The following is a 57096-nucleotide window of genomic DNA, read 5'->3' as shown; positions in this document are numbered from 1 at the left end:
GCGAGCCACCATTTTTCCGCATCCTTCGTCATCGCATGTGGGGCAGCATTAGCGCCGATGTGGCGATGCGCGCCTGTCTTGCGATGCTGAACGCCTGGCGCGGCTGGGCGCAGGAACGCGGAGCGCCCCTGGTGGTCAAGTTCGGAAGCCAAATGCACCTTCACCACCGCAATCTACTCGATCGAATGCCTGCAGCGCGGTTCATCTTCCTGCATCGAGAGCCAAGCGCTGTGCTGGAATCCCTCTCCCGAAAGCCACCGCCGTATCTTCAGGCGGGCAGGTTGAAGGAGTTGATCTCATTGCCGATAATTACTCCGACCGAGTCGGATCCGGTGCTGATTGCAGCGACTCACCGCTATTGCGCGGCGCTTGATTCTTTTGCGTCGCTCTCCCGAGAAAATATGATTTCAGTGGGCTACGAACAACTTAGCGCGCGCTACGCCGAAATACTGGCGCACTTCGGGCTCGATCCCGAATCGGCACCGCCATGGTGCGGTCAGCGGGACGCAAAGGCCTCCGGGGGCGAGCCAAAACCTTATGTCCCCGTGTCAGCAGAACGGCTCGCGCTATTTTCGGAAAGCCACAACGAAATACTGGCCTACGCCTCTTGGCGTTACCAGATTTTCCTGACGGGCTAGGGAGCGGCCTCCAACTTGTCGAGATAGTCATTGGATTGGAGCACGTTCGAGGTGGCGGGTCATGGCCTCAGGTCACTGAGCGGTGCGCAGGCCCAATTTTACGCGGTAGTTGCACATCCTGTCCGGGTTAATCGATCCGCTGAAGCGGCATTCAACCGTGCGCTGAGTCGCAAAGCACGGTCCACCTGTGGCGGTTGGAATGTCGTCATAATTGAGCGCGAGCCCGGCGCTGAGATCGATGCACGTGGGTGTGGTGCTCGCGATTTGGGTGCGTCTTGCACAGCTCGCCCCTCAACGTGTCCGGAGCCGCTAATCGTGCCCCCATAACCGTGCTTATACTGCGAGCCATAACCACGGCACACGCTCTCGACCGAGAATGAGTGACATGTCCTCGACCGTCTGCTTCGGCGGGTGTCTGTCCAAAAGCGGATATGCGGCAAGCGGCCACAAACGGCCGGGCCGGTTTCGCCATCAGCTGACAATTAGCAAAGCGCCATATCAGCCAATCAGGCGCCCAGTGCCCGATGAGCCCCGGAAATTGTCGCGCCGCCCCGGCACGTTCATCGCACAGACCGTTATTCCGAAGCTACCCGCGCGTCGAACGCGGCTTGGCTGGCATGGATCGCCGCTTCTTGATCCACCACCCAGCGCCCCAAGTCCTGGCCGAGCGCAGCCAGCGAATGCCCCAGCGGGGTGAGGGCATATTCGACCATCGGCGGAACCGTGGGACGCACTGTCCGGGTCACTACGCCATCGCGTTCGAGGCGGCGCAGCGTGCGGGTGAGCATCTGTTGTGATATCCCCGCGACAGCCCTGCGCAGTTCATTGAAGCGCAGCGTACCCGACGCAAGCACGACGACGACCGGCAACGTCCATCGATCCCCGATCCATCCCAGATGGCGCGCCACCTCCTGGCATCGGGCGGGGTTATGCGTCGTGGAAGCGGTCATATCCATGTGACTAGGTCTCGAAAATATGCGTTCTTGGCCGGGCGAAGGGGCACTCTACGTGGTGTGGGCCACGTAAGACAGGAACAGGCCCCATGCACCTACTTCATCTTGATTCATCGATCCAAGGCGACTCTTCGGTCAGCCGCATCCTTTCCGCCGCGATCGTCGAACAGCTGCGCCGGTCGCACAGCGGACTTGAGCTGTCCTACCGCGATCTTTGCGCACAGCCGCTGCCACACTTGACCCTTCCCGGCTTCGCCACGCCCGAGGCGACCGCCACGCTCGACGCGTTCCTTGCTGCCGACATCGTGGTGATTGGCGCTGCGATGTACAATTTCGGGATCCCCACACAGCTCAAGAGCTGGTTCGACCACATCCTCATCGCCGGCAAGACGTTCCGCTATGGCGAGAACGGGGTCGAAGGTCTGGCCGGCGGCAAGCGCGTCCTGGTCGCACTGGCACGCGGCGGCCACTATGCCGATGGCTCGGCTGCATCGGAACATGCCGAAACGCATCTGCGCGCAATGCTTGGCTTTATCGGCATCGCGCAGCCCGAATTCGTGATCGCCGAAGGTGTCGCCTACGGGCCCGAACAGCGAGAAATGGCAATCGCATCGGCGCTAGATCAGGTTGCTGCGATCCAGGGCGACTTCGCGCCGGCGTGAAGCCGACGACTTGATCGCACTGCGATGCGCCAGGCGCTACCGGTTACGGGGTGGGCCGGGTGGTCGTCAGCAACGCGGCGTCCGGTGCCTTTCAGGTTCACCGCCGCCCTATCGGCTAGTGCCGACCGGGCCCGGCTGACGCCGGATCCCGGCCCTGCGGGTGACGGTCCGCTTCCGGGGAGGGGGCAGGTTCGGCTTATTATCTGACGGTCCTATAGGCGCTGCCAAAATCTGTCGGCTGGCTTCGGCGCAAACTCCCTGTCCGCAATGCGCCTCAATTTCAGTCGTTACGGTTTGAGGCTTAGTTACCCGTTAGCTGCCACTGGCTCAGCCTTACGAACGACCATGCCCGCTGCTCTTAGTTACCCGGAAATAGGAGTCGATCACAGAGAAACTTGATTGGCCCCGAAGTCTAACTCCGATCGTTGAGCAATATGATCCATCGGAGGTTTCCTGAATGAACGAAGTCCAACGCGGCACCGGTCGCAGGCTATTACTTGTTCACGGTCTAGGCGGCAGTTGGCAATCGTGGAGCACCGTCATGGCCGCGCTCGCCGCCGAAAGGACGGTGATTATGATTGATCTTCCTGGTCATGGCGCCACCCCGGCAGAACGCGATAGCGGAACCTTTCTCGGACTTGTTGGCAGCGTTGAGCGGTATATCTCCGACAACCAACTGGACGGCATCGACGTCGTCGGTAGCTCGATGGGAGCAAGGATCGTGCTCGAACTGGCACGGCGAGGCCGCGTTGGCTCCGTCGTGGCACTTGACCCTGGTGGCTTTTGGCGCGGGTGGGAGCGCACATTCTTCAAGACGACTATAGGCGTCTCCGGCCGGCTGCTTCGGGCAATTCGGCCGGCTCTGCCCACGCTGAGCAATAATGCCGCATCACGCACAGCGTTGCTGGCGCAGCTGTCCGCGCGACCTTGGGCGCTTGATCCGCAAACCGTTGCGACGGAACTGGGAAGCCTGAGTACAACTCCGACATTCGACGCATTGGTTCAAGATCTGGCGAGCGGGCCCGAGCAAGTTGGCCCAGCAGCCGATCCTTCACAGCGGATTGTAATCGGTTGGGGTCGCCATGATCGGCTGTGTCTGCCGACGCAGGCGGCGCGGGCGATGGCTGCCTTTCCTTCTGCCCAAATGCATTGGTTTGAGCACAGCGGACATTTTCCTATGTGGGACCAGCCGGAAGAAACTGTCTCCGTGATCCTTGACGCGAGCCGGTAACGTTCGCGCCCTTGTTAAACAGCCGAGAGCGATGACGACGCCTGCGCCCGCAAGGCGGGTATCCGTTGCGTCGCGCCCGATACCTGCCAGTCCACTCACGGCCCAAAAATCGCCGGCCCGGTTCGGAACCTGCAGCCAGTCGGCGAACTGACCCCGGACAACATCGCGGATCGTTGGCGGTTGCCCAAGGCGTGCGCGAATCGAAGACGCTCCACCAGAAGCTCGACCAAATGCGCGCATGCGCGCAGGGGGTTCGTCCCACCTTCGAAGACTGCGGGTAACGGTTCGAGATTGCCATCGATTGATGGGCGGGGGCGATCGGTCGTGTCGGGACCCTGCCGCCTCGCGCGGGACTGTCCGCGCGATCGCCGCTCTATGGCTCCGGTCCCGTCCCCACCGAGCCTCGGGGCGGGTCTCGGCCATGCGGTGACGATCGGCTGGCGGGGCCAGCGCTGCTGGCCGAACGTGGAGCGGGGCTCTTGACGCACACTGCCGGACGGCTGCGGCCGCCCACACGCTGGCGCGGTGGGGTGGCCGCAGCCGCCGGACAGGGTGCGGCGCCCGATCGCGGCCCCGCAGGCACTCCGCCTTGCGGCCGGGCGGCGCGCCCGGTTTCGCGCCCGGACGCCATGCCCCGTCCAGGCTGCGAAGCCCGGTGCGCTGCCGCTGTTCCGGCCGACGCGGTGCGGGGTGCCGGTTTTCTGTTGCCGCCGGGCTTGCCGCCCGGCGGGGTGCGTGCGGTCGCCACGCTGGCGCGCGGCGGCGTTGCTTGTGGCCTCTCCCGTTCAAGCGGGGATGGGCGGCGCGCCCTGCTAGGCGCGGCCGCGGGGCCGGCAAGCCGCTGACGCGGCTCCTTCACTGCGTTGCGGCCCTGCCACCCCGTCGCTGCGCGCCGGGGACCCCGGACAGGGTGCAGGCCCCGCTCGTTGCCGCGCCTCTGCGGTCGCTCGTGCCGCCCACCCCCGCTTTTCCGGGGAGGCCTTGTGCGGGGCGGGGAAGGAGTGACGCTGATGCCTGCTACCAAACGTTCCGTCCGGACCATCCGCCGGACCCCCGATCAATCGTCGACGTCGACCAAGCGCACCCGAGCGAGCCGGGCCGACGCGGCAAGCGCACGCGCGCGCGGGACAGCGCCGCCGCGCCGTGACCTTTATGCCGAGGTGACCGCCGCGATCATCGCGCAGCTTGAAGCCGGGCGCGTGCCATGGGTGCAGCCTTGGGGGTCAGGGGCCGCGACCGGGGTCGCGATGCCGCGCAACGCGCTCACCGCCCGGCCCTATTCGGGGATCAATGTCCTGATCCTGTGGGGCGCGGTGATCGAACAGGGCTGGCCCTCGCAAAGCTGGGTGACCTTCAAGCAAGCGATTGAGGCGGGCGGGCGCGTGCGCAAGGGCGAGCGCGGCACCGGGGTGGTCTATGCCGACCGCTTCGTGCCGCAGGGCGAGAAGCAGCGCGCCGCGCGCGATGGCGGCGAGGCCAAAGCGGTGCCGTTCCTCAAGCGCTTTACCGTGTTCAACGTCGCGCAGTGCGAAGGCTTGCGCGCGGGACTCGCAAGCGATCCCGCGCCGCTTGCCGAACGCGAGATCGTGCCGGTCGCCGAACAGGTGATCGCCGCTTCGGGGGTGCCGTTCCGGATCGGCGGGGCGCAGGCTTATTACGCGCCCGCGCAGGATTTCGTGCAGGTCCCGCCGCAGCCCGCCTTTTTCGAGCAGATCAACTACTACCGCACCGCACTGCACGAGCTGACCCACGCGACGGGCCACCCCTCACGGCTTGCGCGCCAGATCCTCAATCCGTTCGGGTCGAAGGATTATGCGCGCGAGGAACTGGTCGCCGAACTCGGCTCGGCATTCCTGTGCGCTGCGCTCGGGATCGCGCCGACCGTGCGCCACGCCGATTATCTCGGCGCGTGGCTGGCGGTGCTCAAGGAGGATAACCGCGCGATCTTTCGCGCCGCCTCGCAGGCGAGCAAGGCCGCCGACTGGCTGCTCGCGCGCCATGCCGAGGCGCAGGCGCGGGAGGAAGCACCATGTGCCTGATCCCGCCCGCGCTGATTGCGGCGCTGCGCGCCGCTGACCGCAACCGCCATGCCGCCATGGCAGCGGGCGCCCCGACCCCCGATCCGGTGCCTTTGGTCAAATTGTTCAACCCGTGCGGCGCGGCGACCTGGCTTGCCACCGAACTCGATCGCGATGGCGACACGCTGTTCGGCCTTGCCGATCTTGGCTTTGGCTATCCCGAGCTTGGCTGTTTCTCGCTGAGCGAGATCGGCGCGGTGCGCCTGCCCTTTGGCCTGCGCATCGCGCGCGACCCCGGCTTTGCCACGCGCTTTCCGCTCTCGGTCTGGCTCGACGCCGCGCAGCTGACCGGCGGCATCATCGGCGCGCAGCGCCTGCTCGACTTTGTCGGCAGCGCCGCCGCGCGGCGCGACCCCGAGCTTCCGCCCTCCGGACCGGGAGGCGGTTGAGGGGGCGGGTCGAACACCGCTTCGACCCGCCTCCGAACGCGGGCGGCCGTCCGCCGCCATCCGACCGGGGCGTCGCCGTGGCGCGCACCGGTCCCAAGAAGGAGCAGACCCATGAAACTCGACCATATCCCGCTCGACCGCCTCTCGGTCAGCAAGACCAATATGCGTTATGGCAAGAAGCCGCCCGATGTGTCCGACATCCTGCCCACCGTGCGCAAGCGCGGGGTGATCGTGCCGGTGCTGGTCCGCCCCAATTGCGAGGCTGGCGCGTTCGAGATCGTCGCGGGCGCGCGGCGCTTTCGCGCGGCGCAGATCGTCGCGGAAGAAACCGGGCATGCCGAACCGCTGCCCTGCGCGATCCTCGACCATGACGATGATGCCGCCGCGATCGAGGCCTCGCTGATCGAGAATATCGCGCGGCTCGACCCCAATGAAGTCAGCCGCTGGGAGACGTTCGTGCGGCTGGTCAAGCAGGGCCAGACGCCGGAGGATATCGGCGCGACCTTCGGGCTTCCCGACCTGACCGTGCGGCGCATCCTCGCGCTCGGCAACCTGCTGCCGCGCATCCGCGACCTCTACCGCGCCGACAGGCTCGATCCCGCGACCGTCCGCCATTTGACCATGGCGAGCAAGGCGCAGCAAAAATCATGGCTGGCGCTATATGACGATCCGGACGCCTACGCCCCATCGGGCTATCAGCTCAAGGCGTGGCTGTTCGGCGGCGCGGCGATCAAGGCGGCAAATGCGCTGTTCCCGATCGCGGAGAGCGGGGTCGCGATCATCGCCGACCTGTTCGGCGAGGACGCCTATGTCGCCGACCCCGATGCGTTCTGGATCGCGCAGAATGCCGCGATCGATGCGCGCCGCGCCGACTATCTCGAGGAAGGCTGGGCCGATGTCGTGATCGTGCCGCCGTCCGAGCAGTTCCACGTCTGGGAAGTTGAAAAGGCGGGCAAGCGCCGGGGCGGGCGCGTCTATGTCGATGTCCGCGCCAATGGCGAGGTGATCTTTCACGAAGGCTATGTCAGCCGCGCCGAGGCGCGCCGCGCCGCCAAGGGCGACGCGCCCGAGGCGACCAAGCCCGCACGGCCCGAGGTGACGTCGATCATGCAGACCTATCTCGACCTGCATCGCCATGCCGCGGTGCGCGCGGTGCTGGTCGATCAGCCGGGCATCGCGCTGCGGCTGATGGTCGCCCACGCGATTGTCGGATCGCACCTGTTCCGCGTCACCCCCGAGCCGCAAAGCGTGCGCAGCGATGCGGTCGCCGAGTCGGTCGAGACCTGTCGCGGCGAAGCCGTGTTCGACGCCAAGCGCCGCGCGGTGCTCGGCCTGCTCGGCTTCGACCCCGAGGCGGCAACGGTTACCGGCGGCCATGGTGACGCGTTCGGACTGGCCGGGCTGTTCTACCGGCTGATCGAGCTTCCCGACCCGTGCGTGATGGAGGTGGTCGCGGTGGTGATGGGCGAGGCGCTGGCGAGCGGCAGCGCAGCGGTCGATGCCGCCGGGCTGCAGCTGGGCGTCGATATGGCCGACTGGTGGCAGGCCGATGCCGCGTTCTTTGACCTGATCCGCGACCGCGAGGTGCTGCTCGCGATCCTCGCCGAGGTCGCAGGGGAGGCCGTCGTGACCGCCAATGCAGGCGAGAAGGGCAAGGCGCTCAAGGCAATCATCCGCGACTGCCTTGAGGGGACCGGGGGGCGCGCCAGGATCGAGCGCTGGGTGCCGCGCTGGATGGCGTTCCCGCCCGCCGCCTATACCGCGCGCGGCGGGGTCGGCACGGTGCGCACCGCTGCTCCTGCTGCCTCGGCGGCGACATCGGCAGCGGCGACGGCGGATGCCCCCGAGGACCCCGATCCCACCGCCCCAGCAGGCGCGATCGTGCCCGAGGACGAACCCCGGCTCGCTGCCTGATCCTGTGCCCAGCTTTACCCCCGCGCGTGTGGCGCGCGGGGGGCTTGTCGCGTCTGTTACGGATGCGCATCGAAAATTTGGCCGCCCGCCTGCACCCGTGGCCGGGCGCGGGCGGGCGGCAACCGCTGGCGCGGTGAGGACGCGGCACGCGGACGAATGGGAGAGCACAGGCGGGCGGGGAGTGCGGAGTTGCGCGCGCGAGCGGGAAGCGTGACGGGGACGGCAGGGGGACGGCGAGGACAGGATGGCGGCGAGGGCAGGGCGGCGCGCGGGGACCGGACCGGGCGCGGGACGGTGCGGGGCGAGAGGTTTGCGCGGCTGGACGTTGCCGAGAGCACGGGACCGGCTGGGACGCACGGCGCAAGGCGTAGGCGGATGACCGTCGCGGGACGCATGGGAAGGGTCGTGATGCTAAGGAGCGGTCGGAGAATTCGGCGCGAAGTGATTGAGTTAGCAGGAGGAGGCGAAGCGCCGAGCGACGGGAGGACGGGGAGGGGGCAGGGAGCCGGTCGGCACCTCGGTCCGTCGTGTTTGTCGCCCATGCCGGGGTGAAAAGCCGACATTCCAACCTCATATCGCGCGCATGCACCTGCGCCTTCGATATCTGATCCTCCCCGTCCTGCTTGCCGGCTGGGCGACGCCCGCGCTGGCCGATCCGTGCGAGGGCAAGCTCCCCGCGCCGGGGACGCAGTTCTCCGGGGTGGTGCGCTATGTCGGTGATGGCGACAGCCTGTGCGTCGGGCCGGCGGGGCAGCCTGCACGCTGGATCGAAATCCGTCTCGCCGACTTCTACGCGCCCGAGCTCAACGCGCCGGGCGGGCGCGATGCCAAGCGCGCGCTCGAGACGCTGACGCGCGGCCGCAATTTGGTCTGCCGCGCGGGCCGGCGCAGCTACGACCGGGTGGTTGCCCGCTGCACGCTTGGCGGGGTCGCGCTTGGCGACCGGATGCGCGCCGCCGGGATCGGCGAAGGTGGACGCGGACGACGATGACGCTGGCGCTGCCCGGCCTGTTCGACGCGCCGCTGCTTCCCGGGCTCAAGATGGCGCCCGATCTGGTGAGCGCGCCCGAGCAGGCGGCGCTGATTGCCGGGATCGATGCCAGCGGGCTGACCCCGTTCCGCTTCCAGGGCTGGACCGGCAAGCGGCTCACGCAATCGTTCGGCTGGTCCTATGATTTCGATACCGGACGCTTTGCCCCGACCACGCCCATGCCGGACTGGCTCGAGGCGGTACGCATGCGGGCTGCCGCGTTCGCCGGGCTAGCGCCCGACGCGCTCGTCCAGGCGCTGCTGATCCGCTATGATCCCGGAGCGAGCATCGGCTGGCACAGGGACCGCCCGGTGTTTGAGCATGTCGTCGGGGTCTCGCTCGGCGCGGCGGCAGCGCTGCGCTTGCGGCGGCGGGTCGGCGCGAAGTTCGAACGGCGCAGTGTGCCGCTCGCGCCGGGGTCGGTCTATCACCTCGCGGGCGAGGCCCGCCATGGCTGGGAGCACAGCATCGCCCCGCTTGAGGCACCGCGCTGGTCGATCACCTTTCGCAGCCTCGCGGCAGGGCGCTGATCCGTGTCGCAGGACGACCCGCGCTACCCCACCACCCCCGATGGCCGCTATTTCGTGGTGCGCGGGCGGCTGTGGCGCAGGAGCAATCCGGCGCTTGACGAAACCGAGCGCGCGCGGCTGGTCGCCGAGCTGATGGCGGCGCGGCGCGCGGTCGGGCTTGCGGGGAAGGCCGGCGACGCATCGGCGGTGGCGCAGGCGCGCGCGCAGGTCGATCGCTCCAAGCGCGCGCTGGGCGAGCGTGGACCGATGTGGTGGGATGACGGTGCACCGGACTTCAACCGGTGCATGGCGGTCAACACGCCCTATGCCGACTGGTTCGCCGCGCTGCGCTGACGACGGACGGGCTTATAGACATAGAACTCGGTCGGCACGGCTCTGCAGGCGCCCGTCAGCAGGACCGGTGCACGCGAGGCGAGCGGGTCGGCTGCGTGCAGGTCCAGCTGCTTGAGCCGGCGCAACATGTGACCGGATCAGGGCCAGCGCGGTCGACATGACAGGCAGTTATGCTACGAACAATGCAAGAACATGGGGAATCGACGAAGGGGGATCGCGCAGTGGCGGTGATCGAGCATGGCGGTATTGGCGAGATCGATCTGGACCGGTTCGTGACCGCGCAGCAGGGCGTTTATGATCTGGCACTGGCGGAGATCCGCGCTGGTGCCAAGCGGTCGCACTGGATGTGGTTCATCTTCCCCCAACTCACGGGCCTCGGGCGCAGCGAGACGGCGCAGTTCTTTGCGATCCGCTCGCTCGAGGAAGCGCGCGCTTATCTTCGCGACCCGATCCTGGGTGCCCGCTACCTTGAGTGCGTGAGCGAGTTGCAGGACCTCGACAATGCCGACGCAGTTGCCGTGTTCGGCGATGTGGATGCGCTTAAGTTGCGTTCTTCGCTGACCTTGTTCGAGGCGGCGCGTCCTCTTGCCTTGTTCGAAGATGCGCTCGTTCGCTGGTTCGGCGGCAACGCGGACCCTGAGACAATTCGACTGCTCGATGAAGCGCGCTAGACGTGACTAGAGCGCCCTGTCTTGCGAGATGCCTACCTGATTGCCTGAAGTATGGGCCATGTTTGCGCTTAACCGTTGATGGGTGATACCTCCATTATGGTTCGAAAAAAGCATTAGGAAAATTCGCGGCGTCCACGCACTTCTGTAGGTTCCGGTTCGAGCACTGGGGGGACGATGACTCGATTGGCAATTGTCGGGGCGGGGCCTAAAGCCGCCGCGCTCGTGGCGCGTGCTTCTGAATTGCGCGCGGAGTTGGGAACACACCGTGTTCCTGAGCTGATCGTTTTCGAACGCGCCAAGGTCGGAGCGGCTTGGGACGGGACCGACGAATATAGCAGCGGCTTTGTGTCGCTTTGTACGCCTGGCGAGAAGGATGTCTGCTTCCCTTATGACGATGTTTGGGATGGCGAGGGCGAATTCGTCTCGCTTGCCTCCCGCCTTCATGCGCGCTTCTCGTGGTCGGCCTATCTAGTCGCAACCGGCCGCTACGCGACCTGGGTCGATCGTGGCCGCGACCATCCCGATCACGAGCGATTTGCCGATTATCTCGATTGGGTGTTCGACGCCGCGGATCACGATATCGTTCAGGGGGATGTTAAACGGATCTGGCAGCTGCCGACGGGTAAATGGTGCGTCGAGTATGAGCGGTCCGGAGTCATGCACCCTTGCGTCGTGGACGGGGTGGTTTTGACCGGAAATGGCGAGCCGCGACCGGTTGATGTCGAGGCAGGCGTTCCAGCGAAGAGAGTGTTCGATGCAGCCTCGTTCTGGAAGCATCGCGAAACTCTGCTCGGGCGTCATGGCCGCACCCTGGTGGCAGTCGCCGGCGATGGCGGTTCTGCAGGAACGATCGTCGCCTGGCTGGCGCAGCGTTTTGCTGAACGCAAGGGTCGGATCATCTCAATCAGTCCTATGGGGACCTTGTTTCCCCGTGGTGACGGGCATGCTGAGCGACGCTGGTTCACCGATCCCGCGGACTGGTCGAAGCTCACACTCGACCATCGCCGAAAGCTGATCGAGCGCACCGAGGCAGGCGTTATCTCGATGCGCAACAAGAGCGTGATCGATGGGTCGGGCGTTATTGACTACGAAGCCGGGTATCTGCGCAGCGTTGCGGTTGATGCGGACGGACAGCTCACGCTGTCGCTCGACTATGACGAGCGGCCACGCGAACCGCTAAGTGTCGATTTCGTGGTCAACGCAGTCGGGTTTGACGCATGGACCCGCCTGGCGCTTGTCGACCATCCGAAAACGACCGCCCTGTCAGTGACACGCACCGACGCCAATCGCGTGACGCTGGATGCGTTGCGCAAGGGCGTAGAATGGAAAATCCAGGGCGATTTGTCGCTCCCGACAAGCGAGGGCTTCCCGCCTGGTATTCATGTCCCTTCGCTGGCTGGCCTGGCCCAGGGACCTGGCATTGGAAATCTCGGTTGTCTGGGATTGATGGCGCGCAAGATTCTCCAGCCCTATCTTTCGTGAAGAAGCTGTTCAGCTTGTAGTAACCTTGCGGTAGTACATATATGCATATATACCTTTCCGTGTAACGAAGGGGGAAAGGAGTTTTTATGGCCGATGATATGGTGATGCGTTCTGTATATCTGCGCCCTGCGGAGGATGCGCAGCTGCGCCAGCTCGCGCATGAGCTCAACGTGACCAAGAGCGACCTGATCCGGTCGGCGATCAGCGTGAAGCTGCTGCAGTGGCTCCGTTCGAACGATCGCAACGAGATTCTGAAGGATGTTGAACATGGCCGTCGTGATGAAGCGGCGATCCGGAGCGGGCGGCGCTCGCGCCGCCGCGGGGCACCTGACCCGCTTCCAGTCGATGCTGAAGAAGTTGCGATGGAGGCCGAGGAGCCGCACGCACCCTTAGCCCGGCGCCGCCCCGAAAAGGCTCTGGGCGGATGATGCCCCCGACTTCCCCCCTCCTGTCACGAGCAGGCACGGGTGCAACCGTGCTTACGCTCGCAGGCGCCGCTCACGATCCCTTGGGGTCGGGGCGGCGTTTTTCGTTCTCCCGCCCTCATTCCATCAACCCTCAGCCCACCGGATAATCAACAGACCCTTGCTCGATGGAGTCGCCCATGCCCGCGGTTTCTCAATTCACTCCGATCGATGAGATCGTGATCCTTTTTGACCTGGTTCAGGCCAAGCTGGATCTACTTGAGGAAGAAACGCGGCTCGACGTGGTGAACGGAGCGATCTTCATCTATGAGCACTTTGCCGAGGCGATCGATCGCCTGTGCGACCATCGTGGACGGGCGCGCCTAACTCTTGCGGGCTGGTGTGTTTACGGGCCTGTCACGTACATTTTCGAATTCTCGCTCGATGCCATGGTGATTGTCGATTTCGTCTTCGATGCTCCCCCTGACATCGATCCTGATGGAACCGGAAATGTCGGTTTCTTCATCCTCGCACTGGGCGAGCGCAAGCGGGCCAAGAAGGTTACAAACATCCGCTCTGCGCGCATGGCACTCGGCACAGAGCCAGGCCATGGCGACGGAAATGCGGTCAGGCCGATCATTGAGGCGATCGCTGCCGAGATGGCGCGGCCTCGGGTCGTTGCCGACCGGTCTGATGTAGTCGCCAGTCGTGTTCCCCATGCGATCCAGCGCGCGCTGGTGCGGGAAATGCTGGACAAAAGCGATATGGCGGCCCGGCGCCGCCATTCGGCAAGCCCGGCAACGAGGCGTCGGCACGGCGGTCGCCTGCGCGAGGAAGATTTGATCATCGCGGCCCAGGCAGCACTTTTGCCGACGCAGCTGGCGGACCTTGTGCGTGACCGGAGCAGTGGCCTCAATCGGCGCAAGCGCGATCCGCTCGCAATCCGGGAGACCGCGCTGTCGCTCGCCGAGCGTTATCAGTTCGTCTTGAGGTTCCGGGCGATGCGAGGAGCGGATTTGGTCACGGATGGTCTCGACCTGGCCGCGTTCATCGCCGTGCTCGCCGGAGAGAGCGTGCGCAACACGCGGCGGGCCGCACTCGCCGTCAAATCCCATGCGCGGCGATCACGGCAGGCTCGGCTGGCCGAGCAGGCACTCGCCTCATGGCTGTTCCGGACTGGCAGCGGGCATGCTCTGCGACCCGACATCGTGGTGGGGCAGCGGGTCGAGAGCATCATGCCGCACGACTCTCGCTTGTCGGCGTTCTTCACTGCGGAGGCTGCGGCGCAATGGTCAGCCCTGCTCGACGGCGGCACCGACAAGGCGAAGGTCGAGGGCAATTAGCGATCGGGAGGGAGGGCGCGCGAGCGCCCTCACTTTTCCTTTCATCGGGGCTCTATAGCTCTCCTTACACCAGTCCTCGGTGCCGTTCGGCATTCGTCCCTGACGGCTGCAGCGAGCGGTCGTTGCTCGGACCAACGCGACGGCGCGGTCGGGCGCGATCTAGGCCAATAGGGGCTTGCGCGGGGCGGGGCGTCTCTGCCTAAGGGGCCGATGACCGCGAGCCAGCTTCAGGACCTGTTGATCGTGCGCCTTGTGCGCCATGCCGGGGGAACGCAGCGGCGGTGGCGCTCGGTGATCGGCCCCGTCAAGGTCCACGATCCCGAGACCCATGCCCATTGCAACTGGTCGCTCGCCCCCAGCGGCGGCACGCGCGAGATCGCCGAAGTTGAGCGCATGCTCGACATGATCCGGCTTGAGCATCCGATCGTCAGCGCCGGCTGATCGTCTCCGCTCATTGGGTGCCTGGCCTCGCCCGGTTGATGCGCCGTGCGGAGGGGGCGATGCACCTGCCGCCGTCTTCCTCAGTGCGCTTCTCGGCAATCCTTGCTCGCGTCGGTCTTGCAAGATGATCGATCGGCGGTGCGCGCGTGGGCAGCTGCAGAGCGATGCGCCAACGCTGCGCGCTCGACTAGCGCGTGGTGTCGCCGAGCAGCGCGGCGTGGGCGGCGCGCAGGATGAGCAGCCGTTCGCTGTCGCTTTGGGGCTCGTCCCACGCAAAGGCGGGGCGGGCGGCCTTGAGATCGGCCCAGATGCTGTCGGCGACCCGGTTGAGTTCGGCGAGGCTGGGATCGCGCCCTTCGGCGATGCAGGCGATAACCTCAGGCGCAATCATGTTTGGTTGCGTCATGTTCGCTCTCCCTTTTTTCCCAGAGAGTTAGGAGCGAAGACGCCGTCGAAAAGGGGAGGGTAGCACCAGTTGCGATGAGCCGTGCGGGACCGCGCCGAGGCGTTGTCGTTGGCCTGCAACTGGAGGTCGATCGGCTTCCCGATCGCGTGAGCGTTGCCCAGCAGATCAGGGCCGGTTCGCGTCTTCGATCGGAACGCCGCGCTCGATCAGCCGCTCCGCGATCCAGCGGTAAGGCAGGTGGCAGCTGGTCCAGGGATGGCGGGGCTCGGACGTCGCGGCCTTCCAGAACGCAATGAGCAGGTGGCTGTCGCGCACGAACGGGCGCAGCACGTGCAGCGCCAGCCGGACCTCGATCGTGCCGACGGCTTCATTCGCGGATCGGTCCGCCGCTTTGCGCAGAACCTGGAGTGCCAGGTTCACCAGCGCCTCGCGATGCGCGCGCCGCCGGGCGCGCTGTTTGCCGAACGGGATCGGGGACAGGTCGATCAATGGCGCGGGGCAGTGGCGCGGGCATTTGATCGCCGCGCGCGCCGCGCGCCAGTCGGTATTGCCGCCGTTGCGCCGGACCTCTGGGATCAGCATGTCCAGCTCCCAGATCTCGGTCGCCTTGCAGCCCCGGCACGTGACCCGCACCTGCGCTTCGACGCGATAGAGATCGGAGAGGCTCTTCGGATGGCCGACCACGGGCGATCGGTTACGCGAAGACGGGCAGTGCCAGCTGTTCGCCCTGGCTTGCCAGCAGCGCCCGGGCGCTCTGCGCAGCGCCAACCGCCTGGCGATAATGGACTGTCCCGAACCGCTCTGCCTCGTCGAAGCCCAGCGGAGACCAGTCCTCGCTCGGATAACAGGCGTCGTAGATTGCGCGCGCAGCCGCACGCAGCTGGAGGTCATGCTCCATGCTCAGGCTCCATCGATGTCAACGGCCGCGAATCGCGGTGGGGAGTGCGATAGAACATAAAGTGAACGTGAGGCAACGTGGTTTGCCTGAGCTGGCTTGGATCGTGGGGGCGGGAGCCGCCGGGAATCCGACGCTTGGCGACCCGGCTGAATACACGCGATTGTGCTGCCGGCATTGTCAATGAGTCACGCTTCGCAGTTTCGGCTCGGCGTTAGGTTGCGAGACATGGCCATCGCTCAATCGCTCAATCGAGAGTCGCGTGTCGGCTCTTGGGCCGTTTGCGGACTCGCAGCTTCCATGTGCCCAACGGGCGATAGCTGCCACTGCCGGTCGAAAATTCCAGACGATAGTTGCCGACCAACTCAACAGACTTGGAGCCGCTGATGTGACCGACAGCTTCGGCTCGTGGGAGCGGGCCTACCTCTACGATGACGCGCTTGGCCCCCGCTTCCTGCGCGAGGTCGCCGCGGCACCTCCCGTCGCCCGCGATGGCGGCGCCGATGAGATCTTCGCGGCCCTGGACTGGCGACGGCTGCGCCTGCAGCGGGACCAGCGCATCCCGGATTGGAGACGAAGCGCACCGCAGCCCTAGATTAGTCTACGTCGACCTCGAGGGATTGAGGCGCGGGAGCTGGCGGGACTTCGTCCAGCGCCAGCATGGCGAACGATCTGGCCGAGGTCAGTGCCGGCTGCAGCGCGGGGGAGAAGTCGCCTATCAGATCGATGGCCGCGATCATGTTCCTGATCGCCGGGCCGGGTCGCAGCGCGAACGCGAAGCCGCTCATGTATTCGCCGGTCTTGTGGGACCACACCTCCGGATCGGTGTTGCTGGCAGCGGCGAGAAGGCTGAACGTCGGACCCGCGCTCAGGTTCTTCAAACCGTCCGAGCGTGCGCGGGCCAACGACATGTCGATCAGCCGCTCCCCGAGCTGCGACATCTTCCAGCGCGCGGCAAGCTGGAGCGCGAAGTCGACGGCGACGGTGAAGCCGTCGTCGGGAAGGGTTTCCAGGAAGTCAGGCAGCTTCTGCGAGACGGCGCCACGCTCCTCGGATCCAAGGTCAAAGGCGACGACGAGGTTGTAGATGTCGCTGACCGTGTGCTGCGGAACCTCCTTCGCGATCATGCGGGTGACCAGCTCCTCGGCAGATTTTTTGTCGAGCTCGATCAGTCCGCTCCAGTCGTCCTCGAACGGATCGAACGGTCCCGGCGCCATGTGAGGCAGCCTCTCGGGTCCGGACGTGATAGTCTCGACGACCTTGTCGATCGCTTCGATCCAGTTCGAGGGCCGGTCGTTCTCTGGAATGAGGTCGAGCGCCTGAATGACGCGCGACACTACGGCCGAATGTATGCGCTCCGCGGAGGGAGCGCTCCAGAGATTGTGCGGAACCGACCTTGCGTCGCACAGCTCGACGAGCCGATGGTTCTGCGTGAGGGATCGCCCCACCATCCGCTGCATGTCCTCGACGTCGATGCGCTCAATGCCGAAGGTGCGGACGATGAGGCTGGCGTGGAGATGAGTGGCAAGGCGCTTGGCGTAGACGGGCCAGCCATCGAGGATCCTGCGCCGCGCGGTCACCGCGCCGGTGAGGACGGTGGCGGACGACAGAAAGGAAAGGGAAGCGGCCGTCCGCTCGTGACTGCGGTCGAGCAGGCGGGGGATAAGCTCGTCGCCCACGGCGCGGAAGTCCTCGTCTGAATGCTCCGCGACGGCAATCTGGACGGCGGCGACCTGGCTGAAGGGATCGGCGGCCCCGCTCAGGAAGCGGGCCAGCCTCAGTCGGACCTCGCGATCCAGATCCTTGACCACCGGAACTATGAGATCGCCCTTCAGGATCGCGATCGGTGTCGTCAGCGCGATCCACCGCGCGCGCCGCACCGGGTCTAGCGATGCGGCAGCCACCAGCCATTCCCCGCGGTAAGCACCGAGCGTGGCTGGGGGCTCGCTGCCAAGCAGCTTCTTGAAGAACTCCCGGTCCCCGGGGACGAGCTCGTCGAAGCGGACGTCGTCGTCCGAGCCGCCGACCAGATTGCGGTAGACGGCCTTGGGCGTAGCCTTGACGAGCGTCTCAAGGTCCGAAAGCGCATCCTCGCCGATCGGTCCTGCATCGACTGCTGCCCTGATACCCCTCTCTTCTTCCTCGCTCAGGTCCTCGTCGAGAAGCAGGGCGGCGAGCGTCCTGCTCCTGACCGCCGCCTCGTCGCTCATCAGTCCCACATTGCGGAAACGCGCGCCTTCCCCTCCGGCCACGAGGATCGCGCTCCCGTCGTCCCTCAGGGAAGACTCGTCGACTGTCAGCTTCCCTTCCGACGACGACAGCTCGGCCTTTCGCCCGTTCGCGACCTCGTGCAGCGCGTCGAACACCGCGCGTCGAGAGAAACGTCGGTCGAAAATTCGGATTGATTCCTCGACCGGCAGCGCGAGATCCCGGCGTGCCGCCTCATCCGCCAGGATGACGGAGCTGATCGACTCCGGCATCTTCTGCAACATGGTGACGACGAAGGCGCGCGTGCCCTCGTCCAGTGGCGGTCGTTCTTCAGTCGTCATCGTCAAGGTCCATTGGGCCCGTCATGGAGGCGTAGAGACTCTTGGCGACGGCCTCAATCGCACCGGGGTCACGCTGCTCCGCCATCAGTTCGATCCGGCTCTCGAACCAGAAGCGATGGCGCTCGACCCGGCTGTCGCGCAGGTCGAACATTGCCGCTACCGCCCAGACGAAGAAGCGCGTGAGCTCGCTGACCCAGGCCTGGCGATCTGGAGATTCGTCGCTGGCGCTCAGCGCCGCAGGGTCTGGAAGCATGTCGAACAGATAGTTGGCGGCGCGCTCGGCGTCGTCGTCGTCCTCGATCTCGATCCAGGCGTTCCGCATCGCATAAGCGATCGAGAGAGATGTCGCACGAAGCCAGATCCGCTCTTCGGGGAGCTGGAGTATCCTGCGAGCGATAGGCAGATGGATCGAATCCCTGATTGCACGCATCTCGGCATTCGGTCCTACGCTCCAGTTGCTGTCTCTGACCGCGCGCCGCATCTCGTCGGGATCGACGAGCATCAGTCCTGCTCCCGAGCGCCGGATTCTCTCTCGTGCGGCGTCGACCGCGTCGTCGTCGATGACCTTTCTGGCGTGCAGGATCGCGAGGATGTCCGTCGTCGTGAGGAGGGGCACGCTGGCGCCCTTCTGCGGCGTGATTTCGAGATACTTGTTCATGCCGCGGTCGTCGCAGACGAAAGCGTCGACCCCAGCTGCATCGCGCAGCACGCTCACGACCGGGCTCATTCGGACGGCGCGATCGCCGCGGCGTTCCTCGCGGTCGAGCTCGTCCTTCGTGCGTCTTGCCGGCCCGACGCGCGCTCGCCCCTCGCTGATCGCGCGGGACAGAGTGTCGCGAACGCGTTCGATCCCTGCTGCCACCTCTTCTGCGGCGGCCGCCGCGGCGATCTCCCGATCGGCCAGATCCATCGTCTCGCGCGACGTGTAGATTTCGCCTGCGTGCGCCCTGATTTCGTGAAGAAGGTTGGCGTCGCTCAGATACTGGACGGCGATGTTGGCCAGGAAGATCGGCTTGCCGCGCGGCGGCACCGCCTCGCTGGGGAAGGTGCTGCCGCTGCCAGCGACCGCGGTCTCGGCGGCGATGGCGACGGTGCGGCTCACGGTCCCAGCAGAATGCAGCGCGGCGACCAGTCCGACAGGGCTGAGAAGGCGGTGCGCGTAAGGAGCGGGGTCGACGACAGTGTCGACAATGCTTGGCGGATGCAGGGGCGCAGTGTCGACGACGAAGCCGTCCTGGGCCTCGGCGGCGGCAAAGAGCGTCGAGAATTCCTCATCCACGTCGTGCTCACGTGACGGCGCGCTTCCGTCGTGCACCTTGAGGACCCCGGTCGAGATGGCGTCACGGATGCGTCTGGCCTGAGCGACGCGGCTTGGCTGGGTGTGCGAAGCCTTGCTGCGGTCCTCGAAGAAGGTGTGCAGCGTGCCGGAAGGCAGGACGACATCCTCGAAGGCGTCGATCACCGTGTTCAGTAGACCCAGCTGATCCAGCAGCAGGATCGATATCGGATCGAGCGAGATGGATTTCGGTCGTAGGTCCACGCGAAGCATTCTGTTGCCTGCGAATAGAGGGACGACGCTGCGACGTCGGCTGTCCGACTGGCGAGCGTTGGCACCCATCTGCCGGATCACCAGCTCGCTCTGCGTGCCGCCGAGCGCTCCCAAGCCTAGGAAAATCGGGACAGCTGCCGAATTGATCATGCCGCTGATCCGCTCTGCCTCGGCTCTCGAACCGGTGACGTGATCGATCAGTTCGTTGAAATCGGTCTTCTCGACGAGTCCGCTGCTCTCCTTGTCCGCTATCGCGGCGGTCCACCAGTCGCCGACCTCCGGATTCCTCTCCAGACCCGCCCCGGTGGCGATCATGTAGGCCTGCACGGCAATCCGGGCGTCGTTCGGGTCCTTGGCCGTCGACGCGCGCAGGAGGTCCATCGTGGTGCCGCTGCCTATCGCGCGGGCGACGTCGGCCGTCACGATCAGGTCGTCGGCAGACCTTTCTTCGCGTTCGGCCAGCTCGTTCTGGACATACGGCTCCAGTTCGTTCCACCGACCGGTCTCGACCAGGAGAAGCACGCGAAGACGGCGCGTGTTGGCGTCGTCGACCCCCATGTATTGCAGGCTGACCAGTTCCGCTTCGGCGTCGTCCAGGCGTCCCTGGCGGTATCGGGTCCAGGCGAGGTGTGTTCGCAGCCGCGGATCGCCAAGAGCGACGTCGCCGATCTCCTCGAGAAAGGTCTCAGCCTTGAGCTCTTCGCCCTGCTGGAGATGCGTTTCGCACGCGCGTCGCGCATCCGAGATCTGCCGGCTGATGCGCCACAGCTTTTCGAGATAGTCGCCCAGCCTGCGATCGCGTCGACGCCGCATGACCTCGACGAGTATTTCGAGGTCATGGGTGGATCCCGAAGCCTCGAATTGTTCCAGGCGCTGCTGAACAGTATCCGCGCCTTCCAGCTCCGCGAATGTCGTCTCGAGAAACTTCGCTCCGGTCTCGCCAATCATCTCCCGCTCGGCTGCTAGCAGCGCCTTCGCGTCGTCCAGCCTGTCCGACTTCGCCAGCGCTTCGATTTCGAGCGCGACGATGCTCTCGTTCAGCACGTAGTGCTCGAGCTTGGCGCGGTGTCGGTGGACGAAGTCCGCGATCGTCGCAGGATCGCCTTCGTCCATGACAATGGTGAAGGCGGCGCGGAGCTGCATGTCGTCGAGACCGCCAAGGGCTTCGGCCTTCGAGAGCTTCGCCTTCAGCGCGGCCCAATCCACCTTCACGCCATACTGCTTGGCGATCGGTGCGAGCATGACCGCTCGGTCCACGTCCGCCATGTTCGCCACCAGCCCGGATCGTGCCAACTCCCGCGTGGTCTCGTCGGAGGAGCATAGTCTCAATGCGGTGAGCTTGATCTCGACGAGATCGGCGAGGTCCGGCGCCTCTAGATCCGGCAGCGCCCGCGTCAGAGCCGCGAGGTCGGCCTCCGCTCTCTTCAGGTTGCGCCGTCCCTCAGCGTCGTCGTGAAGATCGGACACGCGCGGAAGGAAGCCATCGTTATCTAGCAGTCGCTTCGCGATGTCGGGCGGCAGCGCCTTCGCCAGCGAGAGCCCGGCTCGCAGGTATAGCAGCATCGGATTCTCGTCGATCTGTCCGCCCGTGGCCTGGTCCAGCAGAGTGGCCGCGTCGCCGTCGCGATCGGCCGCCAGGAGACGCATCGATGTCGCTTGAAGCGCATGGCCGGTGAGGTCGGCTGCGGTGAGATTTTCCTCGAAGTATGCGATCGCGGCGACGTCTCCGTCGCGACGGGCGATGGCGTCCAAGAGGAGGCCGCGAGCAAGCGCGTCCGTCCGATCTCGCAGCATCCGGAGCGCTTCGTCGCAGCGGTCTTCGGAGGTCGCGATCCTCGCCTCTTCGCAGGTTACGTCCGCTCCGACGGCCTTCGCCTTCGCGATCCATGGAGATGCTTCCGGTGTACGATCTGCCCGAATGAGAAGCGCTGCGGCTTCTCTATAAACCTCGCCTCGGATATCGGGAGAAGCCAGCCTGAGGCCGCTGTCCACCCGTTCGCCGAGGGCAACCGCCTCGTCAGGGAGCTTCAGCTGAGGCAGCATTCGGCGACGACGCAGCTGTCGCAGCTTCTTGCGAACCACCTCGTCGAACGGAGCGGCGTCGAGCGGACGGCCGTCGATGGCGGCCTTTGTCGCCTCGAAAGCGTCGATGACCTCCGCGAAGCCTTCTTGCACCTCGGCCCGCAGGTCGGAGACCAGCTCGACCACCTGCCGGTCGGCTGGGGTCAGATGGGCGAGAAGCGTAAGCGCGCCGAATGCGATCGCGTCCTCGATCAGTGTCTCGCCGTAGATGCCGTCCTCACCGAAGATCTCGGCATGCAGCTCGCGCGCCTTCGCGCGCTCCTCCTCGACGTCCTCTCCGCGAACCGTGCGTCGGGCTCCCGACTTGACCAGATTGACGACACGAGAATCCTCGAGGAACCGCCGCGAATCCGCGTCAGCGAAGCTGTCGGGTCGGTCCGAGATCACGCCCTTAAGCTTCGCGAGGAGCGAGGCTGGTAGTCCACCAGCCTTGCCGGTCAGGACCGATATTGCTTCGTCCAGCTCCGTGTCAGCGCCTCGAAGCGTTTCGAGGTCCGCGAAAGGTGCGTTCCGACGCCCCAGTTGAATCTTCATGAAATCGAGGCCGAGCTTAGCCGCTGGAGCCGCAGCCGCCTTCGCAATGGTCGTCGTCACTGGATCCAATGGCATGCGCTCGCGTCGTCCCCGCTGATCGAACGAAGATAGAACATCCTTATTCAACCAACAAGGCGGGGCCTAACCTCGGTGCTGTAGAACGGTCGCCAAGCGCCGCCGCACACGATAGCTTGAGACATGCTCCAGGTCACAGCCCCCCAAGCAACCCTCATCGTCGCCGCAATCACCTTGGTCGCGGGGCTAGTCGGCTGGTTTGGACGCGGGTTCACGTTTTTAATTCATCGCTGGTGGACTGGCGCTCCAAAACAGGAGCAGGCCGCATACCTCAACAGCGTGGCGGACCTAGCCGCGAAGTTGAAAGCCAGCGGCACGACGCTGGACGAGGTTCGTCAGTTCGAGAAGATTATGCGGAAGCCAAGCTTGGCGACTAGTGCAGCCGCGACCGTAGTAGTCGAAGCCATCGAGGATGAGCCGGACACATACGCGGCCTTTCTGTCGAATGTGGCGATGAAGGCGCGAACCGGCGCGGACTTTGGGGTTGCCGATGCCAACTTGGAGGAAGCCATGGTGAATCTCCGGCTGCTGCTGAGCGACGAGGAGACCGAGGCCTTTGGGGTCGCGCAGGAACGGTGGACCGAGTATCGCAAGGCGCTGGAGGTATGCGCAGGGCTGGAGTTCGAGGGCGGCACGCATGCACCACTGGCCGGAATGATGGCGGGGCTGACCGAAACCGAACGTCGGACTGCCGAGATACGCTTACAAATCCGGGAGCGTGCCGCGCGTTAGAGACGTGGGTGGGAGTGGGCCGGAGCACCCCGCACACACCTGCTTTGATGTCGGCTCCTGACCACAATCCGCCGGTCGGCACACAACGTCGGAACGGCCGCAAACTTCTAAGGGCCGTCTTCCGCACCACCGGCTAAGTGAGATAAAAAAACGCCCGGTTTCGAGCGCGTGCGGAGACAGGCTGAACGTCCGATCATGGGGCGCTTTGTAGACTGGCGGTTCGTGCCGAAACCAGCTCGGCAGCTCGTGGGCCGATTTCGGACTGGCCGGTTCAGCGGGCCAACTCTGGAAAGCTGCCGCGGCAATCGACTGACCACGCAAGACGGCTTCCGACCAAAATGCGTCGTTTGCGGATTGGGCTTTGGACGACAGCTTCCTCCAGAACCCGCCATTCGCCCATCCCAAGGTGCCTGGCAACAACGCGGCACAGGTCTCACACTCTGACAGTTATCTGCAAGCTCCATAAGCGGACATGAATCGCGCGCGTGAGCAGACACGCCAGTCGTGCTACATGAAAAGGCATGGCCGCACGTCAACGAGGCCTGCAAGTTTGGGGGGAGGGACCAAGAAGTGGCCGGCCAGAGAGGGCTTCAGTGTCGTACGACCTAGACGAGTTCATACAGCTTCACCGCACCTTCCATGACCTCGCCCTGCACGAGGAGGAGGGAAAGGACACCGAGCTTTTCCGGCTGATGCGCCGGGAAAAGCCCGCGCAGTGGCCCGACCTGCTCGCCGAACCACGCGTCGTGCTGCTTTCCGAGGCGGGGTCCGGGAAGACGGAGGAGATCAGGCATGTATGCCGGGATCTCCGGCACCGCGGGAAGCGTGCCTTCTTCCTCCGCATCGAGCACCTGGCGCTCGACTTCGACGGGTCGTTCGAGGAAGGGACACAGGAGGAATTCGAGGATTGGATCGCGTCCGGCGAGGACGGCTGGCTGCTCCTCGACTCCGTGGACGAGGCACGGCTGAAGGATCCCAAGGACTTCGAGCGGGCAATAAGGACGATCGGCCGCAAGCTGCGCGGCGCCCTGCAGCGCGCGCACATCGTCATCACCAGCCGGGGCGAAGCATGGCGGCCTAAGACCGATCTACTGCTCTGCGAGACCAACCTGTCCTGGACCCCGCCAGTGACCGCGCCCGGCGAAGACCAGGAATCAGACGAAGCAGTCACCACCACCGACGGCGCAAACTCCAAGCAGCGCAAGTCGGTGTTCCGCATGGTCGCGCTCGATGACCTCGCCGGCAACCAGGTCGATCGCTTCGCGGACGCGAAGGGTGTCATTGACGTCGCCGCGTTCAGGAAGGCGCTGGACCGCGCGGAGGCGTGGTCGTTCACGACTCGGCCGCTCGATCTCGCCGAGACAATCGAGTTTTGGCTCGCGAACGGCCGCGTCGGCTCGCGCCTCGAGCTGCTGCGCGCGAGCATCGACAAGCGTCTTGAGGAGCGTGACCAGGACCGTGCAGACGCCAACCCGATCTCGAAGAAACGCATTCGCGAAGGTGCACGCCTTGTCGCCGCGGCGTCCACCCTGGCCAAGGAATCGGCGGTACGCGTCCCAGACGGACAGAAGAACGACCGCGGCCTCGACATCAGGCAGGTCCTGACCGACTGGGACGACGCGGACTGCCGCACGCTTCTCACCAGGCCGATCTTCGACGAAGGCATCTACGGTACTGTCCGCTTCCACCACCGGTCGGTCCGCGAGTTCCTCACCGCAGAATGGATTCATTCGCTGCTGATCGACGAAGGATCGCGCGCGCGCGTCGAGAACCTGTTCTTCCGCCGGCAATACGGCATCGAGGTCGTCGTCCCAACGATGCGTCCGATCCTCCCTTGGCTGGCGATCCTGGATCAGCGGATCCTTGAACGGGTCATGTGCCTCGCTCCCGAGGTCCTTTTTGAGGGCGGCGATCCCGCGCGGTTGCCGCTCGAGACGCGGGTCCAGATCCTCCGGGAATCCTGCGAGCAGCTCGCTCAGCCAGCGCATGGCCGCAGCGTCACCGAATACTCGGCCGTGCAGCGCTTCACCAACCCGGATCTCGCAGACGTCATCCGAGAGCTCCTCGAGAACCACAAGGACGACGACGACATCGTCTGGTTCCTCATGCGGATGGTCCAACAGGGCGGCATCGCCGCGCTCGCCGACAAGGCGAAACGATTCGCCCTTACGTCGCGGTCGAAATACGCGCGCATCGCCGCCGTACGGGCCATCGTGGAGGTGGGGACGCCTGAGGACGTCGCCGACGTTCGCATGGCGTTCGTCGCGGAGCGGCCGCCGCTGAGGCGCGACTGGCTGGGTGAGCTTCTGGACGGGCTCGGCAACGCCCCGGCCGACGTGGATTGGCTCCTCTCGGCCCTTGCGGCCACCGAACCCAAGAAGCAGTTCGAGACCGATCCGCTCGCCAACGCGCTGTCCGGATACGTGGCATCGCTCCCGCCTTCATCGCTCGCGACCCTGCTGGAGGGGATCAGCAAGCTTTTGAACCGGAAGCCCGTGGTCGAGCAGCGCCACTGCGAGATATCCAAGCGGTACAGCTGGCTTGGGCAGGCCGCCGGTCAGATCGTTGTGAAGATGATCCAGGGCCGCAATCCGGAGACGCTCAAGAAGCCGGCACTGTCGGTGTTGCGGAAACTTCCGATCGCCGAGGACTATGGCCGCAGCCTGTTCGAGGAAATCCGCAAGGACCTGCCGAAACTGGTCCAGGCATGGCCTGAGCTCAACCGCGCGTTGTTCTGGTACTGCGTCGCCGAGGAGCGTTCGCGGAAGCGTAAGAGCGGCGAATGTCTGACCGATTACTGGCTCGTGTCAATCTTCGGTTCCTATTGGGCGTTCAGCGGACCGGACTTCGACTACGTGGCCGAGCAGATCACCGGACGGCCGCTCAAAGACGACAAGCTGACGGCCCTCACGCTCGCAGTCGCGCTGTACTACCAGAACGGGCGGCTCCGTGCTTGGCGGGACCGTCTCAAGAAGGCCGCTACGATCGAGCCAGAGATCGAGGCAGAACTCGCGAAGCTGCTCAACCCTCCCAAGGGCGCCGGCGCAAAATTCAAGCGCCAGCAGGCAGCATGGAAGCGCGAATCCGACCGGCGGGCCGCGAAAGAGGCGAAGGCGAAGCAGAGGGCGAAGAAGATTCTTGCGGGTCGCATCGCCACCGTCCGGAACTTCGGCCGACCGGGCTTGGTGTCGCAAGACCAGGCCTATCTCCACGACCAGATGCGGGAAACCGACGGTCAGCATAATCGCTGGACCGACGGCAATTGGCGCTCCCTCATTGACGAGTTCGGCGAAGACCTCGCGGAGGCGTTCCGCGACGGTGCTGTCGACTACTGGCGACAGAACATACCGAAGCTCCGTTCCGAGGGCGCGGCCGCCAACACGACGCCCTTCACGACGATATTCGGGCTCACCGGCCTCTCGATTGAGGCCCGGGAGACCGAGAACTGGCCATCCGGCCTGAACGCGGACCAAGCGGAGATCGCCACCCGCTATGGGCTTCAGGAGCTGAATGGCTTCCCGACCTGGCTCCCGCAGCTCAGCAAGACGTTCCCCTCGCAGGTCGTCGACATCATCCGCCGCGAGATCATGCAGGAGCTGTCCACCGAGACGGCCGCAGGCGAGAGCCACTACGCGCTCTATGACGTCAGTTGGAGCGGCGACTGGATATGGGACCATATCGCGCCGGACCTACTACCAGCGATACGCGCCAAGCGGCTCAACACCAGGAACCTCGGCTACCTGCTGGCGATCATCAACCGCTCGTCGGTGGATGACAAGACGATCGCCGCGATCGCGTCCCGGAAGGCAAATGCCACCCGCAACCTGACCTTCTCCCCGATCTGGTTCGCCACATGGGTCGGCGTCGACCCGGATGCGGCGATCCCCGCGCTCGCGGCCCGCTTTGCCGGGATGAACGATCCCGCAGAGCAGACGAAACTGGCGCTCGCCTTCGTCGTCGCCCTGCTCGGCGGCCGTTCGCAGGAGGGTCGAGCGCGCCAGGCCTTCCGCACGGTCGAGCACATGAAGTCGCTCTACCTCCTAATGGCTCGCTACATACGGCAGGAGGATGACGTCCAGCGTGCCGGCAAGGGCGTCTACTCGCCGGGCCTGCGTGACGACGCGCAGGACGCGCGCAACGCGCTCATCGCCTTCATCCGCGAGACGCCCGGCAAACCGGCGTTCCTCGCGCTGCTCGAGATGGCGCGCGCGCACCCCGATGAGGGAAGCAGACCCTGGATGGGCTTCCACGCGAAGGCGAAGGCCGCGGCCGATGCGGACGTCGACGCCTGGACCCCGGCACAGGTGCGCGAGTTCGGAAAGTCCCTCGTCGCGACGCCTGCGAACCACCGCGAACTTTGGTATCACGCCGCCGACAAGCTCGACGCGCTGAAACACGACCTCGAGAACGGCGATTCCTCGATCGCATCGATCCTGCAGGCGATCGACCAAGAGACGGAGTTCCGGAAGTTCATCGGCGGATGGTGCCGCGACCATGCCGCCGGACGCTACGTTGTCCCGCAGGAAGAGGAACTAGCGGACGCCAAGCGGCCGGACCTCCGCTTCTTCGGCGTCGGCTTCGATGCACCCGTGCCGACCGAGCTGAAGCTGGCAGACAAATGGACCGGACCGCACCTCTTCGAACGACTCGAGGTCCAGCTGTGCGGCGACTACCTGCGCGACGTCCGGTCAAGCCGCGGCATCTTCCTTTTGGTTTACCTCGGCACGAAGTCGTACTGGGAGCTGCCAAACGGCCGACGGGCCGACACCTTCGAGATGCTGGTCGACGAGCTCCAGCGCCACTGGACACTCATCTCTAACGACTACCCCGGCGTCGAGGACATACGCGTCATCGGGATAGATCTGACCAAGCGCGGCATCGATACCAAGGCGACCAAGGCCGCGAAAGCCGCCAAAAAGGCGGCGAAGATGTCGAAACCAAGCTCGAAAAAGGGCCATAAAAATGGAAAGAAGCGAGGACAGTAGAAGCGCGGTGCGACCGAGCGCCACCGAACGTCCAGCTCATTGGATCGTTTGCTGAAAGCGGCCGGTCTCCAGCCGACCCAGCTTCATCTTAACGTCACGCCGCGCGAACAAGCGCTGCACGTCGCCTCCCGACAGCAGCTGACGCTTAATCTGCGGCATAGGAGCGGCGCCTTCTCCCAATCTCAGCCGTTCCCGGATGCGCGGCCCGCGCGGTGAGCGAACGGCAGATTTCCGGCTTTTATCCGGCAGGCTCGACGACCGACTTTGAGGCGCAAAGCTGACGACCGTTGCTTAGTTACGACACTTCACGTTAGGGAGCTCAGCACCGTTGCAAAGGCGCCGCGCATGGCGGTCGCGCGCGGCTAACCGCCACGGCGGGCACGCTTCGTGCGCTCGGATGCGCCCGTTTCGGAGAAGCGCCGAAGCCGGTCGCGAGCTCGCTATTAGCCCCGCGGTTTGCCGCCCAGCGTCAATTCGCATCCCGAACTTTGAATGGGGTTCCGTAGCAGCTGTGGCCGTAGCCCGTCATTCGCCGGATTTGCAAGTTCTCGGTTGAGTGCGCCCCGATCGTTTGCGTGTAGGCTAAACACCGACAGCTTGCACCGAGAACCTCCGTGATTTCGCCCGACGGAAAGGCGGCTCTTGGGACTTGACCTGGAACGGTCGCGGTACGGACAAAACCATCGCGTGGCGGCTTATTTCCCCGCCCGCAGGCGGGCTCCTCGCGGCCGCTTCGCTGCAAATAAGTCGCTTCGCTCCGGTCCTCCGCTGACGCTGCGGCCCTTCGGGTTCGCCGTTCCGCTGTCACCGTTCCCTTGGTCTGCCCATCGCCCGGCATTCCGCGGGGCGAACCACAAGGAGAAGTATCATGGCTGCTATCGGTTACGTCACCCGCGACGGCAACGCCTTCAAGGGCGAGCTCAAGACCCTCTCAATCCGGGCGGATATCCTGATCGCCCCCAACGACCGCAAGACCAGCGACAACCAGCCCGATTATCGGGTTACTTCGGGCGGCGTCGAGGTCGGCGCGGGGTGGCTGCGCCGCAGCGAAACCTCGGGCAAGGACTATGTGTCGCTGAGCCTCGCTGCACCCGAGTTCGGACCCCGCCGGCTCTACGCCAATCTCGGTCGCGCCGCTGGTCACACCGATGACGACAGCTTCGCCATCATCTGGAATCCGGCCGACTGACCGCCTGGACCCCGCGCCAAGCGGCGCGGGGTCTCTTCCCTTTCTGCTTCATGTTGCCGTTGTTCTTGGCCAGAAGCCCGCTAGGATTCGAACCATCATGAAAACCGATCTCGATCATCTTCCATCCGCCAAGCGCCGCGACCTCGAGCGCGTTGTCGAGATCCTGTTCGCTGAATTCGAGGACGCGACGCGCCTTGCGACCCAGCAATGGAAGAAGCAGGGGCGCATCCTCAAGGTGATCCTCTACGGCTCCTATGCGCGTGGCGATTGGGTCGCCGATCCGATCGGTGGCTATTACTCGGATTACGACATTCTCGTGGTCGTCAGTGATGAGCGCCTCACCGATACGCTCGACTATTGGGCCAAGGCTGCCGACCATCTGCTGCGGGAGTATTCGATCAGCAAGCGGCTCTCGGCGCCGGTCAATTTCATCGTGCACAGCCTCAAGGATGTAAACGACCTGCTCGCGCGGGGGCGTCCGTTCTTTGTCGATATCGTGCGCGATGGGGTCGCCCTCTACCAGCTCGACGGGCACCCGTTCGAGGCGCCGAAGCCGCTTGATCCGGAAGCTGCGCGGGCCGAGGCGCAGGCGAATTTCGCTCAGTGGTATTCGAGCGCTGCCGAGTTTTTAGACCTCGCACAGGGCGCAGTGGACAAGGGCTATAACAACCGCGCGGCCTTTCTTCTGCACCAAGCCGTCGAGCATGCCTACCATACGCTGTTACTTGTGCTGACGCTCTACAGTCCCAAGTCGCACAAGCTCAATTTCCTGCGCGATCAGGCCGAGAATGTCGCGCGCGACCTCATTCCGGTGTGGCCGCGCGACACCAAATTCGCGCGCCGCTGCTTTGAATTGCTGCAGCAGGCCTATGTCAATGCGCGCTACTCGCCGCACTATCGGATCACCCGCGAGGAGCTCGACTGGATCGTCGAGCGGGTCGAACTTCTGCAGGCCGAGGTGAAGGCGATTGCGCAGCGGCGGCTTGCGGAGCCCGACATCTGACGTGCCCGGAGCGGTAGGGGGTCGAATTCGCTGCTAGGCGTTTTCGACCCTGCCGCGCGGGGGTCTGCTGCGACAGATGAAGTGCCGCGCGAAGCGGCATGGGGCCGCTTCGGTGCGGAGCAAGCCCCTCATGGATTATCCCGACGATATCGATCGTGCCGGCCGCGCCAAGCGCGGCTCGCCCTTCCTCAATACCGATCAGGCAGCGGCCTATCTCAAGATCTCGGTGCGCGGGTTGAAGCGCCTGCGCCGGGCCGGGAAGGGGCCGGTGTTCCGGCGCCATAGCCGCTTTGTTCAATATCATATCGACGATCTCGACGACTGGAGCCGCGAGCATAGCGCGCGGCAGATCGCGCCATGAGCGCGCGCCGGACCTCCACCGGCGACGCGCCGCTGCTCGCCTGGGGCGAGGCGCTTCGCGCGGCGCGGCGGACGCGGCAGCTGCGGGTTGCCGCGCTCGGGATCGGCGCTGGCGTGCTCGCGCTGGCAGGCACGATCGTCGCGCCGCCCGCGCCGCGGCTGCTGTGGAACGCCAGCGCGAGCGCGCCGATCGGGCTCTATCGCGTTGCGCCCGGAACGCCTGCCGCCGTCGGCGACATGGTGATCGCACGTGTGCCGCTGCCGTGGCGGCGGCTTGCTGCCGTGCGCGGCTATCTCCCGCAGAATGTGCCGCTGGTGAAGCGCGTTGCAGCCGTCGCGGGCAGCGAGGTCTGCGCTTCGGGGGCAGTGATCCTGGTCGGTGGCCGGGTGGTCGCGCGGCGGTTGCGCCGCGACGGGCAGGGGCGTGCAATGCCGTGGTGGAGCGGGTGCGTGCGCCTGTCCGGGCGGCAACAGCTGCTGCTGATGGACGCGCCCGGCTCGTTCGACGGGCGCTATTTCGGGGTTACGGAAGGCGCCGATATCGTCGGCCGCGCGGTGCTGCTGTGGCAGCGCTGAGGCTTGCCGTGGCTGCGATCGCGCTGGTTGCCGTAGCGCCTGCGCAGGCGCGCGATGTCGCGCGCTGGCAGCCCTATATCGCCGAGGCCTCGGCCCGGTTCGGCGTTCCCGCCGAGTGGATCGAGCGGGTGATGCGCGCCGAGAGCGGGGGGCGGACCCGTCTTGGCGGCCGTCCGATCCGCAGCGTCAAGGGCGCGATCGGGCTGATGCAGCTGATGCCGGGAACCTGGGGCGAAGTGCGCGCGACGCTCGGGCTCGGCGCCGACCCTGACGATCCGCGCGACAATATCCTCGCCGGCACTTTCTACCTGCGCGCGATGTACGATCAGTTCGGATATCCCGGCTGTTTTGCGGCCTATAATGCCGGGCCGGCGCGCTATCGCGCGTGGCTTGCGGGCAAACGATCGCTGCCCGGCGAGACCGTCGCCTATCTCGCGGCTGTGGGCGCGCAGGGGCCGGGGGATGCGACCCTAGCGGGCGATCCGCCGGAGGTGTTTGTGGTGGGTCGGGCATCCGATGTGGCGGGACGTGCGGCTGCGCCCGGGGATGGCGGCGATCCGATCTTCTTCCTCCGCAGGGTGCCGCAATGATCGTGAGCGGGGGAGGGTGGCGTCTCGGTCGTCCAAGCATGACGGGCGGCAAAGCGGCTATCAAGGCCCGCGGGTGCCCCCCAATTTGCTGCGCAAATCGGCTCCCCCCGCGTCCGCTTCGCGGCGCCTGCGCTAGCGCTCCGGCGGCCCTGACAGCCGCTCCGCCGCCCGTCGTTCGACTGTGGTCCTCACGTCGGAGGGCGACAGCGAAGGAACGGATCATGTCTTGCTTTCAACCCATTTCAGTCCCGTCGGAGCGTGTGGTTTCGGCATTGATCGCCGGCTTGCAGATCGAGTTCGGGGACGATGCCGGCGCGGCGCTGGCGCAGCGCTTTCTGGGCGCAGAAGAGCTGGATTTTGCGTGGGATGCGCGCATCGAGGAGCGCTGGATCGGGCCGTTTTTGGACGATGATGCCGACGACATCGAGCTCGATCGGGTGCGCATTCTGGGCTGTCTCGAGGGGCGCTGGTTCGTGGCCACGATGCTCGTGGATGGCGAGGGCAGCCCACATGGCATGCTGTGCAAACGGTCGTTCCAACGGCGATCGCAAGCGCTGGCGGCGTTCGCGGATGCCTGAGGTTCTGCCTGCACAGCGCCGGGATGCGCCGCCCTTGGGGTGGCGTGTCCCGGCGTTCTTTTTGAGCCGGGGAGGGGGTGGGGGGAAGGAGAAGGGAAAACAAGATAAAGGCAGTGTCTCTCGACCCTGCTCAAGTGATTGTCTGCACATCCTTTTGTTGCGAGACCGCGAAGCGGTCGCGCGAGACATGATCGCGAAGAATGGCGCAAATGCGTGGGTTGCCGGGCAAAATCGCGAGACTGAGGACGCGGCGCGGTGAGCGACGACGAGTTCACCCCCAAGCTCGGCAAGCCCGGCGGCCAGGACGGCAAGCGCGTTGTCAAATATGGCGGACGCGTGCTCGCTGCGGCCCGTCTCGCCGGAGGCTCTGGCGGCGTAAAGCGGGGCCGCTTCGATGGCAGCCGGATCGGACGCGGCGCGAGCATCGGGCGGCTGCTGTCGAGCCGCGATCGCTTCGTCGGGCTGCGCGCGCGCCGGGCCATCGTCAAAACCCGGCTCGTGCGGATGCGCGGAACGGCGCTCGCCGCGACCCGCGCACACCTGCGCTATATCCAGCGCGACGGGGTCACCCGCGAGGGTTCGCCGGGTGCGCTGTACGGGCGCGATCGCGATGCCGCCGACGGCAAGGCGTTTCTCGAGCGCTGCGGCGGCGATCGTCACCTGTTCCGCTTCATTGTGTCGGCCGAGGATGGCGCTGAGTATCCCGACCTCAAGCCGTTCATCCGGCGCCTGATGGCCCAGGCTGAGCATGACCTTGGAACGAAGCTCGACTGGGTCGCGGTCGATCACTTCAACACCGAGCGCCCGCACACGCATATCGTGCTGCGCGGGGTCGATGATCGCGGCGAGAACCTCGTCATCGCTCGGGAATATATCGCGCATGGCTTCCGTGAGCGCGCCGCCGAGCTTGCGTCACTCGATTTGGGACCAAGAACCGACCGCGAGATCGAGAACCGGCTCCGGCAGGATGTCGAGCAGGAGCGGCTGACGGCGATCGATCGCCGATTGCTGGCGCGGATGGACCCCGATCGGATCACCAGTCCCGCGCACAACGACCCCTTCCAGCAGGCGGTCGCAACCGGTCGTTTGCGCAAGCTCGCCGCGATGGGTCTTGCCGATGATCTGGGCCAGGGCCGCTGGCGGCTCGCCGACGGCCTTGAGGATACGCTGCGGCGCATGGGCGAGCGCGGCGACATCATCCGCCTGATGCAGCGCGAACTGACCGCGCGGAAGCTCGAGCGTGCGCCTGCCGATCGGGTGATCGCGGGCACGCTTGCGGCACCGGTCGTCGGGCGGGTCGTCCAGCGCGGGCTCTCAGACGAACATCGCGACCGCCAGTATCTGATCGTGGATGGGGTCGATGGACGGGTTCATTATCTCGATATCGGCAGTGCCGGTGCGTCGGACCCGTTGCCCGAGGGGGCGATCGTGCGCGTGACCGCCCAAGTTGCCGAGGTCCGCGAGGCCGACCGGACGATCGCGCGGATCGCCGCTGCCAATGGCGGCCGCTATTCGGTCGAGTTGCACCTTCGCGACGATCCCGCGGCGAGCAGCACCTTCGCGCAAGCCCATGTGCGCAGGCTCGAGGCATTGCGGCGCGCGGGCGTCGTCGAGCGGCAGGACGATGGGAGCTGGATTGTCAGCGATCGGCACCTCGAGCGAGTGCGTGCCTATGAGGGGCGGCTGGCGCGCGATCAGCCGGTGTTGATCGAGACGCTGTCCAGCGCCCCGCTCGATCAATTGCCGGGCGCGAATGCCGCAACCTGGCTTGATCGGGCGCTTGCGGGCGAGGAGCCGATCGTGGCGCGCGACGCGGGGTTCGGTCGCGAGGTGCGCGCCGCGCTTGCCGCGCGTCGGCAATGGTTGATCGAGCAGGGGCTGGCGCAGCCTGTAGCCGGCGGGATCGCGTTCAACCGCGGCGCGCTTGCCCTATTGCAGCGGCGCGAGTTGCTGCGCGTGGCCGGCGAACTCGAGGGCTCGTTGCGCAAGGTCTTTGTCGAGTCCAGGCAGGGCGAGAAAATCGACGGGCGATTGACGCGTCGGATCGCGTTGATGAGTGGTCGCTACGCGCTCGTTGAGCGCAGCCGCGAGTTTACGCTGGTGCCGTGGCGTCCGGTGCTCGAACGGCAGTTCGGCAATCGGGTAGCGGGCACCGTGCAATCAGGCGGTATCGACTGGCAGCTTGGAAGCAGGCGACGCGGTCCAGAGATTTCCTCAATCTGAAGGACGGAGGCGTGGCGGCGCGCCTCGGTCGCTCGACGCGGGTCGGTTGAGCTCGAATTCCGCTGCGCGCTTGATAGCGCGGGGGGGGCTTGCGCTGCGGCTCCCCAAGATGCGCCAGCCACGCTGGCGATGGCCCTCAAAAGGGCGCGACGTGTGTCCCGCCTGCGTCCGAGCGGACGCGGGCTCCCCGACCGATGTCGAACCGGCCAAAGCGGCGGTGACTTTGGTGGAAGGATCACCCGTCGCGAGACGCGCGCTGGATCGATTCAAGTTTGGCGGCGATCTGCCTGAACCGCGCGACGCCTGCCGAATCGCCGGCGAGCGCCAGCGCGCCATGCAATCGCTCGACCGCGAGCGCCTCGGCCCATCGCTCCTGGTCGGGCGTCATAGCAGCAGAGCGGGGCGCGCGTCCTGGGCGCTCTCCCCGGGGAGGAACGGGGTTTCGACCTGCATCGCCATCGGTCCGTCATACGGGCGCACCAGTGCCTTTGCGGTGCCCGCGTCGGCGCTCAGCCAGTCCAGCCATTCGGCGGGCGTGAGGATCGCGGGCATCGCCTTGGGGTGGATCGGGCCGACGATCGCGTTCGGCTCGCACGTCGCGAAGGCAAAGGCAGGCCCGCGCTCGGTCTGGCGCCACAGTCCCGCAAACATCGCGACGGGTTGATCGGGCAGGCTGAACCACGCTTGTTTGGGCATGCCATCGTCGCCCTTGCCCCCGTCGGGATGCGGCTCGGCAAAATGCGTGAACGGGACCAGGCAGCGCTGCTCGGGATTGGTGAGGCTCGCGCGCCAGAAGCTGCTGTCGAGGTTGCGCGCGTTGGTCACGTACTTCTGAAGCGGCTGACCCTTGGCGCCCTTGATCGTGGTCGGGAAGCCCCATTCCTGCATGGCGGCAACGAGCGGCTGATTGCCGGCACTCTGGCGCTTCACGACCAGGCCAAAGCGGGGCGTCTTTTTGCCGGTCGGAAAGATCTGGCGGGGGCGGTCGGTAATGTCGACGTCGACGATCACGCCACACTCGGCCAGATGGTGGACCACCTTCTCCGACTGATGGAAACGGTTGCACATATGCGGAGGGTGCCAGCGAACCGGCCCGGAGTCGATTCCGCTGGCCGCCCTCCGTTCGCTGTGGTTGTTTTGCGCTCATGGCCCGCAAGCGCGACAAGTTCTCCACGGGCGGAATGATCGAGGCCGTCCTGCTGGCGCTGCTTGTCGGCGCGTCGGCGGTTGCAGGGATCTGGAGCGGCATCCGCTGGCTGCTGTCCTGAGCGTTCCCACGCGGCCGACGCAGGCCGGTGGATCGGAGCGCTGCGTTATGGCGCGACCTTGATCGAGATCGGGCAGTGGTCCGAGGGATGCCGATCCTCGGGCAGGTCATAGCGATATTCTTCAAACGAGCCCGGGACCGTGCGGGCGGTGGCTTTCGCGCCCAACACGATATGATCGATGAACTCGCGATAGCGCGCCTTGCAGCTGGCGGCCTGGTTGCCCGAAGCGATCGTCAGATCAGCGCCGGCGGGGGCATTGTCATCGATTTCGGCATAGAAAGCGTCGCTGCTTGCGGCGATCCGACGGTTCCAGTCACCAAGAACCGCGAAGCTCTCGCCGGCGGCGGCGCGCCCGTCGATCCAGCGTTCGAGCACGGGCAGCTGATCGAACAGAACCGGACAGTCGGCGTCGCTCGGCGTACGCCCTGAATTGCAGCCCGACTTGAGGTGAACGGCAAGGAGACGCATCGGGCGGCGTCCCGCGATCGTGACATCGACACCCCAGCGCAGGTCCGGGTTGCCGAGCGCCAACGCCGACAGATCGTCGTTGCGGGTCCAGGAAACCCCTTTGCGGATCGCAAACCCGACGGCCTGGTGGCCGATGCTCTGTCCCGGTTTGCCATAGCAGCTGCCACCGCGGCGGCTTTGTGGGCGCGCTGACATCACCACATCATAGCGGGCCGGATCGAAGACCCGTTCGGCTGCAGCCTTGCTCTCGACCTCCTGGAGCGCGATCACATCGGCGCCAAGCGCATCGGCATGACGGCGCAGCTCGGCATAGTCGGCATCGGTGCGGGGACGGCAGCCTTGGCCGTTGCGCTCGGCGAGATGCTCGAGGTTCCAGCTGGTGATCTTGAGCGGTGCCGACGCAGGGCGCGATACATCCGCCTGCCGCTCGTCGGCGCAGCCGCTGGCCAAGGCGAACAGGGTGAGCGCGAGGATCGGGGTCCGGAACATAGCCCTTGTCTATCGGACTTCGTGCGGACCGCAATCAGCTTCCTGAACTAAGCGCGGGCGAGGGATCGGGGTTTGGACTCTGGTTGGCCGCACGAGCGACATTTGTTCCCGGGAAAATCCAGCAGCGATGGCCGCTAGGCGCACCACTGTCGGTCTTTGTGCAGTCGGTTGAAGCTCCCCAAGGCAGCCATTCGTAAAAGTGTTTGGGGTTCCGCCGCTGATAGGTGGAATCGTGGCGCTCAGTGACTGGCTGGGATGAAGCGTTTCGACGATGGTGGCAGCCCCGGCAGGCTCAAAGATTCTTCAGCCTCAAGGCCAATTTGTCCGCTTCGGTTGACCGATCTCCTAAAATCACCTCCACCGCCGCATCCTCCGGTCGCGCCGGATCAACCGGCGCAGCGGCTGGTATGAAAACACGATCGGCCAGATTCACGAAAAGCGGACCTCCTTTCCGACGAAAATATACCCGAACACCATTCTTGGTGGCGACGACATGGTTGATCCAGCAACTCGCCTGTTGCTGGAACGGCGTGGCTGAAGAAATCGGCGCGGTTGACATGAAGACCGCTGCCGTCACACTCGAGCTGAACATCAACTTTTTCCCCGTCAGTTATCTGCACGCAGTATCGAGCCGAACCCAAGCCGGCAGGGGCGCCGTAAGCTGCTGCCAGATCACCTGATGGCTCCGCCGACAGCCTGCGCCCGAGATTCGGTGGCTCAACACCCCGGCACACGCACCCAGACGCGACCGTTCGTCCCGCCGCGGCGCTTTGGGGCCATCATCGCCGTTCCTGCAGGTGAGGGTCGGAGTTTGGCTGGAACCCAATCATCAATTTTCTGCGCTTGCGGGAAAGTAGATTTGCAGCTGGAAGACGGCCGGCGGAAGCTCGAGCGGCTTGCCCGCCATATCTGCCAGCGGACGATGGCTTGCAGCCAGCAGAGGCGCTGCAGGTCCGCGGACAAAGCCGCTATGGACAAGGGGTGAGGGGAACGGGCCTCCACGTCCGCCCTCGATGACCCCGCGGCCCGTATAACCGATTGAACCAAGGGGTGCCGTCAACGTGTCTATCGTCAACGCGTTCAGCCGCTTCGTGTATTGTGTTACACAATCGGAACAGGGAACATTTGTTGTAGGGCGCCAGCTCGCAAAGGTCTCGATGCGAAGTTCATCGTAGCGGGTCAACCCCGCGTTGCAGAACCGGGTCTCCGCCCATTGGCGTAATGCGCCATCTGCGCGACCACATGCGCGTGTCGATACCACCACTTGGCTTGGAAACGATGGGTTGGACACCTCGGCAGTGTTCCTGGCTGCCTGGATGAAGGCGGCAAGCTTGGCCGCGCCTCCCGGCAAGGCTTCCATTTGCAAATGCTCGATGACGAGCGGAAGGATCTGGAATAACTCGAGGTTGGTCTCGAATTGCCGCTCGGCCAATATGGGACCACTTTGCTGGGGCTGTGTTTTGGGACCAGAAGGGGCTGCGCCTGACAGCGCGGAGTCCGGAACTTCAATCGCTATTGGATTGGACTGGCTACCTGAAGCATAAGGCGAATATGCCCAAGTCCGTCCCGGTGCGGCTGCTGGCTCCGTCGACATGCAACCACTCACCGCCAATCCCGTAACTGCGATCATGAGCAGATCGCGCGCCTGCTGAACAGCGCGGATGCGATGGAACGAGATGGCAGTTTGACGGGATGGCAACATGGCGAACTCCCTGCGCTGACGAACTTACAGTCGCCTTGCCCGATCAGTTGGTCATGCAAACCTTCGATCGTCAAGAAGAGGCGGTTTTCGGGCTGGAATACAGCGCAGTCACCGGCGAACTCAGGGGGTGATACCCGTCAACTTAGCAGCCTTTCGCACTAGTCGCAGCTAGCGCATCCTACACCACGGCCATTTCGAGCATATGCGTATTGACCGGTGCGAACAGGGGGATGGCTCTTGTTGCCTCCGTTGAGAACCGAGGTGCCGAATTTTTCGCAGGATACGATTCCGTGGGCTATCTCCAGAGAGTGACAGGATGGGGGGACTTGGGGGTGGCCGTTGGCGAAGCAAGCCTAGGTGACCATTTGGGGGCTGTTGCGCCTCAAAGCCAACGGTCTACTCCCGGCCCATGAGCGGCCTGTCCGCTATTACAAAAGCCAGCCAGTCGGCAAAGCGCCCCAATTCCCGCTATTCCCATCCCACCTCGCCTTCCCGAAAGCCGCCAATTTTATCACCCGGCGGCGGCGTCTTCATAGGCGTTTGCCTCTGCGGCAATCAGGATCTCGGCGAGCATCCAATAGGCTTCGCCCCATGCGGCCAGCACTGCGTCGGTAGCGACATCTTCTCCAAGGATCTCGCGGATGGCGGGAAGCAGCGCTGCTGCAACATAGGGGTAATGTTCAGGCTTCACGCCGGTCTGGACGTGGCGAAGCACCATCCGGTCGACAGCCGCCCCCAGATTCTGCAATCGGTCGATATTCTTGGCGTAGGCGAGGATCGCGCCTGCCAGCCGCCGCGGCTGCTCACCGCTCTGTTGCGCGGCGCGATCGAACATCGCTTCGATCTCGGAGTTCTCAAAAAGGCGGCGGTACATCGCTGTGGTGATTGCGACGCCATGCTTCTCCAGTGCGGGCGCAGTTGCTTTGACGATGGCCATGGTTTCCGACGAGACAGTACGCATGATCTACTCCAGTGAAAGGGTGGGGCGCGGCATCCGTTACGCCCGGGAACTTCAGGCCACGTTCTTCCAGATCGGCTCAAGCGCCACATGCGGCGGGCAGTCAGCAATCGGGCCGCTGGGGAGTCCGGCAAGCGTGTTCGCGAAGCCGTGATTGACGTCGCGATGGTGCGCCTCGTCGGCGCGGACGACCAGCACCACATCACGCAGCATCGCGTCCTCGGGCAGGTTCCAGTAGCGCTTGGCGATTTCCGGCGCGGCGACATTCGCGCTGCGTCCCTCGTCGATCTCGGCGAGGTAGTGCGTGTAGCTGATCACCGCCTCTTCTTCAAAATAGCCCACCACCCGGTGCGCAGTCTTGGAACTGACGAGGTAGAGCGCGAAGAAGAATAGATAGAAGACCCATTGGACGCCAATGATTACCGCACGCTCGAACCAGGTCGGCTTGGAGATCTCGATGAACGTCATCAGGTGCATCCGCTCGTTTTCGGCCTCGTCCATGAGGGTCTTGATCCACCCCTTGTCGTCGCAGATGCGGCGCAGGCAGGCGAGGTGGGTGATCGTCGCGCCAACCATCCCGGGAACCGCCGCAACGGTTTCGAGGACTACGGCGCGATGTCCGTAGCGCTCAGCGAAGAACGTGTCGGCGGTCCAGCGCAGCAATTTCGTAAAGCCGTAGGCGATCCGGTCGGACAGGCCCGTGGGCTGGTGGTGGACGCCAAGGTCGATGAACGGCGGGGTCATTTGGGTCTCCGTGAAATCGGCTGAAGATGTGGTGCCGAGCTAGGCCGATCCGGTGATGGCCGAAATTCAGATCATGACCCTAAGGGCCTTACCGGAGGTGGTCTTCGGGGGCGCGACCGGGCATGAGGGGCCGGTGACCCAGCCGCGTCTGTCCCTGCGCCACACGATCCTTCCTTCGCCACCGCTTGCGGTGACGTTGGTACTCGCCGCGCTCGCAGTCGCTGTGGGTGCCGGGGTGCGGATTGGCTTTGCCGAGCATCTGGGGCAGCGCGCGACCTATATCTTCTTCGTCCCTGCCGTGGTGCTTGCGAGCGCGCTTGGCGGCTTGCGCGCGGGGATCTTGGCCAGCCTCGCGGGTGCGGCGGTGGGCCTGTGGTGTGACTGGCTGAGCGGGCCGATCGCTGCGGGCAGCGGGATTGCGTCGGGTGCCTTTGTCGTAATCGGTGGGGCGATCGCATTGGGCGGCGAATGGTTCCAGCGCGCGCGGGCCGACGCCGAGCGGGTGACCCTAGGTCTGGCGCAGCGCGAGGCGCATCTGCGATCACTGCTGGACACCGTGCCCGACGCGATTGTGGTGATCGACGAAGGCGGCTTGATCCGCGACTTCAGCCCGGCTGCGGAGCGCATGTTCGGATGGGACGCGAACGAGGTGCTAGGTCGTAAGGTAGATCTGTTGATGCCGGACCCGTACCGCACCGCACATGCTGGTTATCTCCAGCGCTACTATGACACGGGCGAGAAGCGGATCATCGGCAAAGGGCGCGTGGTTGTCGGCGAGCGTCGGGACGGGTCGACATTCCCGCTGGAGCTGGCGGTGGGTGAGATGCGTGTGGGCAGTCAGCGCCATTTCACAGGTTTCATCCGCGACTTGACCGAACGGCAGCAGGCGGAGGCGCGTCTCCAGGAACTGCAGAGCGAGTTGGTGCACGTGTCGCGGTTGACTGCGCTGGGAGAAATGGCGTCGGCACTCGCCCATGAGCTGAATCAGCCGCTTTCGGCGATCGCAAATTATCTCAAGGGCAGCACGCTGCTGCTAGATCGCGAGAATGTGCCGCTAGAGCGCGTCCGGGACGCAGTGAAGCGCGCGGGGGAACAGGCGCTGCGCGCCGGTGATATCATTCGCCGGTTGCGCGAGTTTGTCGCGCGCGGCGAAACCGAACGCGGGGTAGAGAACCTTCCCAAGCTGGTCGAGGAAGCGAGCGCGCTGGCGCTGGTTGGGGTAAAAGAGGCCGGGATCCGCGTGGTGTTCGCCTTCAACCCGACGGTCGATCTCGTTCTTGCCGACAAGGTCCAGATCCAGCAAGTCTTGTTGAACCTGATCCGGAATGCAATCGACGCAATGACACAGAGCGATGGAACACGGCGCGAACTGACCATCGCAATCCGGCCGTTAGACGACAACATGGCCGAGGTCACGGTGGAGGACACCGGTCCTGGCATAGACCCCGAGGTCGCGGAACGCCTGTTCCAGCCCTTCGTCACGACGAAGCGCACGGGCATGGGTGTTGGCCTGTCGATCTCACGCACGATCGTCGAGGCACACGGGGGGCATATCTGGTCTGGCGCACGTCCCGGCGGCGGCGCGGTATTCGGGCTGACGTTGAGGCGCATTGGCCGGGAGGAGGTGTACGATGTCGCGTGACCCGATTGTCTATGTGATCGACGATGACGAAGCGGCGCGCCACTCGCTCGAGTTCCTCCTCGATTGTGCCGGGATCCGCGTTCGCGCGTTCGTGTCCGCAGATGCCTTTCTTACTGCGTCGCCGCCCCTGGCGGGAGCATGTATCGTCACTGATGTGCGCATGCCGGGGCGCAGCGGGATCGAGCTGGTCGAGGAAATGAAGCGGGCGGGGGCCGGGACGCCGGTCATCGTCATTACTGGCCATGCCGACGTGCCGCTTGCGATTCAGGCGATGCATGCCGGAGTTGCAGATTTCATCGAGAAGCCGTTCGATGATGAGATGATGCTCGCCGCGATCCGCAAGGCGCTCGCCACCCACGCTGGCGATGAAGTGATCCGGATGGAGCGTCTGGCGGTGCGCGACCGGATTGCCTCGCTGAGCGGGCGCGAGCTTGAGGTGATGGAGGGGCTAGTTCGGGGAGACGCGAACAAGGCGATTGCGTTCGATTTGGGTATCAGTGCACGGACGGTCGAGGTCTATCGTGCCAACTTGATGATGAAGATGCAGGCCAAAACCTTGTCGGATTTGGTGCGAATGGTGACTGCCGCCCGGATCGTTTGAGCAGCCGGACAGAACTCCATCGATCCACCGCACGGCAATTGACTAGAGGCAGGCGCAACGCCGATAGGTCGGTCGCTGGCCGACAATGGACGGATGAGGTGTTGCTATGGGCCGGATCCGCTGGGGTCGTATGGGGGTTATCGCCGCCGCCGCGAGCGTGCCGCTGATCCTTCTTATCCTCACAACCTTGGCAAATCGCGGATTTGACGAAACTGAGCGACTGCGGGTGGAGATCGAGCGCTCCTACGAGACGCGGGCAGCGCTCAATCGGGTGCTTTCGCTTCATCAGGACATCGAACTGGGTCAGCGTGGGTATCTGATTACGGGCGAGGAGGCGTTCTTAACCCCGTATCGTGATGCGCAGCGGAATGTGCGGCAGTCGATCGATGCGCTTTCGACTGCGGATGTCGATCCCGCGGACCGGGAGCGTCTCGCGCGGCTGAAGGTGGATTCGGAAGCGAAGCGTCGGTTCGTCGAACGCACGCTGGCGCTGTACACGCAGGGACAGCGCGATGAAGCACGCGCGCTCGTCAGCGGCGGCGAAGGCAAGCGGATGATGGACCGAATCCGTGCGGATATCGCCGAACTCTCCCGCCTTCAGCGCTCGCGCCTGGCCGAACGGACGGAAATTGCCGCCGCTGCTCGCGGCGGGTTGCGCGTGCAGACGGTCGCACTGCAAATCACGCTCATCCTGCTGCTCGCACTTGCGGTTTGGCTGGTCCAGCGCAGCACCGCCGCGCGGCAGGCGGCGCTACGCCGAGCCGAGGACTCAGCGGCCCGACAGGAGATCATCTTTGAAAGCGCCAAGGACGGGATGATCGTGATCAACCCGAGCGGAAGTATCGAGAGCCTGAATCCAGCGGCCGCTGCGCTATTTCGATACGATCCCGACGCGCTGCTCCGCCGTGACATCGGCGTATTGTTCGAAGTCGCGCCCGACCGCGGTCGAGTCGAGAGCTTTTTGCGACGCCTCGGGGCAAACCGACGGGACGCCAACGGACAGGTCGAGGAGTTCGTCGCGCGCCGTTCCGATCTGACGACAATACCTGTCGAGGTGTCGATTAGCCCGGTCCGCCTTGCTGATGTCACCCTCTATCTTGCCGTCATCCGCGATATCAGCGAGCGACGCGAGATGGAGCAGATGAAGACCGAGTTCGTTGCCACTGTGAGTCACGAACTGCGGACACCGCTGACCTCGATCGCGGGCTCGCTCGGTCTGATCAACGGGGGTGCGGCTGGCGAGTTGCCCGCGAAGGCCGCACGGCTCGTCGGGATTGCACATAGCAATTCTGCGCGTCTCGTCCGCTTGATCAACGACATTCTGGATATCGAAAAGATCGAGGCGGGGCGAATGCAGTTCGATGTCCGCCCGTTGCGACTCGACACGTTGTTGCAGAATGCTGTGGTGCAGAGTTCTGGTTTCGCCGGGCAACTCGACGTGCGCATTGATCTGGTCCCGCCCCCATCGAACGCCGCAGTGCTTGGGGACGAGGACCGGCTGATGCAGGTGTTTGCCAACCTCTTGTCCAACGCGCTCAAATTTTCGCCGAAGGACGGCGTGGTGACGGTCGATGTCCGGCCGCTCGACCGCCGCTATCGCATCTCCATTACCGATCGTGGCAGCGGTATTCCCGAGGATTTTCGCGACCGTATCTTCGGCAAGTTTGCCCAAGCCGACAGTTCGGACACGCGGCAGAAAGGCGGCACCGGGCTTGGCCTTAGCATCGTGCGGGAGATCGTCCAGCGTCTGGGCGGATCGGTCGGCTTCGAATCGCAGCCAGGTAAGGGCACGAGGTTCCACGTCGATTTGCCCGCAGCCGCCGCGCCCCGGCCCGTCGTTGAACCCGCGCCCGCAGCAGAGCTGGTGAGTGAACACGCGACGACCGCGAAGCTCCCCGTCATTCTTCATGTCGATGACGATCCAGATATGCTCGACGTTCTTGTCGACGCATTTGAAGGGCGGGCGGTATTGCGTTCGACCCCCAGCGTCGCCGAAGCGCGTGCGACGCTGGGGCGGGAGCGGATCGACGCCGCCATTCTCGATATCGGCTTGCTCGACGGATGCGGGACGGATTTGGTCTCACCGCTGCGCAACAGCCAGCCGGATCTCCCAATCATCGTATTCACGGCGCAGGAAGCGGAACAGTGCGGCGCGGCCGGCGTCGATCTTGTCTTGGTCAAGTCGCGCGCCACGCTCGAAGTGCTCGTGAACGAGACCATGCTCAGGATCGCGCAACGAGAGGAGGCGAACCGATGATCCGGATCCTCTATGTCGATGACGAGGCCGACATTCGTGAGGTCGCGCAGCTGTCGCTCGAACTCGACCCCGATCTTGAGGTGCGCAGTTGCGCGTCCGGTGCAGATGGGCTGGGGGTCGCCATTGAATGGCACCCGCACCTGATCCTGCTCGACGTAATGATGCCGGGGATGGATGGGCCGACTACCTTCACCCGCCTGCGCGAGCAGTCCGAAACGGCTGATATCCCGGTCGTGTTCATCACCGCGCGGACTCAGGCGCATGAAGTAGAGCGATTCTACGAACTTGGTGCACGGGGCGTTCTTGCCAAGCCATTCGATCCGATGACGCTCGCCGACCAAGTGCGTGCGCTACTCGATGGCTGAGTTCGAGGCGCAAATGGCGGCGTTGCGCAAGCGGTTTGCGGCGCGTGCGGTTGCTGACAGTGGCGCGATCCGCCGGTATCTCGCGAAAGGCGAGCGAGACGCACTGCGTGATCTTTGCCACGGGCTTGCTGGAACGGCGGGGACCTTCGGCTACCAGGCGATCAGCGAGGCCGCGCTGGCGGTCGAAGAAGCGGTCGAGGCAGGGGCAGGGGCGGAGGCGCTGGAAACACTGTCGGTCACGCTGCTGCAGGAACTCGACGCGCTGCCTTAGGGACGCTGAAACCCCTTGCGCACCATCGTTCCCCAGCCCTGTTTCTTGCGCACAAACTGCCACCAGCCGCGCAGCCGCCAGAAATTGTTCAGCTGGCGGTAGCCGAAATTCTCGGCGATCGCAGCGACGGTCAACGTGGCAAGATCGCGCGCATTTTTCAGACGGCGTAGCTGGATTTCCTCCAGCACGAGGGTCGCGACGCTAATGAACACGCCGAAGGTAAAAACAACGGCGACGAAAGCGAGCAGATATTCGACCGAGATCAGCCCGAGTAGCCATAGCGGCGGCACGAGCGCATAGCCGACCACCTCGATGATCGGGCCGATCACATCGATGACCCACACCTGCCCGAACCCCAGAAAGCCGATCCGGCCATATTTTCGGTTGAGGAACATGTCGCCATGCTTGCGATAGGTTTCGAGCGTGCCGCGCTGCCAGCGTGCGCGCTGGTTGGCGAGGATCGACAGGCTCTCCGGCGCCTCGGTCCAGCAGACCGGTTCGGGGATGTACGATATGCGATAGTCGCGTTTGCATTCGCGCATGTGCCTGTGGAGCTTGACCACTAACTCCATATCCTCACCGACGGTATTCTGGCTGAATCCTCCAACCTCGATCGTACTGCTGCGCCGGAATAGACCGAATGCGCCGGAGATGATCATCAGCGTTTGCATCTGGCTCAGCCCCAGCCTGGCCATGAGGAATGCGCGAAGATACTCCACTACCTGAAACAGCGCGAGCAGGTTGCGGGGCAACTTGGCTTCGATCAGCCGTCCATGCTCAATCCGGCAGCCATTGGCGATGCGGATTGTGCCGCCGACGGCGACGGTCCGGATCGGATCTTCCACAAAGGGACGGACCACACGGATCAGCGCGTCGGGCTCTAGCAACGTGTCTGCATCAATCACGCAAACCAGCGGCGCACGCGCGACGTTGATTCCCGCATTCATCGCATCCGCCTTCCCGCCATTATCCTTGTCGATCACGAGCAGACGCGGATATGCCGGGTTGGCATAGAGGCCACGGATCGGTTTGCTCTCCACTGCCAAGTCGAGATAGCGACGCACCGGGGTCAGATTGAAATGCGCAATCAGTCGGGCAAGCGTCGCATCTTTCGACCCGTCATTGATCACCATCACTTCGAAGTCGGGATAATGCAGCGCCAACAACGCTTCCGCGCTTTCGATGATCGTGAGTTCTTCGTTGTAAGCTGGCGCGATGATTGCGATCGGCGGCGCTAGGTCGGCATAGCGATCCCACAGCACCTCGGTCGGCTGCAGTGCCGGGCGGCGATGGAGTGCGACGGCCGCAAAGCCGAGTTGGACGATGTTGAACAGAATTTGAAGCAGCCCGACCCCGACAACGAACCAAGTGACGATTTCCGCCGCAGTATAGAGCCAACCGGGGAAGACGATCATCGCGCGATCCCCCTTTCGGCGAGGATCGCATTCGCGACCTCAGCCGCAACGCCGTCCCCGCGTTTCGCCGCTTCGCGCAGCCGCGCAATGCCGGGGGGGCCGATCACGATGAGTGCTTCTGCCGCGCGAAACCGGACCCACCATTCGGGATCGTCGAGAAGCACTATCAGCCCATCCACCGCGTCGACCATGCCGATCCGACCCGCAGCCTGAGCGGCGGCGGCGCGGGCAGCCATCGACTTGCTCGACAACGCGAGCCGTACCGCCCGCGCACCGCTCGGGTGGCCGAACTGGCCCAGCGCGTGGATATAACGCGGCAGCTCATCTGTCGCGTCGCGGGCCGCAAGCGCCAGCTCGGCGATCATCGGCACCAGCGAGAAATCCCCGGTTTCCGCCAGCGCCTCGACTGCGGCGACGCGCACCTCGCTCTTCTGGTCGAGCTGGAGCACCAGCTCCTTAATCTCGTTCGGTCGCGTGCGTGCGATCGACGCAAACAGGCTCACCGTCAGCCGAGAGGATTGCCCCGCGCCCAGTTCTAACTGCCGCACCAGATCGATCAGCTCGAACGCCTCGCCTTTGTCAGCGAGCGCTTGCGCGGCGGCGAGCCGGATGTTTCGGTCTGGGTCGCCGAGTGCGCGGCGCAGCGCCGCGCGCGAGCTCGCGTTGTCGAACTGTGCCACCCCCTGCAGCGCAGCCATTCGGTCGCGCACGGCCCCTGCGCGCATCCGCCGCGCCAGTCGCTCGGGCACGCCGAATTGCGTCGCACTGGCGATGAATGCGGTGCGCTCGGGGCCGCGGACGAGCTGCATCAGGCTTAATGACAGATCGGCGATGACATGGTCGGGCACATGGCGAAACTGCGCCGGATCGATCCGCTCGCCCGCGAGCAGTAGCGGGGTCAGCCGGCGGCGTGCGGCAAGGTGCCGGTCGCGGCGCCAGTGGGCCACCAGTCGCAACAGCACCAGCCCGCCCATTACCACGACCGCCGCCACCGCCAGCACGAGCGACACGGTCCAGATCAGCAGCAGCGCACTCAAAATCGGAAGCCGGTACCGACGCCGAACTGCGTGCGGTCGGCACCGGTTGCGCGGTCCTCATGCGCAAGGGAAAGCCGCAAGGTCGCGCGAGGTGAAAGGTCAATGCTGACACCACCAAAGACGCTGCGCACCGGAATAACGATCCCCTCGTCGGTGTCGGGCGCGTCGCTGTAGCCGAAGAATAGCCGCAGCGGATCGCTCGCCTGCAGGTCGCCGCGCAGGAGATAACCGGATTGGTGCCGCCCATCCTCGTCAAACAAATTGATCCAGCGTGCCGTGACCCAGAACCGCCCGCCCAGATACTGCTCGATCCCCGGGGAAGCGCTTTGCACGTCGCCGAGCGCGAGCCGCGCCTGTCGCGCATCGAGGGTCAGGATCGTCGCATAGGGTCCGCTTTGTACGCGTGCGGAACCGCCCAGCCCGATCTGCCACTCAGGCCGGAAGTCGGGATCGGCGGCGGCTCCAACGCTCAGATAGCCGCGCAGCCCGTCGCCAAGCGCGCCTTCCAGCAATGCTTCGCCATAAACGTCGGTGCGGCCGAACCGCCGCGCATATTCGATCCGCGCGCCGATCGCTGTGCTCGGACTTGGACGGTAGCGCAGCTGAGCGACGGCCTCGGTCCAGTCGGGCTGCGGTCCTGACAGGTCGCTCAGGCTGGTTTCAAGGTCGATCTGCCAGCGGGCGGGGAGGGGCTCGGTCGCCAGCTGCCGACGCAGTTCTGCGGCATCGGCGTTGGTTTCATCGACAGGTTCTAGCGCGCGTCGGGCCCCGGCGATATCGCCGCGTCGTTGCGCGATCCGGGCCAAGCCGATCCGAGCGTCATTATAGTCGGGCGCGACCGTCAGCGCGGCGCGGAACGCCGCCTCGGCGGCGTCGAGTTGCCCGAGCGCCAGTTGGGCTAGCCCCAATTGCACCTGTGCGTCGGGGTTGCGGGGATTAGCCGCGACGACAGGCCGGAGCAGCGCCACCGCGCGCGCGGGATCGCCGGCCAGCCGCGCCGACACGGCGGACTGATAGGGGTCTGAGACGCTCGCCTGATCCTGCGGCGGCGCGGCGATGGGGAGCGCGAGAAGTAGGGCTGCGGCGCTGATCATTTCAGTTCCGGCAACAGCCGTGCCAGTCGCATCATCAGTTCCTCCGGGATGAAGGGTTTGACCAGATAGTCGCTGGCGCCGAGGTCAAAAGCATCGACGATGTCGCGCTGCTGCTTGCGCGCGGTCAGCATGATGACGGGGATCGCTGCGGTTTCAGTCTGGCTGCGCAGCCGACGCAACACCAACTGGCCGTCCATCACCGGCATCATCGTATCCAGGATGATCGCGTCGGGCAGATGCTGTTCGGCGAGCGCCACCGCCTGCGCTCCGTCGCGTGCGATCAGCACGCGATAGCCCTTGTTCTCGAGGCGAAAGCTGAGCAGCTCGACGAGCAGCTCATTGTCGTCGCATACGAGAATCGTCCTGTTTACCACGCCACGCCCCGGACAATACCTACCCAAAATGTAGCGTCAAAGCCGGGTCTTGGCCACCGAAACCTAGGTGTCAGGAAACTCGGTATGCCGCAGCTGCGGCGCGTTTCGGCAGAAATCACCGGGGATTAAGAACGAGTTAACCAACTGATTGTCACTGGGCCGCCGCGCGGCGCATTTCGAGCGATGGGTTCCGGTACAGGAGGGCGGCGATGGCAGCCGGGCTGAGCGGGCGAGACAGCAGATAGCCCTGCAACGATGTGCAGCCGGCATCGGCGAGAAAGTTGCGCTGTTCGTCCGTTTCCACGCCTTCTGCCGTAATCTGCATCCCGCTTGCCTTGGCCAGATCGACGATCGCTCGGATGATCGCGCTTCCGCCGCGCCGCATGTCGATTCCGTTGACGAAGCTCTGGTCGATTTTGATTCGGTCGACCTCGAAATTGCGCAGGTGGCTGAACGAGGAATAGCCCGTGCCGAAATCGTCAAGCGCGATCCGCACCCCCGCAGCGCGCAGCCGTACTAGTGTGGCCTGGCAAGCGCTGGCGCTCTCGATGAAGCTCGTTTCGGTGATCTCGATCTCCAGCCGCGACGGTTCAAGCCGGGTGCATTTAAGGATCGCGAGGATTTCCTCTGCCAATCCCTCGTCACGCAACTGCACCGCGGAGACATTGACCGAAATGGTGGGCAGGCGCAGGCGAACGGCGTCCCGACAGGCGCGTTCCAAGACCCAGCTGCCAATCAGATTGATTAAGCCGCACGCCTCGGCAATCGGCACGAAGGTTGCGGGAGACATCATGCCGCGAACCGGATGCTGCCAGCGCAGCAACGCCTCCGCCCCGATGATCTGTCCGCTTTGTGCCGCGTAGAGTGGTTGATATTCGAGCCGGAGCTGATCACCTGCATTGATCGCCTCGCGCAGGTCGGCCTCTGTCTCGCGGCGATGCCGCACGCCAGCGTCCATCTCCTCGCGAAAGAACATGTACCGACCGCGACCAGCGGCTTTTGCTTCGTACAATGCGATATCCGCCTTGCGGGTGAGCTCGGTCCGAGTCGTCGCGTTTGCGGGCGACAGGGCAACTCCGATGCTGACGCCGACACTCGCCTTGCTCCCGGCAAGGTCGAACGGCTCGCTGACCGCCTCGATGATGCGCAGACACAGGATCTCAGCTGAGGCTGCAGAAGCCGCCCCGGTCTGGATGACAGCGAACTCGTCGCCGCCGATGCGCGCAACCACGTCGGTCTCGCGGGTGACTTCGACAAGCCGCCGCGCGGTTGCGACAATCAACTCGTCCCCCGCGGGATGTCCGAGTGTGTCGTTGACCTGTTTGAACCGATCTAGGTCGAAATAAAGCAGGGCGACCTGCGCGTCGTTCTCCTGAGCCTCTGCGAGAATGTGCGCGAGCCGATCATCGAACAGGGCGCGGTTGGCGAGCCCGGTGAGCGGATCGTGAAAGGCGAGATGCTGCGCCTGGGCCTCGCTCGCTTCGAGCGCCAGCGTGCTGCACCGAATACGCAGCAGCAACCAGCCAACCATCGCCAGGATCAGCACCAGCGCACCGATCGCGAACGGCGCGATCCGCCGTGCCATCAGCGCGCCCGGACCAAAGGGTTCCCAGACGATATAGCCGAGGGTTTTTCCGGTGCGATCGACGAGCGGCGCTGCACGGTCCGATCCGACTGGATCGACCGCGGTCGCGAAGCGCGCATTGGCCAACTGATAGGCCTCGGCAAGTTCCTTGAGGAAACTGCCGTCGAGGCGACGCACGCTGACATGAAAGGGCGGCTTCATCCCCGGCGTGATGCTGCCCTCTTCGTCGAGGATGGCCTTGACGCTCACGATCGCGGGATGCCCGCCGACGCGGTCGATTGCGTAGCTGTCAGGTGTGCGCTGCGGTACTGTAATGGAGTGAGGGAGGGGCCGCGTGAGCTTGCGGACAAGGTCCTGGACCAGGGGGGCTGCGACCGCTCCGACGCGTTGGCGATAGCCGTCCGGGGACATCCGCTTGCCGTCGCGCATCGCGTAGATCGGATCGCCCGAGACATCGAGAACATAGGCCTCATCATGCCCGTAATAGCTGTGCAGCCACACCCCGAGATTATCATCGAGCCATTTGAAATCGGTGTGGGGCGCGGTCACGTGCCGTAGCGCCTCGTCCCAGATCGTCACCCCTTCCTGATCATGCGCGATGGCAGCTGAGCGCTGCTTCAATACGGTCTCGATCAGCGCTTGCTGGCGATCACCCGCGAGCTTGTTCGCCTGACTCGCCGAAAGAAGCACCACGGCGGTCAGGGCGATGGCGAGCGTCGCAACGGCCGCGATTGCAGGCAAAGCTACACGGGCCAGAAAGGACTGGTCCTGCGGCTTGTCGGGCCTGAAAGTCGCGGATATGGCCATGTTTCGGACAGCTAGGGCGAGATCCTTTCCAAAGCATGAAATTCGACCCTTGTGTTCGTACAATAGTGCAAGTTTTGCAGTAACTTAACGTGATGTTATGGCGCCCGGATGTAAGGCTCGGGGCACCATGGCCTCGCCGCATTTTCGTATCGTCATTTGGCTCGTTGCGATCCTTCCGGTCGTGGCTGCGCGCCCGGTTTTCGCGCGCGATGTGAGCGCCGAAGTGGCGATCGTCACCGATTATCGCTTTCGCGGCCTCAGCCTGTCCGATCATATGCCCGTGATCCAGGGCGGCGTCGATGTCGAACAGGATGGGTGGCAGGCGCAACTGTGGGGCTCCACCCGGGCGGATGGGGACGCGGAAGGGCGCGAGATCGACCTGTATCTTGGCCGAGCCGGTTCGGTTGGTGCCCTCAACTATGAGGCCGGCGCGCGCGCATATTTCGTCAAATCGGCACCCGCCTATTTCGAAGTGACCGCGCAATTCAGCCGCCCGCTCGGCCCCGTCCAGATCGCTGCGGAGCTAAGCTATGCGCCAGCGCAGGCCGGACTTGGCGACAATCTCTATGGGGCTGCGACGTTGTCCGTATCGCCGCTCGCCGGGCTCATGCTGAGCGGGCGGGCCGGGATCGAGGATAGCGCGGCCTGTGGCCCGAAAAGCGATTGGGAAGTCCGCGCTGCATTCGAGACGAAGCCACTGCTGTTCAGCGCCGCGATCGTCCAGGCGCGGGGCCAAAGGCTGAACTCCGAAGAACGCGCCCCGGCGGGCGTCTTTATGCTCCAGCTGGGATTCTGAAGATGATGAAGTTTGAAATTGCCTCACTGGCGTTCACGCTCGCAGCTTCCGGGGCATCGCCAGAGGAGATACCCCAGGCGGCTCCTGTCGAGGAGATCGTGGTCACCGCGCAGCATCGTCGCGAACCGATCGGCGACACGCCGATCGCGATCAGCGCCTTTGACGGCAGCTTCGTTCATCGTGCCCGGCTCGACGACATCAAGGACCTGGTGGCCTTCGCCCCCGGTTTCGCGGGAGCCTCGGACGACAGCTATATCGAGGATCTGGCGGTACGCGGCATTGCGTCGAACGACTATGGCATCGGCGGCGAGCCATCGATCGGGATTTTCAAGGACGGCATCCATCAGGGCCGCACCGGATCTGCGGTGACCTCGCTCTACGATATCGAGCGCGGCGAGGCGCTGCGGGGACCGCAGGGATTTCTGTTCGGGCGCAACGCGATCTCCGGCGCGATCAGCGTCGTGACGCGCAAGCCCGAGTTGAACCGGTCGAGCGGGGTCCTGACCGCGGGTTATGGCGAACCCGACCGGGTTGAACTCGACGGGGCGGTGAACATACCGCTGGGGCCCAACTGGGCGATGCGGATGGCCGCCTATCTGCTCGACACCGACGGCTGGATCGACAATGCGGCGACCCCGGGCCACGACCGGATCATGCGCCAGTTCAAGGCCGCGGGTCGAGTCAGCTTGCGCTACGAACAGGGCGCACTCAGTGCCTGGGTCATCGGCGAGCATGAGCACCGGCGCCTGGACGGTACACCCTATCGCGCCGCCAATGCCGACCGCGAAGTCATTGACGCGATCGATTCGGCGCTGGGAACCCGGATCGTCATGCGCGGCGACGGACGGTCGATCGATAGCGATCTGCTCAACCCGCGGGACGATGGCGATATCACCAGCGTTACGGCGCAGGCCGAGCTCGATCTGGGCTTTGCGACGCTGACTGGGATAGCGGGCTATCGCGGCCACCGCTTCGTCTATGAGGAGGATTATGACGGCACCGCCGAGCCCTTCGGTATCTATCGCCAGTTTCAGTCGGGTACCTATGCCAGCGGCGAGCTGCGGCTGGTCTCAAGCGCTAAAGGCTCGCTGAGCTGGACGGCCGGCCTGTCCGCTTATCGCGAGACGGTGAAGGCCCGCTTCACGGATGAGGCGGACGAGCGCTACATCTGCCTTGCCGGCTATGGCTATGCGAGTTGTGACGAGCTGACACAGGACCTGTTCGGCATGGTTTACACCCCTTCCGCCGACGGCATGTTCGTTCAACCCAATCATGCGCGGAACATCGCGACCGGATTTTCGGCCTATGGCGACATCAACCACTGGGTTTTCCCGCGCCTGCAGCTAGGTGCCGGGCTCCGCTATAGCTGGGATCGCAAGCGCTTTGCCCTCGACGTGCCGCAAACCACGAGCAGTCTCCGCAATATCTGGACCTTCACTTATCGTACCGACGGGTTCGTCGAGGATGCGCGGAGCTGGCAGGGTGTCACGCCGCGCCTATATCTGCGCTGGAAGCCCCAAGAGCGCGTCAGCATCTACGCCAGCGTATCGCGCGGTTACAAGGCTGGCGGCTTCGGCACGTTCACGCTCGAGGCACCGTCGCCGATCCACGATTCCGGGCTGGTTCCGATGGGCACGCGTCCGGATGCGTTCGATCCCGAGACCGTCTGGAGCAAGGAACTGGGGGTCAAGGCAAGCCTCGCGCAGGGCCGGTTGCACCTCGATATCGCCGCCTTCGACTATCTTTACGCGAACCTACAGACCAACTTCTACAACACCGAAACCCGCGCGCAGGAGGTGATCAATATTGGCGAAGTGCGCGGGCGGGGTGTCGAGGCGGCACTCACCGCGCGGCCCGCGGCCTGGTTCGACTTGCGCACTTCGCTCACCTGGACGCGGACACGCACACGCGGCAATCGAGGCTGCACCCTCGATGATTGTGGCGGGCTGACCAATCCCGAATGGGCGTCGAGCGGTGTCGCGACCTTCCGCCATCCGTTCGGTGCCGATGAAGCGAACCTGTCGATCGAGTGGATGTGGCAGGGCAAATCGCGCGAAGCTTGGGATTGGCGCGGCATCGTGCGGCGCGACCCGGCGGTCGTGGCCAACCTGCTGCTCGGCTACCGCTGGGGGGATCGGGTCGAGGCTAACATCTATGTCCAGAATGTGTTCGATAAGTTGTGGTATCAGGGCGCGCTAAACGGCGGCGACTTGGACCCCGCGTCCGTCTGGGGCGTGTCGCAGCCGCGCAACATCGGGATCAACGTCAGAATCGACTTGGGGTACTAGCGCCATCGCTTGTTGCACCGGAGCGGCGGGGAATTTTAGAATATTGGGCAGCATTCTTCACGGCGTTGGGGCGACCGCCTTTGGGCGATTCGCCTCGCTATGCCGACTGGGCGCTGTCGGCCATGACCCGCCTGTCTGCTCTCGCCGTAACCGGCCAGGCGACACCGGGCTTCAGTTCTGGTGGTTTCGGAGAGTGGCAGGTGCTTCTGAAAAATTTACCGTGAGTCCCGGCATCGGCCAGATCTATTAGCACGATTCAAGAAGCTGCTCATCCGCGCCAACTCTCAAATTGCTGCAAAAGGAAGGGCGGAGAATTCGATGCCGTGCGTCTAATGGCCCACGGAATAGCGATGAGAGGTTGTGTGGCCGCTGCGTATGGAAAGGATGTCGTCGAGCTCAGCCGGGAACTTCGTCCTGCGCTGATGGCTTTCTTTCTGCGGCGCGTGCACGATCATGCCGAGGCGGAGGATCTGACGCAGGAAGTGTTCTCGCGGATCGCGGCCCAGCCGGATGTGGCGATGCGCTCGGGCAGCGCCTACCTGTTTCAGGTTGCAGCAAACCTGCTGCGCGATCGCGCGCGGCGGCAGCAAGTGCGGCGCAACTACCGTGAAACCCTGGGGCAGATCGACGGCGAGGCGATCGAACTGATCGATCCGTTCCGCGTCACCGCCGCGCGCGGCTCGATCGCGATGCTGCGCGCTGCTCTGGATGAACTCGATCCGACGACATCGGCGATTTTCGTTCTGTATCGGCTGGAATATATGAGCAAGGACGTGATCGCGGAGAGCTTCGGGATTAGCGTGCGGACCGTCGAGAAGCACCTGGCCAAGGCATTGGCGCGACTGACGATGCGGATGGGGGATGCACTGTGAGCCCGCGCGGACCTTCGCCCGAGCGGTTCGAAGCCGCTGCGGTGTGGTGCCTGGCATTGGCGGAAGGGCCATTGTCGGATGAGCGGCAGCGCGCGTTTGACGAATGGTTGGCCGCTAACCCCGAAAACCTGACTGCATTCGAGCGGTCAACGAGCCTGTGGCAGCAGATGGGCGAGGCAGCGGCGTCACCCGAGTTCGCAGACGTGCGTGAGCGCGCGCTGGCGACATTCCGCCGCCGCAACCAGTGGCGCTGGGCACGGCGACCCGTTGCAGGTCGGGTGATCACGGCTGCAGCTGCGATGCTGATTGCACTGGGTGGCATTGGGTGGTGGTGGCAGAGTGCTCCGGAAATCTATCGTACCGGCGTTGGTGAGCGCCGTGTGGTGATGCTGGACGACGGATCGCGCGCGTCGCTCGATGCCGCAACCGAAGTGGATGTGCGGATGCATGGCGACCAGCGCGAGCTGCACCTGGTCGCCGGGCGGGCAAAGTTCGACGTCGCCAAGGACCCGCTGAAACCGTTCAGCGTGCGGGTGGGTGACAAGCTGGTCGTGGCAACTGGTACCTCGTTCAGCGTGGAGATCGTAAACCGAAAGCTCCACGTCATTCTTTACGAAGGCAGGGTTGTGGTCATCGACCGACCGATGGGGGCAGAATTACCCGCCGCGGTGGCGCCGGCATCGGGCGATGTTGATGAACCGATGGCCTTGACCCCGGGTCGCGAGCTAGTGGTGGACATCGCGGGTCGCTCGCCGTCACGATTGGGCAAAGCCGACCCAGTCCGGTCTCTCTCCTGGGAGGGGGGGCAGTTGGTCTTCGAGGATGAACCGCTGGGCCTCGCCGTGAACCGGATCAATCGCTATTCGGCGCGGCGCATCGTGCTCAAGGGCGCAACCGGGCAAATGCGTGTGAACGGGGTGTTCAACACCGGCGATGTCGAGGCCTTCGCGACCGGGGTCGAGGAAACGCTGCCCGTGCACGTGATACGCGAACGCGACGTCGTGACGATCACACCGCAATAGCTTGGCCTTTTTGGCCCGCTCATTTTTCTTGGATTGGCCCGGGCGGGAATTCGAACATGGCGCGTCTTATCCCCCCAGGCGCACCACGATGCCGGTTCAGGGGGACTTGCAATGACCATGACACGCAACATCAATCCGGCACTCTGTTCGATTGCGGCGATCGCGCTGGCTCTGCCCGTGGCAGCGGTCGCGCAGGTTCAGACCTATAGCTTCAACATCCCCGCGCAGGACCTGGCTTCGGCGTTACGGCAGTTTGCGCAAACCTCTCGGCAGCAGGTTTCCTTCAGCGGCGCGACCGTGCGGGGACTGCGCAGTGTGCCCTTGCATGGCGCGCACAGTGTCGATGGAGGGCTGGGTATCCTGCTGCGCGGCAGCGGCCTGACCGTTCGCCGCGCCGGGCGGGTTCTGGTGATCCAGAAGGCAGAGGCGAGTATCTCGCCCGTGTCGACGCAAGCGTCTGGCGGGCGCACGCCGGGTGACACGGCCCAGCAACAGGAGTCGGCGAGCGAGGCTGATACGCGCGATACCGAGATTGTCATCTCGGGCTCACGCATCGACCGTCCGGGATTTGAATCTCCCACTCCGCTTACCCGAGTCAGCGCCCAGGAGCTGAGCG

The 57096-nt window shown here is 64.8% G+C and carries 54 protein-coding genes (2 of these 54 only partly in view); 35 read left to right on the top strand and 19 right to left on the bottom strand.

The window, feature by feature from the left end:
- Positions 1–638 carry the 3' portion of a hypothetical protein gene (locus VGN66_RS17730; RefSeq protein ID WP_327520102.1) on the top strand. It extends 286 nt beyond the left edge of the window, so 638 of the gene's 924 nt are visible here — the last part of the coding sequence; its start codon lies off the left edge, out of view; it ends in the stop codon at positions 636–638.
- 575 nt (positions 639–1213) lie between these two features.
- Here the strand turns inward: VGN66_RS17730 and VGN66_RS17725 are convergent.
- On the bottom strand, positions 1214–1546 hold the full coding sequence (locus VGN66_RS17725) for a helix-turn-helix domain-containing protein (RefSeq protein ID WP_327520101.1): 333 nt from the start codon (positions 1544–1546) through the stop codon (positions 1214–1216).
- Between the two features lie 134 nt (positions 1547–1680).
- Here VGN66_RS17725 and VGN66_RS17720 point away from each other — a divergent pair, with 134 nt between their 5' ends.
- The 13 genes from VGN66_RS17720 (at position 1681) to VGN66_RS17660 (ending at position 14099) form a co-directional block, all read left to right on the top strand.
- Positions 1681–2253 (top strand): FMN-dependent NADH-azoreductase, encoded by a 573-nt coding sequence (locus VGN66_RS17720; protein ID WP_327520100.1) that lies wholly within the window; start codon positions 1681–1683, stop codon positions 2251–2253.
- Positions 2254–2710: 457 nt separating this feature from the next.
- Positions 2711–3484: an alpha/beta fold hydrolase gene (locus tag VGN66_RS17715; RefSeq protein WP_327520099.1), complete on the top strand. Its 774-nt coding sequence runs from the start codon at positions 2711–2713 to the stop codon at positions 3482–3484.
- Between the two features lie 1010 nt (positions 3485–4494).
- On the top strand, positions 4495–5523 hold the full coding sequence (locus VGN66_RS17710; RefSeq protein ID WP_327520098.1) for an ArdC family protein: 1029 nt from the start codon (positions 4495–4497) through the stop codon (positions 5521–5523).
- Positions 5514–5951, top strand: coding sequence for a DUF2958 domain-containing protein (locus VGN66_RS17705; protein ID WP_327520097.1), 438 nt, complete (start codon positions 5514–5516; stop codon positions 5949–5951). Before VGN66_RS17710 ends, VGN66_RS17705 begins: the two co-directional genes overlap by 10 nt.
- 111 nt (positions 5952–6062) lie before the next feature.
- Positions 6063–7865 carry a ParB/RepB/Spo0J family partition protein gene (locus VGN66_RS17700; protein WP_327520096.1) on the top strand — a complete coding sequence of 601 codons (1803 nt, stop codon included), beginning with the start codon at positions 6063–6065 and terminating at the stop codon, positions 7863–7865.
- Between the two features lie 583 nt (positions 7866–8448).
- Positions 8449–8856 carry a nuclease gene (locus tag VGN66_RS17695; RefSeq protein WP_327520095.1) on the top strand — a complete coding sequence of 136 codons (408 nt, stop codon included), beginning with the start codon at positions 8449–8451 and terminating at the stop codon, positions 8854–8856.
- Positions 8853–9425 carry an alpha-ketoglutarate-dependent dioxygenase AlkB gene (locus VGN66_RS17690; protein ID WP_327520094.1) on the top strand — a complete coding sequence of 191 codons (573 nt, stop codon included), beginning with the start codon at positions 8853–8855 and terminating at the stop codon, positions 9423–9425. The genes VGN66_RS17695 and VGN66_RS17690 overlap by 4 nt, the downstream gene beginning before the upstream one ends.
- A 3-nt stretch (positions 9426–9428) precedes the next feature.
- Positions 9429–9758 (top strand): hypothetical protein, encoded by a 330-nt coding sequence (locus VGN66_RS17685; RefSeq protein WP_327520093.1) that lies wholly within the window; start codon positions 9429–9431, stop codon positions 9756–9758.
- 221 nt (positions 9759–9979) lie between these two features.
- On the top strand, positions 9980–10429 hold the full coding sequence (locus VGN66_RS17680) for a DUF1810 domain-containing protein (RefSeq protein WP_327520092.1): 450 nt from the start codon (positions 9980–9982) through the stop codon (positions 10427–10429).
- 174 nt (positions 10430–10603) lie between these two features.
- Positions 10604–11911, top strand: a complete 1308-nt coding sequence (locus VGN66_RS17675) for a SidA/IucD/PvdA family monooxygenase (RefSeq protein ID WP_327520091.1) — start codon at positions 10604–10606, stop codon at positions 11909–11911.
- Between the two features lie 104 nt (positions 11912–12015).
- Positions 12016–12339: a hypothetical protein gene (locus VGN66_RS17670; RefSeq protein WP_327520090.1), complete on the top strand. Its 324-nt coding sequence runs from the start codon at positions 12016–12018 to the stop codon at positions 12337–12339.
- A 176-nt stretch (positions 12340–12515) separates the two neighbouring features.
- On the top strand, positions 12516–13658 hold the full coding sequence (locus VGN66_RS17665) for a hypothetical protein (RefSeq protein WP_327520089.1): 1143 nt from the start codon (positions 12516–12518) through the stop codon (positions 13656–13658).
- A 210-nt stretch (positions 13659–13868) separates the two neighbouring features.
- A complete protein-coding gene (locus VGN66_RS17660) occupies positions 13869–14099 on the top strand; it encodes a hypothetical protein (protein ID WP_327520088.1) in 231 nt (76 codons plus the stop codon).
- A gap of 187 nt (positions 14100–14286) precedes the next feature.
- On the opposite strand, the gene VGN66_RS17655 is transcribed toward VGN66_RS17660, so the two are convergent.
- From VGN66_RS17655 to VGN66_RS17645, 3 genes are all read right to left on the bottom strand, one after another.
- A complete protein-coding gene (locus VGN66_RS17655; protein ID WP_327520087.1) occupies positions 14287–14505 on the bottom strand; it encodes a hypothetical protein in 219 nt (72 codons plus the stop codon).
- A gap of 165 nt (positions 14506–14670) precedes the next feature.
- Positions 14671–15189, bottom strand: coding sequence for a hypothetical protein (locus VGN66_RS17650; protein ID WP_327520086.1), 519 nt, complete (start codon positions 15187–15189; stop codon positions 14671–14673).
- Positions 15190–15199: 10 nt separating this feature from the next.
- Positions 15200–15403: a hypothetical protein gene (locus VGN66_RS17645; RefSeq protein ID WP_327520085.1), complete on the bottom strand. Its 204-nt coding sequence runs from the start codon at positions 15401–15403 to the stop codon at positions 15200–15202.
- A gap of 385 nt (positions 15404–15788) precedes the next feature.
- On the opposite strand from VGN66_RS17645, the gene VGN66_RS17640 reads away from it, so the two are divergent.
- A complete protein-coding gene (locus VGN66_RS17640) occupies positions 15789–15995 on the top strand; it encodes a hypothetical protein (protein WP_327520084.1) in 207 nt (68 codons plus the stop codon).
- Position 15996: 1 nt separating this feature from the next.
- On the opposite strand, the gene VGN66_RS17635 is transcribed toward VGN66_RS17640, so the two are convergent.
- Both VGN66_RS17635 and VGN66_RS17630 read right to left on the bottom strand, forming a co-directional pair.
- Positions 15997–17949 carry a hypothetical protein gene (locus tag VGN66_RS17635; RefSeq protein WP_327520083.1) on the bottom strand — a complete coding sequence of 651 codons (1953 nt, stop codon included), beginning with the start codon at positions 17947–17949 and terminating at the stop codon, positions 15997–15999.
- Complete coding sequence (locus tag VGN66_RS17630; protein WP_327520082.1) at positions 17939–22174, bottom strand: hypothetical protein; 4236 nt, start codon at positions 22172–22174, stop codon at positions 17939–17941. The genes VGN66_RS17635 and VGN66_RS17630 overlap by 11 nt, the downstream gene beginning before the upstream one ends.
- A 138-nt stretch (positions 22175–22312) precedes the next feature.
- Here VGN66_RS17630 and VGN66_RS17625 point away from each other — a divergent pair, with 138 nt between their 5' ends.
- Positions 22313–22921, top strand: coding sequence for a lysozyme inhibitor LprI family protein (locus tag VGN66_RS17625; protein ID WP_327520081.1), 609 nt, complete (start codon positions 22313–22315; stop codon positions 22919–22921).
- A 593-nt stretch (positions 22922–23514) separates the two neighbouring features.
- A complete protein-coding gene (locus VGN66_RS17620; protein ID WP_327520080.1) occupies positions 23515–27906 on the top strand; it encodes a hypothetical protein in 4392 nt (1463 codons plus the stop codon).
- Between the two features lie 36 nt (positions 27907–27942).
- Here the strand turns inward: VGN66_RS17620 and VGN66_RS17615 are convergent, their stop codons facing one another.
- A complete protein-coding gene (locus tag VGN66_RS17615; RefSeq protein WP_327520079.1) occupies positions 27943–28065 on the bottom strand; it encodes a hypothetical protein in 123 nt (40 codons plus the stop codon).
- A 709-nt stretch (positions 28066–28774) separates the two neighbouring features.
- On the opposite strand from VGN66_RS17615, the gene VGN66_RS17610 reads away from it, so the two are divergent.
- The 7 genes from VGN66_RS17610 to rlxS all read left to right on the top strand — a co-directional run bounded on the left by VGN66_RS17610 (position 28775) and on the right by rlxS (position 34425).
- Positions 28775–29095 carry a DUF736 domain-containing protein gene (locus tag VGN66_RS17610; RefSeq protein ID WP_327520078.1) on the top strand — a complete coding sequence of 107 codons (321 nt, stop codon included), beginning with the start codon at positions 28775–28777 and terminating at the stop codon, positions 29093–29095.
- Between the two features lie 97 nt (positions 29096–29192).
- The gene (locus VGN66_RS17605) at positions 29193–30098 is read left to right on the top strand and encodes a nucleotidyltransferase and HEPN domain-containing protein (protein ID WP_327520077.1); all 906 of its coding nucleotides are present in this window, start codon (positions 29193–29195) and stop codon (positions 30096–30098) included.
- 130 nt (positions 30099–30228) lie between these two features.
- Positions 30229–30459, top strand: coding sequence for a helix-turn-helix domain-containing protein (locus VGN66_RS17600; RefSeq protein WP_327520076.1), 231 nt, complete (start codon positions 30229–30231; stop codon positions 30457–30459).
- Positions 30456–31034 carry a S26 family signal peptidase gene (locus VGN66_RS17595; protein WP_327520075.1) on the top strand — a complete coding sequence of 193 codons (579 nt, stop codon included), beginning with the start codon at positions 30456–30458 and terminating at the stop codon, positions 31032–31034. The genes VGN66_RS17600 and VGN66_RS17595 overlap by 4 nt, the downstream gene beginning before the upstream one ends.
- Positions 31022–31624: a lytic transglycosylase domain-containing protein gene (locus VGN66_RS17590; RefSeq protein ID WP_327520074.1), complete on the top strand. Its 603-nt coding sequence runs from the start codon at positions 31022–31024 to the stop codon at positions 31622–31624. The genes VGN66_RS17595 and VGN66_RS17590 overlap by 13 nt, the downstream gene beginning before the upstream one ends.
- A 260-nt stretch (positions 31625–31884) precedes the next feature.
- Complete coding sequence (locus VGN66_RS17585; protein ID WP_327520073.1) at positions 31885–32202, top strand: hypothetical protein; 318 nt, start codon at positions 31885–31887, stop codon at positions 32200–32202.
- Between the two features lie 255 nt (positions 32203–32457).
- Positions 32458–34425, top strand: a complete 1968-nt coding sequence (gene rlxS, locus VGN66_RS17580) for a relaxase/mobilization nuclease RlxS (protein ID WP_327520072.1) — start codon at positions 32458–32460, stop codon at positions 34423–34425.
- Positions 34426–34660: 235 nt separating this feature from the next.
- On the opposite strand, the gene VGN66_RS17575 is transcribed toward rlxS, so the two are convergent.
- On the bottom strand, positions 34661–34813 hold the full coding sequence (locus tag VGN66_RS17575; RefSeq protein ID WP_327520071.1) for a hypothetical protein: 153 nt from the start codon (positions 34811–34813) through the stop codon (positions 34661–34663).
- A complete protein-coding gene (locus tag VGN66_RS17570; RefSeq protein WP_327520070.1) occupies positions 34810–35493 on the bottom strand; it encodes an SOS response-associated peptidase family protein in 684 nt (227 codons plus the stop codon). The genes VGN66_RS17575 and VGN66_RS17570 overlap by 4 nt, the downstream gene beginning before the upstream one ends.
- Positions 35494–35570: 77 nt before the next feature.
- Here VGN66_RS17570 and VGN66_RS17565 point away from each other — a divergent pair, with 77 nt between their 5' ends.
- Complete coding sequence (locus VGN66_RS17565; protein WP_327520069.1) at positions 35571–35693, top strand: hypothetical protein; 123 nt, start codon at positions 35571–35573, stop codon at positions 35691–35693.
- Positions 35694–35738: 45 nt separating this feature from the next.
- Here VGN66_RS17565 and VGN66_RS17560 read toward each other — a convergent pair whose 3' ends face one another.
- From VGN66_RS17560 to VGN66_RS17540, 5 genes are all read right to left on the bottom strand, one after another.
- The gene (locus VGN66_RS17560; protein WP_327520068.1) at positions 35739–36650 is read right to left on the bottom strand and encodes an endonuclease/exonuclease/phosphatase family protein; all 912 of its coding nucleotides are present in this window, start codon (positions 36648–36650) and stop codon (positions 35739–35741) included.
- 292 nt (positions 36651–36942) lie between these two features.
- A complete protein-coding gene (locus VGN66_RS17555; RefSeq protein ID WP_327520067.1) occupies positions 36943–37209 on the bottom strand; it encodes a hypothetical protein in 267 nt (88 codons plus the stop codon).
- A 270-nt stretch (positions 37210–37479) separates the two neighbouring features.
- Entirely contained in the window at positions 37480–38352 is an 873-nt protein-coding gene (locus VGN66_RS17550; RefSeq protein ID WP_327520066.1) for a hypothetical protein, read from the bottom strand.
- Between the two features lie 511 nt (positions 38353–38863).
- Complete coding sequence (locus VGN66_RS17545) at positions 38864–39313, bottom strand: globin domain-containing protein (protein WP_327520065.1); 450 nt, start codon at positions 39311–39313, stop codon at positions 38864–38866.
- A 51-nt stretch (positions 39314–39364) separates the two neighbouring features.
- Positions 39365–40054: an alternative oxidase gene (locus VGN66_RS17540; protein WP_327520064.1), complete on the bottom strand. Its 690-nt coding sequence runs from the start codon at positions 40052–40054 to the stop codon at positions 39365–39367.
- A gap of 73 nt (positions 40055–40127) precedes the next feature.
- On the opposite strand from VGN66_RS17540, the gene VGN66_RS17535 reads away from it, so the two are divergent.
- The 5 genes from VGN66_RS17535 to VGN66_RS17515 all read left to right on the top strand — a co-directional run bounded on the left by VGN66_RS17535 (position 40128) and on the right by VGN66_RS17515 (position 45190).
- Positions 40128–41696 (top strand): PAS domain S-box protein, encoded by a 1569-nt coding sequence (locus tag VGN66_RS17535; protein WP_327520063.1) that lies wholly within the window; start codon positions 40128–40130, stop codon positions 41694–41696.
- Positions 41686–42297 (top strand): response regulator FixJ, encoded by a 612-nt coding sequence (gene fixJ, locus VGN66_RS17530; protein ID WP_327520062.1) that lies wholly within the window; start codon positions 41686–41688, stop codon positions 42295–42297. The genes VGN66_RS17535 and fixJ overlap by 11 nt, the downstream gene beginning before the upstream one ends.
- A gap of 106 nt (positions 42298–42403) precedes the next feature.
- Complete coding sequence (locus tag VGN66_RS17525; protein ID WP_327520061.1) at positions 42404–44554, top strand: ATP-binding protein; 2151 nt, start codon at positions 42404–42406, stop codon at positions 44552–44554.
- The gene (locus VGN66_RS17520; protein ID WP_327520060.1) at positions 44551–44919 is read left to right on the top strand and encodes a response regulator; all 369 of its coding nucleotides are present in this window, start codon (positions 44551–44553) and stop codon (positions 44917–44919) included. The genes VGN66_RS17525 and VGN66_RS17520 overlap by 4 nt, the downstream gene beginning before the upstream one ends.
- Complete coding sequence (locus tag VGN66_RS17515) at positions 44912–45190, top strand: Hpt domain-containing protein (RefSeq protein ID WP_327520059.1); 279 nt, start codon at positions 44912–44914, stop codon at positions 45188–45190. The genes VGN66_RS17520 and VGN66_RS17515 overlap by 8 nt, the downstream gene beginning before the upstream one ends.
- On the opposite strand, the gene VGN66_RS17510 is transcribed toward VGN66_RS17515, so the two are convergent.
- From VGN66_RS17510 to VGN66_RS17490, 5 genes are all read right to left on the bottom strand, one after another.
- Positions 45187–46605 (bottom strand): glycosyltransferase family 2 protein, encoded by a 1419-nt coding sequence (locus VGN66_RS17510; RefSeq protein ID WP_327520058.1) that lies wholly within the window; start codon positions 46603–46605, stop codon positions 45187–45189. The two genes, VGN66_RS17515 and VGN66_RS17510, sit on opposite strands and share 4 nt — an antisense overlap.
- Complete coding sequence (locus VGN66_RS17505) at positions 46602–47642, bottom strand: HEAT repeat domain-containing protein (protein WP_327520057.1); 1041 nt, start codon at positions 47640–47642, stop codon at positions 46602–46604. The genes VGN66_RS17510 and VGN66_RS17505 overlap by 4 nt, the downstream gene beginning before the upstream one ends.
- Complete coding sequence (locus VGN66_RS17500; protein ID WP_327520056.1) at positions 47639–48736, bottom strand: YaiO family outer membrane beta-barrel protein; 1098 nt, start codon at positions 48734–48736, stop codon at positions 47639–47641. Before VGN66_RS17500 ends, VGN66_RS17505 begins: the two co-directional genes overlap by 4 nt.
- Positions 48733–49110, bottom strand: coding sequence for a response regulator transcription factor (locus VGN66_RS17495; protein WP_224919859.1), 378 nt, complete (start codon positions 49108–49110; stop codon positions 48733–48735). The genes VGN66_RS17500 and VGN66_RS17495 overlap by 4 nt, the downstream gene beginning before the upstream one ends.
- A gap of 151 nt (positions 49111–49261) precedes the next feature.
- Positions 49262–51565 carry a putative bifunctional diguanylate cyclase/phosphodiesterase gene (locus tag VGN66_RS17490; protein WP_327520055.1) on the bottom strand — a complete coding sequence of 768 codons (2304 nt, stop codon included), beginning with the start codon at positions 51563–51565 and terminating at the stop codon, positions 49262–49264.
- A 118-nt stretch (positions 51566–51683) separates the two neighbouring features.
- On the opposite strand from VGN66_RS17490, the gene VGN66_RS17485 reads away from it, so the two are divergent.
- From VGN66_RS17485 to VGN66_RS17465, 5 genes are all read left to right on the top strand, one after another.
- Positions 51684–52298 carry a TorF family putative porin gene (locus VGN66_RS17485; RefSeq protein ID WP_327520054.1) on the top strand — a complete coding sequence of 205 codons (615 nt, stop codon included), beginning with the start codon at positions 51684–51686 and terminating at the stop codon, positions 52296–52298.
- 2 nt (positions 52299–52300) lie between these two features.
- Positions 52301–54586 (top strand): TonB-dependent receptor, encoded by a 2286-nt coding sequence (locus VGN66_RS17480; protein ID WP_327520053.1) that lies wholly within the window; start codon positions 52301–52303, stop codon positions 54584–54586.
- Between the two features lie 332 nt (positions 54587–54918).
- Positions 54919–55458: an RNA polymerase sigma factor gene (locus VGN66_RS17475; RefSeq protein WP_327520297.1), complete on the top strand. Its 540-nt coding sequence runs from the start codon at positions 54919–54921 to the stop codon at positions 55456–55458.
- Entirely contained in the window at positions 55455–56480 is a 1026-nt protein-coding gene (locus VGN66_RS17470; RefSeq protein WP_327520052.1) for a FecR family protein, read from the top strand. The genes VGN66_RS17475 and VGN66_RS17470 overlap by 4 nt, the downstream gene beginning before the upstream one ends.
- 111 nt (positions 56481–56591) lie before the next feature.
- Positions 56592–57096, top strand: the beginning of a protein-coding gene (locus VGN66_RS17465; protein WP_327520051.1) for a TonB-dependent receptor. Its footprint extends 2483 nt past the window's final position; 505 of the gene's 2988 nt are visible here — the first part of the coding sequence; it begins with the start codon at positions 56592–56594; its stop codon lies off the right edge, out of view.

The organism is Sphingomonas sp. (assembly GCF_035998645.1).
Taxonomy (GTDB): domain Bacteria; phylum Pseudomonadota; class Alphaproteobacteria; order Sphingomonadales; family Sphingomonadaceae; genus Sphingomonas.
This window is presented reverse-complemented; position numbering and strand designations above follow the sequence as displayed.

Excerpts from the sequence above, each read along its gene's own strand:
- VGN66_RS17715 (WP_327520099.1), top strand. The coding sequence starts at position 2,711 with ATGAACGAAGTCCAACGCGGCACCGGTCGCAGGCTATTACTTGTTCAC.
- VGN66_RS17710 (WP_327520098.1), top strand. The coding sequence starts at position 4,495 with ATGCCTGCTACCAAACGTTCCGTCCGGACCATCCGCCGGACCCCCGAT.
- VGN66_RS17500 (WP_327520056.1), bottom strand. The coding sequence starts at position 48,736 with ATGATCAGCGCCGCAGCCCTACTTCTCGCGCTCCCCATCGCCGCGCCG.
- VGN66_RS17515 (WP_327520059.1), top strand. The coding sequence starts at position 44,912 with ATGGCTGAGTTCGAGGCGCAAATGGCGGCGTTGCGCAAGCGGTTTGCG.
- VGN66_RS17535 (WP_327520063.1), top strand. The coding sequence starts at position 40,128 with ATGACCCTAAGGGCCTTACCGGAGGTGGTCTTCGGGGGCGCGACCGGG.
- VGN66_RS17480 (WP_327520053.1), top strand. The coding sequence starts at position 52,301 with ATGATGAAGTTTGAAATTGCCTCACTGGCGTTCACGCTCGCAGCTTCC.
- VGN66_RS17705 (WP_327520097.1), top strand. The coding sequence starts at position 5,514 with ATGTGCCTGATCCCGCCCGCGCTGATTGCGGCGCTGCGCGCCGCTGAC.
- VGN66_RS17550 (WP_327520066.1), bottom strand. The coding sequence starts at position 38,352 with ATGTTGCCATCCCGTCAAACTGCCATCTCGTTCCATCGCATCCGCGCT.
- VGN66_RS17545 (WP_327520065.1), bottom strand. The coding sequence starts at position 39,313 with ATGCGTACTGTCTCGTCGGAAACCATGGCCATCGTCAAAGCAACTGCG.
- VGN66_RS17670 (WP_327520090.1), top strand. The coding sequence starts at position 12,016 with ATGCGTTCTGTATATCTGCGCCCTGCGGAGGATGCGCAGCTGCGCCAG.
- VGN66_RS17600 (WP_327520076.1), top strand. The coding sequence starts at position 30,229 with ATGGATTATCCCGACGATATCGATCGTGCCGGCCGCGCCAAGCGCGGC.
- VGN66_RS17475 (WP_327520297.1), top strand. The coding sequence starts at position 54,919 with ATGGCCCACGGAATAGCGATGAGAGGTTGTGTGGCCGCTGCGTATGGA.
- VGN66_RS17655 (WP_327520087.1), bottom strand. The coding sequence starts at position 14,505 with ATGACGCAACCAAACATGATTGCGCCTGAGGTTATCGCCTGCATCGCC.
- VGN66_RS17555 (WP_327520067.1), bottom strand. The coding sequence starts at position 37,209 with ATGTCAACCGCGCCGATTTCTTCAGCCACGCCGTTCCAGCAACAGGCG.
- VGN66_RS17665 (WP_327520089.1), top strand. The coding sequence starts at position 12,516 with ATGCCCGCGGTTTCTCAATTCACTCCGATCGATGAGATCGTGATCCTT.
- VGN66_RS17565 (WP_327520069.1), top strand. The coding sequence starts at position 35,571 with ATGGCCCGCAAGCGCGACAAGTTCTCCACGGGCGGAATGATCGAGGCC.
- VGN66_RS17570 (WP_327520070.1), bottom strand. The coding sequence starts at position 35,493 with ATGTGCAACCGTTTCCATCAGTCGGAGAAGGTGGTCCACCATCTGGCC.
- VGN66_RS17695 (WP_327520095.1), top strand. The coding sequence starts at position 8,449 with ATGCACCTGCGCCTTCGATATCTGATCCTCCCCGTCCTGCTTGCCGGC.
- VGN66_RS17635 (WP_327520083.1), bottom strand. The coding sequence starts at position 17,949 with ATGACGACTGAAGAACGACCGCCACTGGACGAGGGCACGCGCGCCTTC.
- VGN66_RS17510 (WP_327520058.1), bottom strand. The coding sequence starts at position 46,605 with ATGATCGTCTTCCCCGGTTGGCTCTATACTGCGGCGGAAATCGTCACT.
- VGN66_RS17575 (WP_327520071.1), bottom strand. The coding sequence starts at position 34,813 with ATGACGCCCGACCAGGAGCGATGGGCCGAGGCGCTCGCGGTCGAGCGA.
- VGN66_RS17690 (WP_327520094.1), top strand. The coding sequence starts at position 8,853 with ATGACGCTGGCGCTGCCCGGCCTGTTCGACGCGCCGCTGCTTCCCGGG.
- VGN66_RS17605 (WP_327520077.1), top strand. The coding sequence starts at position 29,193 with ATGAAAACCGATCTCGATCATCTTCCATCCGCCAAGCGCCGCGACCTC.
- VGN66_RS17595 (WP_327520075.1), top strand. The coding sequence starts at position 30,456 with ATGAGCGCGCGCCGGACCTCCACCGGCGACGCGCCGCTGCTCGCCTGG.
- fixJ (WP_327520062.1), top strand. The coding sequence starts at position 41,686 with ATGTCGCGTGACCCGATTGTCTATGTGATCGACGATGACGAAGCGGCG.
- VGN66_RS17540 (WP_327520064.1), bottom strand. The coding sequence starts at position 40,054 with ATGACCCCGCCGTTCATCGACCTTGGCGTCCACCACCAGCCCACGGGC.
- VGN66_RS17520 (WP_327520060.1), top strand. The coding sequence starts at position 44,551 with ATGATCCGGATCCTCTATGTCGATGACGAGGCCGACATTCGTGAGGTC.
- VGN66_RS17700 (WP_327520096.1), top strand. The coding sequence starts at position 6,063 with ATGAAACTCGACCATATCCCGCTCGACCGCCTCTCGGTCAGCAAGACC.
- VGN66_RS17625 (WP_327520081.1), top strand. The coding sequence starts at position 22,313 with ATGCTCCAGGTCACAGCCCCCCAAGCAACCCTCATCGTCGCCGCAATC.
- VGN66_RS17615 (WP_327520079.1), bottom strand. The coding sequence starts at position 28,065 with ATGCCGCAGATTAAGCGTCAGCTGCTGTCGGGAGGCGACGTGCAGCGC.
- VGN66_RS17525 (WP_327520061.1), top strand. The coding sequence starts at position 42,404 with ATGGGCCGGATCCGCTGGGGTCGTATGGGGGTTATCGCCGCCGCCGCG.
- VGN66_RS17675 (WP_327520091.1), top strand. The coding sequence starts at position 10,604 with ATGACTCGATTGGCAATTGTCGGGGCGGGGCCTAAAGCCGCCGCGCTC.
- VGN66_RS17610 (WP_327520078.1), top strand. The coding sequence starts at position 28,775 with ATGGCTGCTATCGGTTACGTCACCCGCGACGGCAACGCCTTCAAGGGC.
- VGN66_RS17720 (WP_327520100.1), top strand. The coding sequence starts at position 1,681 with ATGCACCTACTTCATCTTGATTCATCGATCCAAGGCGACTCTTCGGTC.
- VGN66_RS17660 (WP_327520088.1), top strand. The coding sequence starts at position 13,869 with ATGACCGCGAGCCAGCTTCAGGACCTGTTGATCGTGCGCCTTGTGCGC.
- VGN66_RS17560 (WP_327520068.1), bottom strand. The coding sequence starts at position 36,650 with ATGTTCCGGACCCCGATCCTCGCGCTCACCCTGTTCGCCTTGGCCAGC.
- VGN66_RS17645 (WP_327520085.1), bottom strand. The coding sequence starts at position 15,403 with ATGGAGCATGACCTCCAGCTGCGTGCGGCTGCGCGCGCAATCTACGAC.